A 57,671-nucleotide genomic window follows, 5' to 3' on the forward strand; every position below is an offset into this window, starting at 1 on the left:
TGCCGAACTCAGAAGTGAAACGCCGTAGCGCCGATGGTAGTGTGGGGTCTCCCCATGTGAGAGTAGGGAACTGCCAGGCATCAAATTTAGCGTGCTGATATGGCTCAGTTGGTAGAGCGCACCCTTGGTAAGGGTGAGGTCCCCAGTTCGACTCTGGGTATCAGCACCACTTTATACTTAGGTTAAAGTTCGGCAAGAAGTAAAAGAATTTGTCTGGCGGCTTTAGCGCGGTGGTCCCACCTGACCCCATGCCGAACTCAGAAGTGAAACGCCGTAGCGCCGATGGTAGTGTGGGGTCTCCCCATGTGAGAGTAGGGAACTGCCAGACATCAAATAAGTGAGAAGGCCATCCGAAAGGATGGCCTTTTTGCGTTATGATTCTCGTGAAAACCGTAAGCCCGGTAAGCGCAGCGCTACCGGGCAGAAACTGCTGATTAGTGAATCACCTGCGACAGGAATGCTCGCGTACGCTCTGACTTCGGATGCGCAAAGAACTCATCCGGTGGCGCCTGCTCAACAATCTCCCCGCGGTCCATAAAGATCACCCGATCGGCTACGGTTCGCGCAAATCCCATCTCGTGAGTCACGCACAGCATGGTCATGCCGGATTGTGCCAGCCCAATCATGGTGTCCAGAACCTCTTTCACCATTTCCGGATCGAGGGCAGATGTCGGTTCATCAAACAGCATAATTTTCGGTTTCATACACAGTGAACGGGCGATAGCCACACGCTGCTGCTGGCCACCCGATATCTGGCCAGGGAACTTATTGGCATGCTCTGCGATGCGCACTCGCTCCAGATAGTGCATTGCCAACGCCTCGGCTTCCTTTTTCGGCATCTTCCGTACCCAAATCGGTGCAAGCGTACAGTTCTGCAGAACGGTCAGGTGCGGAAACAGATTAAAGTGCTGAAAGACCATACCCACTTCCTGACGCACGCGTTCGATATTGCGGATATCTTCATTCAGCTCGATACCATCAACCACAATGCGTCCTTGCTGATGTTCTTCAAGATGATTAATACAGCGAATGGTTGTGGATTTCCCGGAGCCAGAAGGGCCGCAAAGGACGATGCGTTCTCCCTGCTTTACCTTAAGATTAATGTCCTTCAGGACATGAAACTGTCCGTACCATTTATTCACACTTTCCAGCGTAATCATCGCGTCGGCGGGTGTCATAGTTATTTGGCTCATAATTTCCTCAGTGCGGTGTACGCCCGGTGTTAAAGCGCTTTTCCAGATGCTGGCTGTAGCGCGACATGCTAAAACAAAAGATCCAGTAGATCAGGGCAGCAAAGACATATCCTTCGGTGGACATACCCAGCCAGACAGGGTCAACGGTTGCCTGCTGCACGCTGCTAAAGAGATCGAACAATCCGATGATGATCACCAGGCTGGTATCTTTGAAGAGGGCAATGATCGTGTTGACCAGACCCGGGATGACCAGCTTAAGTGCCTGGGGAAGAATGACCAGCCCCTGCGTTTTCCAGTAGCCGAGAGCCAGTGATTCCGCCGCTTCGTACTGGCCTTTAGGCAACGCCTGCAGACCACCGCGCACAACTTCTGCAACATAGGCGGACTGGAAGAGAATTACCCCGACCAGGGCACGGATCAGTTTGTCGATCGTTGTGCCTTCAGCCATAAACAGCGGCAGCATGACCGACGACATAAACAGGACGGTGATAAGCGGGACGCCGCGCCAGAACTCAATGAAGATAACGGAGAGCACGCGTACAATCGGCATTTTTGAACGCCGTCCCAGGGCCAGTAAAATCCCCCACGGTAGCGCACCGGCTATCCCCACAGAAGCGATAATCAGCGTCAGCGTCAGCCCGCCCCACTGGCGTGTTTCAACGCGTTCCAGCCCCAGGAAACCGCCATACAACAGCACCCAGACAATAATCGGATAAACCACCGCCCAGACGGCAATATAGCGTCCACGGTGAGGCAGCTTTTTCCAGAACATGACTGCGACAGAGAGCAGGCCGATAACCAGCGCCAGATTAATCCGCCAGCGCTGTTCGTGGGGATACAGCCCATACATGAACTGGCCGAAGCGTTCATGGATAAACACCCAGCAGGCGCCGGCTTTTGTACAGTCTGCCCGAGTTGAACCGACCCAGTTGGCCTGTAAAAACGCCCAGTTCAGCAGGGGAGGAATCAATTCCCACATGAGCCACAGGCAGACAATCGTCAGCAGGCTGTTACTCCAGCTGGAGAAGAGATTCTTGCGCGCCCAGAGAATGAAACGTCCACCTGTCGAGTTGGCAGGGCGCGAGGAGTGCGACAGTATCGCTTTTGTCATCATAAATCCTTAGCGCTCGACCAGTGCTATACGACGGTTATAGAGGTTCATCAGCAATGAAATCACCAGGCTGATGATGAGATAGACAGACATCGTGATGGCGATGGTTTCAATGGCTTGTCCGGTCTGGTTAAGCACGGTTCCGGCGAAGAGTGACACCATATCCGGATAACCAATAGCGGCGGCCAGCGACGAGTTTTTAACGATGTTGAGATACTGGCTGGTCAGAGGCGGAATGATGACCCGTAAAGCCTGCGGGATAATGACCTGGCGAAGCGTCACGGTATGGGGTAATCCCAGCGAGCGTGCCGCCTCGTGCTGTCCGTAAGGTACGGCCTGGATCCCGGCACGAATAATCTCGGCAATAAACGCGGACGTATAAATCGACAGCGCCAATGTTAGAGCTGCCAGCTCGGGAATTAACACCATTCCACCCTGGAAGTTAAAGCCTCGTAGGTGTGGAACATCCCAGTGCAACGCGGCCCCAAACAGCCAGTGTGCCACCAGCGGCAGGCTAACGAGCAGGATAACTGCCGTGGGCCAGGTTCTGCGAAGCTGACCGGTTTTGATCTGATGCTTGCGGTTAAAACGGAATACCCCGGCAGACAGAGCAAACGCTATCACAATCGCGCCGATAAAAGCGTACAGACCTTCACCCGGCAGAGGAGAAGGGATAGACAACCCACGGTTGCTCAGGAAAAAAAGCTCAAACGCGTCGACGGCCTGACGGGGGCCGGGTAGGTTACGCAATACGGCAAAATACCAAAAGAAGATCTGCAGGAGCGGGGGGATATTGCGGAACGTTTCAATATAAACAGTCGACAGCTTCCGCAGGAGCCAGTTTTCAGAAAGACGCGCCAGGCCAATAAAGAAGCCCAGTATCGAGGCGAAGACGATACAAAGCGCCGATACCAGCAGCGTATTCAGTAAACCGACCACGAACACGCGTCCATACGTGTCACCTTCCTGGTAATCAATAAGATGCTGAACAATACCAAACCCCGCGCTGCGGTCTAAAAACGCGAAACCGGAGGTAATGCCGCGATTATTCAGGTTGGTGATGGTGTTATGGATGAGATACACGGCGATGAGAACAACCGCAACAATAGCAATAATCTGGAATAGCCAGGCGCGGACCGCGGGATGAGAAAAGGATAGCGATCCTTTTACGGCTGAGCGGCGATGGGACATAAGAAACCTCAGTAACCATGACTCTGGAGTGGGCACTGCCGGAGCAGTGCCCGTTACAGCTATGACTTAACGTACTGGTGGTGCGTACTGAATACCGCCGTTGTTCCAGAGATTGTTCTGGCCGCGTTTGATCTTCAGCGGGCTTTCCGATCCCACGTTGCGTTCAAAGATCTCAGAGTAGTTGCCCACCTGTTTGATGATGTTGTAAGCCCACTTGTTATCCAGCTTCAGATCCTTGCCGAAATCACCTTCTGTACCCAGCAGGTGTGCCATATCCGGGTTGGATGGTTTAGCAGCTTTCTCGTCCACGTTTTTCGAGTTGATGCCCATCTCTTCTGCGTTCAGCATGGCGAATAGCGTCCAGCGAACAATGGAGAACCAGTCTTCATCGCCACGACGTACCACCGGTCCGAGAGGTTCTTTGGAGATCACTTCAGGCAGAACAATCCATTCTGCCGGGTTGCTCAGCTTAATGCGTAAGGCATACAGCTGTGACTGGTCAGAGGCCAGCGTGTCGCAACGGCCGGATTCCAGCGCTTTAGCCGATTCATCCGAGCGGTCGAATGTCACTGGCGTATATTTCATGTTATTTGCTTTGAAATAATCGGCGACGTTCAGCTCGGTATCGGTGCCCGCCTGGATACAAACGGTGGCCCCATCCAGCTCCTTAGCGCTTTTCAGGCCGGCTTTGTTGTGGGTCAGGAAGCCGATGCCGTCATAATAGGTCACGCCCGTAAATGACATCCCCATGCCTGCATCACGGGATGACGTCCAGGTGGTATTACGGGAGAGCATGTCGACCTCGCCGGACTGCAGTGCCGTAAAGCGTTCTTTCGCCGTCAGCGGGGTGTATTTTACTTTGCTGTCATCACCAAAAACGGCGGCTGCAACGCCACGGCAGACATCCACATCAATACCGGTAAATTTGCCGTTCGCATCGGCATAAGAGAAGCCAGGCAAACCGTCACTGATACCGCATTGAACAAAACCTTTCTTTTTAACGGCATCCAGTGTCGTTCCCGCATGGGCTTGACCAGCTACGGCAAACAACATGCCTGCAGCGGCCAGGCTGGCTATCATCGTCTTTTTCATAATGCATCCTGTGTGGCGAAATTTATCGTTATAGAGGCGTTTTTAAACGCTTTACCTGTCTGTGGCTTTGGCCAACGTTTATAAAGCAAACGTAATGCCAGTTTTGCGTCCGACAAAATTAGAGATGAGTGAACGCTTAATGCTGAGTGTAGACAGGCTTAAATAAAACGAGCGCCCTGAAACGGTGCGAAATTACAACCTGTGCCACAAATTGGAGCAAAAGTTTTGAGTCGAGTCAGGAAAAAGAAGAGATAGTTTTCAGCGTGAATATTGGCAGGGTATTCAATAATATTAATGTGTGAAAATCATCACGATAGGCCAGGTAATTTGAGTGACTATACGAAAAAGTTGTGACTGGCGTCAGGCTTAAATTAATTACGCGAATAAATGCGGGGCTATTTTTTTACTTATTTGAAAATGCTGCACTCATTAAAAGCAAAAGCGCGGACAGAGCCGCGCTTTCTCAACAGATGTTACTTCGTCAGGGCAACAATACCCAGCGTCAAACCCGCCACTGCGGCAGCACCGCCGGCGATAGCACCTGCAGTTTCCCAGTTATCCTGGGTGGTGCCTTTCATACAGGTATTGGTATGAACCAGTCGGCCCTGGTCGTCGTAAACCGGTACACATGGAGAGTCGTGCGCGCAACCAGCAAGCAGCGCAGCGAGGAGTGCAACGGAAATGAATCTTTTCATGATGTTACCTCAGTATTATTTCTCGTCCGCTATAAAGCCAGGAGGGCAATTAACGAACTGGAGGTTATTTTACCACCGGGGTAAGTCCACGTTACACGAGGAATAATCTCAAATTATGTAGTTTGTAAAAATCGTGGAGAAAAGCCGGTTTCAGGACGAATTAATGGAGACATTATGAAGGGGTAATAGAGTGTTTTTACTTAATACAAATCATCGTATTTTTAACATGACTTTTGCTTAATGCCTAATTCATTGTTTATCTTAAAAATAAAAAAGGCACCCGAGGTGCCTTTTTAGGGAAATGTTAATCTTTATGACGGGTAAAGCGTCGACGGACAACCACAAAGAAGACGGGCACGAAGAAAATCGCCAGAAGCGTTGCAGAAAGCATTCCCCCCATCACACCCGTACCGACGGCGTTTTGTGCGCCGCTCCCGGCCCCGGCGCTGATTACCAGCGGCATGACACCAAGGATAAAGGCCAGGGAAGTCATCAGGATCGGTCGAAGGCGCATCCTTGACGCCTCCAGTGTGGCTTCAATGATGCCTGAATCTTCTTTCTCCATCAGGTCCTTAGCAAATTCGACGATCAAAATGGCGTTTTTCGCCGATAAACCAATCGTCGTCAGCAGGCCGACCTGGAAATAGACGTCATTGTTTAATCCACGCAGTGACGCTGCGAGAAGCGCCCCAATGACCCCCAGCGGCACAACCAGCATAACGGAGAACGGAATGGACCAGCTTTCATACAGCGCTGCCAGACACAGGAACACCACGATCAGTGAAATGGCGTACAGGGCAGGTGCCTGGTTACCCGAAAGCCGCTCCTGATAAGACATCCCCGTCCAGTCATATCCGATACCGGAAGGCAGTTTTGCCGCGAGGCTTTCCATCATAGCCATAGCCTCACCGGTACTTTTACCCGGGGCTGACTCACCGAGGATCTCCATAGAGGGCATCCCGTTATAGCGCTCCAGTCGGGGTGAACCATAGACCCAGCGAGCGTTGCTAAAGGCTGAGAAAGGGACCATTTCTCCATTCGCGCTGCGCACGTAAAGGTTGTTAATATCTCCTGGCAACATACGGAATTTTGCGTCGGCCTGTACGTAGACTTTTTTCACGCGCCCATGATCGATAAAGTCGTTCACATAGGTGCCACCTAAGGCCGTTGAAATCGTCTGGTTGACGTCAGAAAGACTGACGCCCAGCGCCTGTGCTTTCTCCTGGTCGACATCAAGCTTGAACTGGGGCGTATCTTCAAGACCGTTAGGTCGCACGCTAACCAGCAGATCAGAGTGCTCTTTCACCATGTTAAGCAGTTGGTTACGCGCCTGAGTCAGCTGGGTATGCCCCAGGTTAGCCTGATCGATCAATTCAAAATCGAAGCCCGTAGCGGTACCCAGTTCGATAATTGCAGGCAGGTTAAACGGGAACACGAGGCCATCTTTAATCTGACTGAAGGCTTTAGTCGCGCGACCGACAATCGCCTCAACGCCGTTTTTCTGTCCCGGGCGTTCCTCCCAGGGCTTCAGGCTGACGAAGGCAATGCCGGCGTTCTGACCCTGGCCGCTAAAGCTAAAGCCATTTACGGTAAAGACGGATTCGACGTTCGCCTTCTCTTTGTTCAGGTAATAGTCCTGTACCTGGTCGAGCACCTGTTGAGTACGCGTCTGAGTTGCACCTGCCGGGAGTTGAACCATCGTCATGAACACCCCCTGATCCTCTTCGGGCAGAAAGGAGGTAGGTAAGCGCAGGAAGAGCACCGCCATCCCACCGACGATGATGACGTACACCACCAGATAGCGCCCTGTCTTGCGCAAAATACCGCTCACGCTGTTGCTGTAGTGCTCCACGCTTTTATCAAAGAGCGCATTAAACCAGCTGAAAAAGCCACCTTTTTTCTGACGATGGTCGTCGGATACGGGCTTAAGCAACGTTGCGCAGAGTGCGGGCGTCAGGATTAGCGCAACCAGTACCGACAGCGCCATAGCGGACACGATAGTCAGTGAGAACTGGCGATATATTGCTCCAGTCGAGCCGCCAAAAAAGGCCATTGGAATAAAGACCGCCGAGAGCACCATGGCGATCCCTACCAGCGCACCCTGGATCTGCTCCATCGACTTCTGCGTGGCCTCTTTGGGCGGCAGGTTATCCTCGACCATGACGCGTTCAACGTTCTCAACGACCACGATAGCGTCATCGACCAGCAGACCTATCGCCAGCACCATGCCGAACATCGTCAGGGTATTGATGGAGAAACCAAATGCCGCCAGAACCGCGAAGGTACCCAGCAGAACGACCGGCACCGCGATAGTCGGGATGAGCGTTGCCCGCAGGTTTTGCAGGAAGAGGTACATGACCAGGAAGACGAGAATGATTGCTTCAAACAGGGTCTTCACCACTTCGTGGATAGAGATTTTTACAAAAGGCGTGGTGTCATAGGGATAGACAACTTTCAGACCCTGTGGGAAGAACTGCTGCAGTTGCGTCAGCTTGCTCTTAATGGCAGCCGCAGTGTCCAGCGCATTTGCTCCGGTTGCCAGCTTGATCCCGAGACCGGTTGCCGCCTGCCCGTTGATTTTAGTGACCATGTTGTAGTTTTCGCCACCGAGCTCAATGCGAGCCACATCCTTCAGATGAACCATCGAGCCGTCCTGATTCACCTTGAGCGTCACGCGGCCAAATTCCCCCGGTGATTTCAGGCGAGTTTGCGCGATGATCGAGGCATTCAGCTGCTGACCGGGAATGGACGGCGTTCCGCCCAGCTGGCCTGCCGCTATCTGGTCGTTCTGCGTTTTCAGCTGGCTGATAATATCCAGCGGCGTCAACTGGTATTTGTTCATCGCGTTGCTGTCGAGCCAGATGCGCATCGCATACTGAGCACCAAACAGCTGCACGTCGCCAACGCCAGACGTTCGGCTGATGGCATCTTTGACGTTTGAGGCGACGTAATCAGAGATGTCGTTCTGCGTGAGATTTTTGTTGTCAGAAACAAAACCGGCGACCAGCAGGAAGCTGCTGCTGGATTTCTCCACGCCGATCCCTTGCTGCTGCACCTCTTGCGGCAGCAGCGGCATGGCGAGCTGCAGCTTGTTTTGCACTTGTACCTGAGCGATATCCGGATCGGTTCCTGACTCGAAGGTCAGAGTGATGGTGACGTTGCCCGCTGAATCGCTGGTGGATGACATATACATCAGGTTATCGATACCGTTCATGTTCTGTTCGATAACCTGAGTCACGGTATCCTGTACCGTTTGAGCGTCCGCTCCAGGGTAGGTCGCGGATATCGCCACGGCGGGAGGTGCAATGGTTGGGTACTGTGCGACGGGGAGTTTGAGAATGGCCAGCCCGCCAGCAATCATCAAAATGATAGCAAGTACCCAGGCGAAAACCGGTCTCTGAATAAAGAAATTAGCCATGTCGTCGTCCCTTAACCGGCTGGAGTCGTTGTGGTATCCGGCGTGGCGACGACGGTTACCCCCGGTCTGACTTTCTGTAGCCCGCTGACGATCACGCGGTCACCGTTTTTCAGCCCTTCGGTTACCAGCCAGCGGTCCCCAATCGCCTGAGGCGCAACGACGGTACGCGACTCAACCTGGTTTTTATCGTTCACCACCATCACGGTGGCTTCGCCTCGCGGTGTGCGGGTCACGCCTTGCTGGGGAACCAGAATCGCATCCGGCTGCGTACCTTCATCAATGCGGGCGCGAACGAACATGCCGGGTAACAGCAGATGTTGAGGATTCGGGAAAATAGCGCGCAGGGTAATCGAGCCGGTACTTTCGTCCACCGTGACGTCAGAGAACTGCAATCTGCCTTTCAGCGGATAGGGCTGTCCGTTCTCCATCAGTAGCTCAACGCTGCTGGCGTTATCGCCTTTTTGCAGGCTCGTTTGTTTAAGGCGCATAAAATCATTGCTGGACTGGGTGACATCGACATAAATAGGATCGAGCTGCTGGACCGTTGCCAGCGCAGCGGTTTGTCCGTTCGTCACCAGCGCCCCTTCCGTCACGCTGGATTTGCCGATGCGACCATCGACGGGAGACGTCACCTTGGTATAAGCAAGATTGATTCGTGCACTTTCAACGCCCGCTTTGGCGGCGACGACGCTGGCATCTGCCTGCTGGGCCGTGGCGACGGCCTGGTCATACTCTTGCTTGCTGACATACTGTGTGCCGACCAGCGGGAGATAACGTTTCACCGTCAGGTGCGCAATATTGGCCGCCGCCTGGGCCTTCGCCAGCTCGCCTTTCGCGTTATCGTATGCCGCCTGATAGGTTGCAGGATCAATCTGATAAAGCGAATCCCCGGCTTTTACATCGCTACCTTCCGTGAAGTTGCGGCGCAGGATGATACCGCTAACCTGCGGACGAACCTCTGCAACGCGGAACGCATCTGTTCTTCCCGGGAGTTCAGTGGTGACAGCCAGAGGCGCGCTTTGCACAATATGCACGCTGACCTGAGGTGCCTGCAGGTGTTGTTGATTTTCCTGACCATCGCATCCAGTGAGCAGTACCGCGCAGACAATGAAACCGGATATGGGCAAGCGTCTGAAATGATTCGTCATTACTGTTCCTTTAAATACCCATAAACCGATATATGCCGCGAATCGGTAGCGGGGCAGAGGGATAAAAAATAAAATGTAGCTGCGTATAATAATGAGGGTATTTAATCTTTTTTAATTTATAAGTGCGAATGACCATACTTGCAGAAAAAATCAGAATCCGACCATGTCCATTCAGGGATATACTTCATGTATATTAATCAGGTCAGTGAGTTTAATGCTTCTTATTATTCATCCCGCTAATTTAATTGATTTAATGTATTTGTAGTAATTATAAATTAATAGAGGTGACCTTTTTTGTGCAAAATTAAATCGGATTTTAGTGAATACTTACATTTGCATGAACGCAATATTACCTTTAAACCTTCTGAGTCACGAGTAGTTGCCTATGGCGCGTAAAAAGAAAGAAGAAGCTCAACAAACCCGGCAGAAACTGATTGAGGCGGCTATCGGACAGTTTGCGATGCGTGGCGTAGCCAGCACGACGCTGACGGATATCGCTGATGCTGCTAAGGTGACGCGCGGCGCTATCTACTGGCACTTCACCAGTAAATCTGAAATATTTAATGCCATCTGGGAACAGCAATTACCCCTTCGCGACATTATCCGCGACAGGCTTTCCCTTTCCGATAGTGACGATCCCTTGTTAAAACTTCGTGAGCAATTTATTACTGCGCTGCAGTATATTGCCCATGAACCCCGGCAATGTGCGCTTTTACAAATTCTGTATCATAAGTGTGAATTTAGCGGTGATATGATTTCAGAGCATGAAATCAGAAAACGTATTGGATTTAATGATGATACGCTCCGTGCCACGCTGGAGACCTGTATTTCGCGGAATATCATTTCGCCAAAGGTGAATGTTGATCTCACCTTGATTGTATTCCACGGGTTTTTTAGCGGAATAATTAAAAACTGGCTAATGAATACCGACAGTTTTAATCTTTATCAGCAGGCCCCCGCCCTGGTTGATAGCATTCTGGCGACACTTCCTGTCATTCGCGTGTCGCCTGATGATGCTTACTACTCAGCGGCAGGTAACATTTCCCCTCGGGCACAAAGTGCTTCGATGGTTTCCGCGCTGACGGGTTTACCTAACAGATAACCCTGAAGGGTGTTACAGCCTAGCTCGGTCAAAAAGGCCTGCTGCGCTTCGGTTTCTACACCTTCAGCCACGACTTTCAGGTTAAGTGTTTTTGCAAGGGCTACAATCGCTGAGACAATAGTCGCATCCTCACTCTTCCCGCTAAGCTCTTGTACAAACGCCCTGTCGATTTTTAGTTCGCAGGCCGGTAAGCGTTTGAGGTACAGCAGGCTTGAATATCCGGTGCCAAAATCATCAATGGAGGCTTTCACCCCCGCATCCGTCAGCTCTGTCAGCACTCGTACGCTCTCATCCGGGTTGCTCATCGCCGTGGTTTCCGTCACTTCGAGGATCAACAATTCCGGTGGCACCTGGTGAAGTGCCAGGCAGTCGAGAACCGTTTTAACCAGCGAAGGTTGTTCAAACTGCAGTGTCGACAGGTTTACCGCCATTGACCAGCTTTGATGCCCCTGCAGATGCCATTCCCGCAGCTGGCGACAGGCTTCATTAATCACCCAGTTGCCTATGGGGATGATCAGCCCCGTTTTTTCCGCCAGCGGCAGGAAAAGGTCAGGGGTCAGTAACCCCTGCTTAGGATGCTGCCAGCGTAATAACGCCTCGAATCCGAGGACAGGACCCGCGGGGGCGTTGAATTTTGGCTGATAAAGCAGGCGCAGCTCATTGCGCTCGATTGCCATCCACAAATCGTTCATTAACTGGAGATGGGTTTGCGCCAGGGTGTTCATGGAGGGCTGGAAAAAATGGTAACCGTTACGGCCCATATGCTTCGTGTGATACATCGCCGCGTCGGCGTTAAACATCAGCTCACGCTCGGTTTTGCCGTCGTGAGGGTACAGCGCAATACCAATGCTGAGGGTAACCACCAGTTCATAGGGACTGAGATTGAATGGACTATCGATCGCGCGTACCAGCGAATTCGCCAGCGACGCCGCGTCGTCCGGACCTTCTCCCTCTGCCAGCAGAACAAACTCATCACCGCCAATACGTGCAAGGGTGAACTGGCCTTTCAGGAGAAGCAGCAGACGCTGTGTAACGGCGACCAGCAGCCTGTCACCGACATCATGGCCGTAGGCATCATTGATGGCTTTAAAACCGTCAAGATCCATGAACATCAGGGCAAAATGGGTTCTTTCACGATCGGCTTTGCTGATGGCCTGATCGAGTCTGTCTTCCAGCAGGATACGGTTGGGCAGACGCGTGAGGGTATCGTGTAGAGCCAGTTGAGCGAGTTCCCGGTTAGCTTCTGCAAGCGACGAGGCCAAAAGGGCGGTACGAGCCTGAAGGCGGGCATCCAGCATCGAGACCAGCAGGGTGATCCCAAGAATAGAGAGCGCGACGACGCTAACCAGCACCGCCAGCCAGCTCCCGTTGATACCCTCATGATGAACCATTGTGGACATCGGAAACTGCGCCGCTTTCATCCCGGCATAGTGCATACCGGCAATGGCAATTCCCATCGTGATGGCGGCACCCATGCGCATCAGCACGACCTGCGCTGCTTCGTGGCGCAGGCGGAAGGTCAGCCATAACGCCGCGAGTGAAGCGGCAAGCGCAATCGCGACCGAAATGGCCACCCAGACCTTGTCCCAGATAATCCCGGGCATCACTTCCAGCGCCGCCATACCGGTGTAATGCATTGCAACTATACCGCTTCCCATCACCAACGCTCCGGGCAGCAGTCGGCGCAGGCGTAATTGCTCGCAGCTAACGAGCCATAGCGCAAATAGCGACGACCCCACGGCGATGACCATGGATAACACCGTCAGGGTGGCGTTGTAGCTCATGCTCATGGAGAGGTCCATCGCCAGCATGCCGATAAAATGCATGGCCCACACGCCAATACCCATAGCAATACCGCCGCCAGCCAGCCAGACGCGGGCAGCGACGCCCTCGCTTCCGGCAACGCGTGCAGCCATATTCAATGCGGTATACGCAGCAAGGATGGCAACAACAAAGGAGAGGATGACAAGGATATGGTTGTATTGGCTGACCAGCATGGACGGTTCTACTCGAGTGTGGGGTTACGCTAGAGCGGTTGAGAAGGGCGAGACATTATCACCGTCAGGTAATGGCTCAAAGGGATTTAAATCCCCGTTTTTAGTGGGTAATAACAGGTGATTTGCGCAATCGGACGCTTAGTCGAGCTCTGAGCAGTTCACGAGTTTAAGGGGATTCACGGAGTTCATATTGCGACACTTATCGGTTTCGGTGCTCATCAGTTCAATCCACTGCATCAGGAGTGCATCGAAAATGAGAACGGAGATTGCAAAGACAACCAGCCACCAGTATTTACGAATCATTGTGTCATTCCGCGAGAAGAGCGCCAGTAAGGTGGGGGAAATATACACCAAAATCTTCGGTTTTAAAGCGGGATAAGTGAAGGTTTACAAAGCGTTGACGGACTGAAGCAGGGGAATAAAAAAGGCGCTTCCCCATGCCGAAGAGCGCCTTTTTACACAAGCATTTAACTGATTAGTATCAGTTCATGCCGTATTTTTTCAGTTTCTTACGCAGAGTACCACGGTTGATACCCATCATCAGCGCAGCGCGGGTTTGGTTACCGCGGGTGTATTGCATCACCATGTCCAACAGTGGCTGTTCAACTTCAGCCAGTACCAGCTCATACAGGTCATTAACATCCTGACCATTCAGTTGAGCAAAATAGTTCTTCAGTGCCTGTTTAACCGAGTCACGCAGGGGTTTTTGAGTTACCTGGTCCTGAGAGTTAACGGTAGAAACGGTCAGTACGTCAGAATTTACGCGTTGTTCGAACATAGTTCTGTCAGCTCTTTATTTCATTACGCAAGATTTTCGAAGTATGCCTCCAACGCCTCCAGCTGTACGCTGGCATCCTCTATGGCGTTGAATGTGCGCCGAAACTGGTCATCTGGAGCGTGCTCCTGGAGATACCAGGAGACGTGTTTACGCGCAATTCGGTACCCTTTTGCCTGACCGTAGTGGTCATGCAGTTCCCGAACATGCGAACAAAGCAAGCGCTTAACCTCTGCCAGAGGCAGCGGGGCAAGCAGCTCCCCAGTGTCCAGATAATGCTGGATTTCCCGGAAGATCCAGGGTCTTCCCTGAGCTGCACGTCCTATCATCAGAGCATCAGCTCCCGTATAGTCGAGTACAGCCCTGGCTTTAAGCGGGTCAGTTATGTCGCCATTCGCGATAATCGGAATGGAAACTTTCTGCTTAACTGCCCGAATGCTGTCGTATTCAGCTTCGCCGTTGAACAAACAGGCGCGAGTGCGTCCATGAATGGTCAGGGCCTGAATGCCACAGTCTTCGGCCAGTTGGGCAATCTCTACACAGTTACGGTGTTCCGGCGACCAACCCGTGCGAATCTTCAACGTAACAGGAACGTCCACCGCGCTGACAACCGCCGTCAGGATAGCTTTCACCTGGTCGGGGTATTGCAGAAGGGCTGAACCTGCAAGCTTGCGATTCACCTTTTTGGCCGGGCACCCCATATTGATATCAATAATCTGGGCACCACTTTCCACGTTAATTCGCGCGGCATCTGCCATCTCTTCAGGCACGCTTCCGGCAATTTGCACGGTGCGAATACCTGGTTCATCAACGTGCACCATCCGAAGGCGGGATTTATCGCTTTCCCAAACCTGCGGGTTAGACGACATCATCTCGGATACGGTTAAACCGGCTCCCATCTCATAGCACAGCGTCCTGAACGGCCGGTCTGTAATACCTGCCATAGGGGCTGCGATCAGGCGATTTCTAAGCTGGTGGTGTCCGATGCGCATGAGTTAAGAAATGACCATACTGTGACTGCAAGGCGGCGTATATTACGCATTTTTTGCACGAGATGAAAGGCCAAACTTTGAACAATCCACTGTTGTAGATCAAGGAATCGCCGCTCAATCTTTCCGTTAAGAATTATTCACTATTTAAATCATTGTGTTATGCGGGAATGACTATTTTATGGGCGCTTACAATTTCCCGTAACTTCTCATCATTTCTGAATAAAGGGCTTACCTGAGCGGGATAATCTGCTGTTTTTAGCAGCAGATTTCCCGTCTTCTTTGCGATCTGCGTCGCATTTTAGAACATGATCTTTAGCCTCTGGATGGGCGTTATTCGACCACAACACGCCCATGCAGAGACTGTACCGGACGGTTATTATCGTGATGCATTGTCCCGGTGAATCTGGCAAGTTGTTCAGCAGAAACCGTCAAGGGTTGCTTAAGCACAATCCAGGTGACGCCTTCTGAACACGGCGGGGTGGTCAGTGAACCGCTAAAGCGCCAGTACGTTTTATCTTTCGGCAGCAGTTTGTTCAGGTTGAGATCCTGTTTGATGGAGACGTTCTGCTCGGCCTGCTGAGGCATAACGCGCCACAGTTTTTCAAGCTCCGGGTTTGCGGCCCCTTTATCAAACATGACCGCCACCACCGTCAGTTCCCCGCTGGCATTTTTATGAACCAGATGCATTTCCATCGCGTACCTTTTTCCATGCACGGTATTTTCGCTCGGCGCGTGAAAATGGAACTGTTGTAACGTCCAGGTTTGCTTATCAAGAGTAAGGGTATCGCGGGTGTCAGCCTGTTCACCAGCCTGAATGGTATGGCCATTGTTTGTCAGTGTAACAGGGCCATCAATGTAGTGGGTTTGCAGCGGGGAAAGATGGGCGTTAGCGGTCGAATCAATATTAATTGGAGACTGGTTCATTCCGCTTTGACAGGTCTTGTAGGCCTCGTCCAACTCGCCCCAGTGTTCCGGTGAACCTTCCCCTTCGTAGTTCCAGTGTGATGCGAATGCTGAAGCCGAGATCATGCTCAACGCCAGCAGCGCTGCCTTGCCTGTAATGTGTTTCATCATATTCTTCCGGTGAATTTTTGTAATACAAACCAACGTGATTTGTGTGGTTATTTTACCGAAGAATGACCGGGGGAGAGAGGATTATCAAAGGGAGAGTGGCGTGGTCAGATGACCACGCCAGATTCTTATTTTTTACGGCCGGTGATGCGGCACCACTCTTCTTTTTCCACGACCGGATCGAGGGCAAAGAGATCGGCGTAGGCTTCACATACGCTGTCGGCCTGGCTTGCCAGGATACCGGAAAGCCCCAGCAGACCACCCTCAACGGGCAGCACGCTGATTAGCGGGGCCAGCTCGCGCAGTGGGCCCGCCAGAATGTTTGCGACCACCACGTCGGCTTTCATCGCTTCTGGCTGCGCATCCGGCAAATACAGTTCCAGTCGATCGGAAACGCCATTACGCTCGGCGTTATCGCGGCTGGCCTGAATGGCCTGCGGATCGATATCGATCCCGATGGCTTTTGCCGCGCCCAGCTTCAGGGCGGCAATCGCGAGGATCCCGGAGCCACAGCCGAAGTCGATCACTGTCTTACCGTCCAGATCCAGACCATCCAGCCACTGCAGGCAAAGGGACGTGGTTGGGTGAGTGCCGGTACCAAACGCCAGACCCGGATCGAGCATGACGTTAACCGCGTTTTCATCAGGAACCTCGCGCCAGCTCGGGCAGATCCACAGGCGTTTGCCGAACTGCATCGGGTGGAAGTTATCCATCCACTCGCGTTCCCAGTCTTTATCTTCCAGCTGTTCGATTTTGTGGGCAAAACCCGCACCCAGCAGAGGATGATTCTCCAGAATCGCGACAACCTCTTTCATGTCGGTTTCGGCATCAAACAGGCCAATAACGTCGGTATCACCCCACAGGCGGGTTTCGCCCGGCAACGGCTCAAAGACCGGCGTGTCATGCGTGTCCTGGAAGGTGATAGAGACCGAACCGGCCTCCATCAGCGCATCGCTCAGTTCCTCGGCGTTAGCGCCGGTTGTGTTCAGTTTTAGTTGGATCCACGGCATGGCAAAACTCTTTATTTATCAGTAGAAATCATAGCGGGCTGTGGGACGGGCTGACCGAAACGGTTCCCCACCACAAACGCCAGTAAACTTAGCAGTAACGAAGGCACAATCGGATGGAAGCCCAGGTACTGAATCTTAAACGTTGCAAGGACGGCGTACAGCACACCGCCGACAATCATGCCGCTCAGCGCGCCCGCAGCGTTTGCACGCTCCCAGTAGAGCCCTAACACCAGCGGCCACAGGAATACCGCTTCAAGCCCACCAAACGCCAGCAGGTTCAGCCAGATGATCATCTCAGGCGGGCGCCATGCGGCTAACAGCAGCAATGCCCCTAACGCCAGAGTAATAATGGCCGACATGCGCTTCAGGCGCCGTTCATTCTCTGCCTGCTCAGGACGCAGGTTCAGATAGAGATCTTTAATGATCGTAGCGGAACTTTGCAGCAGCTGAGCGTTGATTGTCGACATAATGGCGGCCATCGGGGCGGCGAGGAAGATCCCGGCGGCAAATGGCGGCAGCACTTTAACCATCAGGGTTGGGATAACCAGATCGGGTACGGTAAGGTCAGGAATAACTGCCCGACCTAACGCGCCCGCCAGGTGCATACCAAACATCAGGATCGCAACCACGATAGTGCCGATAATGATACCTCTGTGCACGGCTTTGCTGTCTTTGTAAGAGATACAGCGCACGGCGGTATGCGGCAGGCCAATCACTCCAAAGCACACCAACACCCAGAACGAGGTCATAAAGGTTGGCGAAAGGATGTCATCTGCGCCCTGCGGAGAGACCAGTTTCGGGTCGATGGTTTCCAGCGTTTCGACTGCGTGGCTCAGGCCACCAGCAGCATGCACAATGCCCACCAGCAAAACAATGGTGCCAACAAGCATCACCAATCCCTGCATCGTATCGTTAAGCACGCTGGCACGGAATCCGCCGAACGCGGTATACAGCGCAATGCTGACTCCGAAGATGATCAAGCCTGTCTCGTAGGGGATCCCGGCCGCCGTTTCCAGCAGACGTGCCCCGCCGATAAACTGCACCGTCATTGCGCCAATAAAGGCCACCAGCAGGCTTAAGCTGGCCAGCCACACCAGTAAACGGCTCTGATAGCGGGCAAACAGCATATCGTTGAGCGTCACGGCATTATAACGGCGCGCCAGAATGGCAAATTTTTTGCCCAGTATGCCCAGTGATAGCCAGACGGCTGGAAGCTGGATCATCGCCAGAAGCACCCAGCCTAACCCATATTTATAGGCTGCTCCGGGTCCGCCGATAAACGAACTGGCACTGATGTAGGTCGCGGTCAGCGTCATGGCCAGCACGACGCCGCCCATCGAGCGGCTACCAAGAAAATACTCGTTCAGGAAGGTGCCCGTCGTTCTTTTACGCATGGCGTAAACGGATAAACCAAACACCACTAACAAGTAAGCGATAAGCGGCAGAATGACTTCAAGCTGCATCATCGTCCTCCAGCGGGATATCGCGATAGATGAATTTCACCATTGCCCAGCACAGCAGGATGAAGACCAGCGGTACCAGCAGGCACGCCATTTCGAACCAGTGCGGCAGGCCGGTGATGCCAATAGCGGAGTCAGGTAAGTAAGCAGTTACCAACCATGCTGCGAGATAGAGAAGGGTCAGCCACAGCGCCCAGCGCGCTTCTTTATGGGCCTGAACAAAACGTTTGTCCATTTATTGTCCCTTGTGGATGAAGAAAGCGGGGATTGTACATGATGAGCCTTTCCAGGCCCCAGAAATAAAAAAGGCCGGATAATCCGGCCTTTTAGCAACACAGGTCTCTTACTTCTCGTTCAGACCGAGTTTTTTCTCCAGATAGTGGATGTTAGTTCCACCATTCTGGAAGTGCTCGTCGCTCATGATGCGCATCTGCAGATCAACGTTGGTTTTGATACCGTCGATGATCAGCTCCTGCAGGGCATTCTTCATACGGGCAATCGCCACGTCACGATTTTCGCCGTAGCAGATGAGCTTGCCGATCATTGAGTCATAGTACGGCGGTACGGTGTAACCGGCGTAGATATGAGACTCCCAGCGCACGCCAAAGCCACCCGGCGCGTGGAAACGCGTGATTTTGCCCGGGCTTGGCAGGAAGGTGTTCGGGTCTTCGGCGTTGATACGGCATTCTACCGCATGGCCTTTCACCACAACTTCTTCCTGCTTGATGGAAAGCGGCTGGCCTGCAGCGATACGCAGCTGCTCTTTGATCAGGTCAACGCCGGTGATCATTTCGGTAACCGGATGCTCAACCTGAATACGGGTGTTCATTTCGATGAAATAGAACTCGCCGTTCTCGAACAGGAACTCAAAGGTACCCGCTCCACGATAGCCGATATCGACACACGCTTTAGCGCAACGCTCGCCGATGTAGCGACGCAGTTCCGGGGTAATGCCCGGCGCTGGTGCTTCTTCGACCACTTTCTGGTGACGACGCTGCATGGAGCAGTCACGTTCTGCCAGATAGATTGCGTTGCCCTGACCGTCAGCCAGCACCTGAATTTCGATGTGGCGTGGGTTTTCCAGGTATTTTTCCATGTACACCATGTCATTGCTGAAAGCGGCTTTCGCTTCTGCTTTGGTCATGGAGATGGACTGCGCCAGTTCAGCATCGCTACGCACAACGCGCATACCGCGACCACCGCCGCCGCCGGACGCCTTGATGATAACCGGGTAGCCAATGCGTTTAGCATGAGCACGGTTAGCATCCATGTCGTCGGTCAGAGGGCCGTCAGAGCCTGGTACGGTTGGAACACCGGCTTTTTTCATGGCGGTGATTGCAGACACTTTGTCGCCCATCAGGCGGATGGTGTCGGCTTTCGGGCCGATGAAGATGAAGCCAGAGCGTTCAACCTGCTCAGCAAAGTTGGCGTTCTCAGAGAGGAAGCCATAACCCGGATGAATTGCCACCGCGCCGGTGATTTCAGCGGCGCTGATGATAGCCGGGATGTTCAGATAGCTTTTTACGGACGGAGCCGGGCCAATACAGACCGTCTCATCCGCCAGCAATACGTGTTTTAAATCGCGATCCGCGCTTGAGTGCACAGCGACGGTCTTGATGCCCAGTTCTTTACAGGCACGAAGAATACGCAGTGCGATCTCGCCGCGGTTGGCGATAACAATTTTATCCAGCATGTACGCCTCGTTACTCGATGACGACCAGCGGCTCGTCAAATTCAACCGGCTGACCACTTTCGACCAGAATCGCTTTCACAGTACCTGATTTGTCTGCTTCGATCTGGTTCATCATTTTCATCGCTTCAACGATGCACAGGGTATCGCCGACGTTGACTTTCTGACCCACTTCGATGAACGCCTTCGCGTCAGGGCTCGGGGTGCGGTAGAAAGTACCAACCATTGGGGAACGTACGATGTGACCACTGATTTCTGCTGCAGCGGCAGGTGCGGCTTCAGCTGCTGGTGCAACGGCTGCGGAGAGCGCAGGCTGCTGCACTGGCGCAGCATAAGCCTGCTGCATTACCGGGAAGCTAGCGGCTGGGGCTGCACGGCTGATGCGTACAGACTCTTCGCCTTCAGAAATTTCCAGTTCGGAGATGCCTGATTCTTCAACCAGCTCGATCAGTTTTTTAATCTTACGAATATCCATGAGTGGGTTCCGTACTCTTGTTTAGTGTGATTGTGACAAGCGTTTTACCGCTGTCTGTAAAGCGTATGAATAGCCGTCAGCGCCCAGTCCACAGATAACGCCAGCAGCGATATCTGACAGATACGAATGGTGGCGGAACGGCTCTCGGGCGTGCACGTTACTCAGGTGGATCTCGATAAACGGGATACTCACCGCGAGCAGTGCGTCGCGGATAGCAACACTGGTGTGCGTAAACGCGGCCGGATTGATCAGGATATAGTCCACATTGTCTTTAGCCTGATGAATACGGTCGATGATTGCGTACTCCGCATTCGACTGAAAATGATCCAAATCCACATTCAGCGACGCTGCTTCCGTTCCAAGACGGTTAACAATTTCACTCAATGTCAGCGTGCCGTACTTCTCTGGCTCACGGGTGCCGAGCATGTTCAGGTTCGGTCCGTTCAAAACTAAGATATGGAACTTATCAGTCATTATGCCGCTATCTCCTGCGATTTTCGGGTAAAAAACAAAATATACCTTCGAAACGCAAATGTCACCTTTTCAGAGGCTTAAAACCGCTGTCGGGCGAACCAAGGTCGCACATTATAACGATTTCGTAGCATTTAGCAGCTAAATACTGGTCTTATCAGGGAAGATTATCAACCGCTATCCGAAAAAGATTTGCGGTTGACCGGTAATCTGCGGGAAAACGCACAGTTTCGCGAACTATCGCAACCACTGACGGAACTTCTTGTAACGCCATGCTAAAAGCGCCACGGCGGCCAGTGCGTACAGGACCGGCTGCGGGGAGAGGATCTTCACTGACCACAGGTAATGAATGGGAGCGAGGATCGCGACAAGATAGACGAAGTTGTGCAGCAGCTGCCAGCGCCTGCCCAGTTTTCGCTGTGCATATTGCGTGGAGGTTAGCGCTAACGCCAGTAAAACCACCCAGCTCACGATGCCCAGCGTCAGATAAGGGCGTGTCACCAGTTCGCGGCCAAGCAGCGCCAGATTGTTAATTCCCAGTTCCAGCAGGGCATAGCTGGTAAGGTGCAGCGTTGCCCAGGCAAAACACCATAGCCCTAACAGCCGACGGGTGCGTATCAATAAGGGCTGTTTAGCGTAGCGCGCCAGCGGCGAGACGAGCAAGGTGGCCAGCAAAAATTTCAGAGCCATCCGACCGGTAAAATGCTGGATATCCTTGGCCGGGTCTGCGCTAAAGAGCCCCTGACTGGCGGCCCAGAACAGCCAAATAAAAGGAAGTACCCCGGCCAGGTGCAGAAGCACTTTCAGCCAGGTAATCTGTTTTGCCGTTAGACGCACTCAGAAGTTCTCCCGTAAGTTGAGACCACGATAAAGCGAGGCCACTTCATCCGCATAACCGTTAAACAGCAGCGTCGGCTGGCGCTTCACGTCCAGCGCACCGCCGGAACCAATAAACCGCTCGGTCGCTTGCGACCAGCGCGGATGATCCACATGCGGGTTCACGTTGGCGAAGAAACCGTATTCGTCCGGGGCCGCCAGATTCCAGGTGGTTGGCGGCCGCTCACGGGTAAGCTTAATGCTGACGATAGATTTAATCCCTTTGAAGCCATATTTCCACGGTACGGTTAAACGGATGGGGGCACCGTTCTGCGGCGGAAGCGCCTTGCCGTAAACGCCGACGGTCAGCAGGGTGAGGGGGTGCATAGCTTCGTCGAGACGTAACCCTTCTACATACGGATAATCAAGCCCGCCGCCGATAAACCGATCTTTCTGCCCGGGCATTTCGTCCGGCGCATAGCGCGTCTGGAAGGCGACATATTTTGCATTGCTGGTGGGCTCAACCATCGCCAGCAATTTATGCAGCGGGAAGCCGACCCAGGGCACAACCATCGACCAGGCTTCCACGCAGCGCATGCGATATATACGCTCTTCTAGCGGGAAACGGGTGGTGAGATCGTGGTGGTCCAGCGTCAGGGGTTTCGCCACTTCGCCATCAATCTTCAGCGTCCACGGATCGGTTTTGAGGCTTCCCGCGTTGGCGGCAGGATCGGCCTTGTCGAGACCAAATTCGTAGAAGTTGTTGTAGCCGGTGACTTTATCTTCCGGCGTAAGCGTCAGTTTGTTTTGCCATTCAGCCGGTTTCGTAAAGGTGAGCGGGGCGCCGGAAGGAGCCTTTGGCCGATCGTTGCCTTTAAACCAGTCGAGCAGGTCGGCGTGAGCCGAAGGCGAGAGCGAGAGCGCGGTGGCGCTGATGCCAAGCATTTTCAGGATCTGGCGGCGCTGTAGCATAAAGACAGACTCAGACGTTACGTCGGCTTCCGTCAGTTTTCGGTTTTTCATGGCATCCTCCGTCATGCGTTTTCCTAAGCATGACGGAGGAGAGGGATTCGCGCGAATATGTCACGAAAATTTGAAGATTAGGCGATTTTCACCAGCGCGCGGCCGTGGAACTGGTTGTCCATGATCTTAGAGGCGTATTCCGGCGCCTGGCTCAGGTTTATCTCCGTCGCGCTCTGGGTATAGAAAGATTCCGGCAGATCGCGCACCAGCCGTTCCCAGGCTTCATGGCGACGAGCCGCAGGGGTCATCACGGAATCCACGCCCTGCAGGCGGACGTTACGCAGAATAAACGGCATCACGGTGGTTGGCAGGGCAAATCCGCCCGCCAGACCGCAGGCTGCCACGCAGCCGCCGTAGTTCATCTGCGCCAGGACTTTTGCCAGCACCTTATCACCTACGGTATCCACAGCCCCTGCCCAGACCTGTTTTTCCAGCGGACGGGTTTCAGCGAATTCGTCACGGCTGAGAATGCGGTTTGCACCGAGCTGGCGCAGATAGTCATGGGTGCTTTCACGGCCGGAAACCGCAGCGACCTGATAGCCCAGCTTGTGGAGCAGCGTGACAGCCGTGCTGCCCACGCCGCCGCTGGCGCCGGTGACGACAATGTCACCCGACTCAGGGCGGATACCCGCATCTTCCAGCGCCATCACGCACAGCATGGCGGTAAAGCCTGCTGTACCGACGATCATCGCCTTGCGGCCATCCATGCCTTTCGGCATCGGCACCAGCCAGTCGCCCTTCACGCGCGCCTGCGTGGCCAGCCCACCCCAGTGATTTTCACCCACACCCCAGCCGGTGAGCAGCACCTGCTGGCCCGGATGGAAGCGCGGATCCTCGCTGGTATGAACCCGGCCCGCGAAATCAATACCAGGCACCATAGGGAAATTTCGGATGATTTTACCCTTACCTGTAATAGCCAGCGCATCTTTATAATTTAAACTGGACCAGTCGATGTCGACGGTTACTTCGCCTTCCGGCAGGCGGCTCTCTTCTACCGGCTGCACTGAGGCGAGCGTTTTGCCGTCCTGCTGTTCTAAGATCAAAGCCTGCATACGGGGTCCTCTCGACTCATATGATTGGAAAATAATTTCTGAAGACTATACTCGCTCAGGGAAACGCAGTGCCGATTTAACGCAATAAATTGCCAGATACACCCGATTTGGTAGTATGCCGCATTTGAAATGCAAGTTAGCGCTTACTCGCTACCCCCATCAACCCACGGAGTAATCTCAAGGATGCGATTAACGACGAAGTTCTCAGCTTTTATCACGTTGCTGACGGGTCTTACCATTTTTGTCACCCTTCTGGGCTGCTCTCTCAGCTTTTACAACGCCATTCAGGACAAACTGGTCAACCGGGTACAGTCTGTCGCGTCGGTGATTGATACGCGTCTGCTAACGACGCCGCTACCAACGCTTACCAGTGAGCTTGATGAGTTGATGGTACCTGTTGATATTGTTCAGATCGACATTCAGCAGGGAAAGCATCGTGTTTTAAGCCATGAACGGCCTGGGAGCTATCGACCTGCGGGCGTGGTGAGCCAGTATCGGGAAGTAACGGTGCATTCCCTCAAAAATCCAGGGATGACCATACGCATGGTCTATCTCGATCCGATGGCCAGCTATTTCCGATCCATGATGACCACCGCGCCGCTCACCGCCGCGGTGGCGTTTATCGTCCTGCTGATCTTTCTCGCGGTCCGCTGGCTGCGCCGCCAGCTCTCCGGCCAGGAGCTGCTGGAGATGCGCTCCGTACGTATCCTGAACGGTGAACGCGGCCCGCAGGTTCGTGGCTCGGTTCATGAATGGCCTTCACGCGCCAGCAGCGCGCTGGATACCTTGCTCTCCGAAGTCCAGTTTGCCAGCGACCAGCGCAGCCGTATGGATACGCTGATCCGTTCTTATGCAGCGCAGGATAATAAAACTGGCCTTAACAACCGTCTTTTCTTTGATAATCAGCTGGCCACGCTGCTCGACGATTCAGAAAAAGTGGGGACACATGGGGTAGTGATGATGATTCGCCTGCCCGATTTCGATCTCCTGCGCGACACCTGGGGACAGCGGGCCGCGGAAGAAAATCTCTTTACGCTAATCAACCTGCTCTCCACCTTTATTATGCGCTACCCGGGGGCATTACTGGCCCGCTATCACCGCAGTGACTTTGCCGTGTTACTGCCGCACCGTACGCTGAAGGAGTCGGAAAGCATAGCCAGCCAACTGCTGAAGGCGGTCGATGCGCTGCCGCAGAGCAAAATGCTCGACAGGGACGATATGGTCCATATGGGGATCTGCGCCTGGCGTGGCGGACAATCGACAGAACAGGTAATGGAACATGCGGAAGCCGCTACCCGCAACGCCGTCTTACAGGGGGCGAACGGATGGGCAGTGTATGATGACTCGCTGCCGGAAAAAGGACGCGGCAACGTGCGCTGGCGAACGCTGATTGAGCAAATGCTTAGCCGCGGCGGACCGCGTATTTATCAAAAACCCGCGGTGATGAAAAACGGCAATGTTCATCACCGTGAACTGATGTGTCGTATTTTTGACGGTACCGAAGAGGTCATCTCTGCGGAATATCTGCCGATGGTGCTGCAATTTGGGCTGTCCGAAGAGTATGACCGCCAGCAAATTACCCGGCTGATTCCGTTTTTATCCTTCTGGCCTGAAGAAAACCTGGCGTTACAGGTCACCGTTGAGTCGTTAATACGCCCACGTTTTCAGCGCTGGCTACGTGATACATTAATGCAATGCGAAAAATCACAGCGCAAACACATTATTTTTGAACTTGCTGAGGCCGATGTAGGTCAACACATCAGCCGGTTACGTCCGGTGGTACGTTTGATCAATGCGCTCGGTGCGCGTGTAGCGGTGACGCAGGCTGGTTTAACGCTGGTCAGTACCAACTGGATCAAGGAACTGGATGTGGAGTTATTAAAGCTACATCCGGGGCTGGTAAGGAATATCGAGAAGCGTACGGAAAACCAGCTTCTGGTACAGAGTCTGGTAGAAGCATGCAAGGGAACGCGAACACAAGTGTTTGCCACGGGCGTGCGCTCCAGAAGCGAATGGCAGATGTTAACAGCGCGCGGCGTGATGGGTGGTCAGGGGGATTTTTTTGCTGCCTCTCAACCGCTTGACACCAACGTGAAAAAATATTTGCAAAGATACTCTGTTTGACCTGCCGTTTACGCTGTTTTCACGTAGAATATCGCGCCTGTAGCTTTGAGTATGTCGAGCAAAAAGCCAGTGAACGACCTTTAATGGGTTACAAACGTCAGTGGGGAACGCAACTGTTTACTCAGCCCTGAAGGAGTCAGGGGATGATTTTGTAACATCAGGAAACGTACTGCATAAATTTTCACCGTTGCAGATGATTTTTGCGCCTTGTCGCTGCTGCGTGTGGTTGGTAAAGTAAGCGGATTTTGTTTTCCGCCCCAGCTTTCAGGATTATCCCTTAGTATGTTGAAAAAATTTCGTGGCATGTTTTCCAATGACCTGTCCATTGACCTGGGTACCGCGAATACCCTTATTTATGTAAAAGGACAAGGCATCGTATTGAATGAGCCTTCCGTTGTGGCCATTCGTCAGGATCGTGCAGGCTCGCCAAAAAGCGTGGCCGCAGTGGGTCATGACGCGAAGCAGATGCTGGGTCGTACCCCAGGCAACATTGCCGCTATCCGCCCAATGAAAGACGGTGTTATCGCCGACTTCTTCGTGACTGAAAAAATGCTTCAGCACTTCATCAAGCAGGTTCACAGCAACAGCTTCATGCGTCCAAGCCCGCGTGTTCTGGTGTGTGTACCGGTTGGCGCAACCCAGGTAGAACGTCGCGCAATCCGTGAATCTGCCCAGGGTGCAGGTGCGCGTGAAGTGTTCCTGATTGAAGAGCCAATGGCGGCGGCAATCGGTGCAGGTCTGCCTGTGTCTGAAGCGACCGGTTCCATGGTGGTGGATATCGGTGGTGGTACCACTGAAGTGGCCGTTATCTCTCTGAACGGCGTGGTGTACTCCTCTTCCGTACGTATCGGTGGTGACCGCTTCGACGAAGCCATCATTAATTATGTGCGCCGTAACTACGGCTCTCTGATCGGTGAAGCCACCGCAGAGCGTATCAAACATGAAATCGGCTCTGCGTATCCGGGCGATGAAGTGCGTGAGATCGAAGTACGTGGGCGTAACCTGGCTGAGGGTGTTCCACGCGGTTTCACCCTGAACTCCAACGAAATTCTGGAAGCACTGCAGGAACCACTGACGGGCATCGTGAGCGCGGTAATGGTCGCGCTGGAACAGTGTCCACCAGAGCTGGCGTCCGATATCTCCGAGCGCGGTATGGTTCTGACCGGTGGTGGTGCGCTGCTGCGTAACCTCGACCGCCTGTTAATGGAAGAGACAGGTATTCCTGTCGTAGTTGCAGAAGATCCACTGACTTGCGTCGCCCGTGGTGGTGGCAAGGCGCTGGAAATGATCGACATGCACGGCGGCGATTTGTTCAGCGAAGAGTAGTCGAGTTTGAGAGGGTAGCAATTTGCTACCCTTTCTCTCTGACGCGAGAATACGCATAGCCTATGAAGCCAATTTTTAGCCGTGGCCCATCGCTACAGTTTCGCCTTATTCTGGCGGTTCTGGTTGCGCTTGGGGTCATTATTGCCGATAGCCGCCTCGGTACGTTCAGCCAGATCAGAACGTACATGGATACCGCCGTCAGTCCTTTCTACTTTGTTTCAAATGGTCCCCGTGAACTGCTCGACTCCGTTTCTCAAACGCTGTCTTCACGCGACCAACTCGAACTCGAAAACCGGGCATTACGTCAGGAACTGTTGCTGAAAAACAGCGAACTGCTGATGCTGGGGCAATACAAGCAGGAAAACGCGCGACTGCGTGAACTGCTCGGCTCGCCGCTGCGTCAGGATGAGCAGAAGATGGTCACGCAGGTGATCTCCACCGTGAACGACCCTTACAGCGATCAGGTTGTGATCGACAAAGGGAGCGTCAACGGGGTGTATGAAGGCCAGCCAGTTATCAGTGATAAAGGCGTAGTTGGCCAGGTTGTTGCCGTCGCCAAACTGACCAGCCGCGTGCTGCTGATTTGCGACGCCACGCATGCGCTGCCGATCCAGGTCCTGCGCAACGACATCCGCGTGATCGCGGCCGGTAACGGTTGTACGGACGACCTGCAGCTGGAACACCTGCCGGCTAACACGGATATCCGCGTAGGCGACGTGCTGGTGACGTCTGGTCTGGGTGGACGCTTCCCTGAAGGTTATCCGGTTGCGGTGGTCTCTTCGGTCAAGCTGGATACCCAGCGTGCCTATACCGTGATTCAGGCGCGTCCAACTGCTGGTTTGCAGCGTCTGCGCTATCTGTTGCTGCTGTGGGGTGCCGATCGTAACGGGGCTAACCCGATGACGCCTGAAGAGGTCCATCGCGTAGCAAACGAGCGCCTGATGCAGATGATGCCGCAGGTTCTTCCGCCTGCGGATTCCATGGGGCCGCCTGCGCCAGTCCCGGCGCCGGCAACCGGGTTAACGCAGCCGCTGCCGGATGCGCCGCCACCGCCTAAACTCTCTTCGGGAGGGCAGTAGTGGCAAGCTATCGTAGCCAGGGACGCTGGGTCATCTGGCTCTCGTTTCTTATTGCACTGTTACTGCAGGTTATGCCCTGGCCGGATGACATTCTCGTTTTCCGGCCAAACTGGGTATTGCTCATTTTACTCTACTGGATCCTTGCCCTGCCGCATCGCGTAAATGTCGGCACGGGTTTCGTGATGGGTGCCATACTGGATCTCATTAGCGGCTCTACGCTTGGCGTGCGCGCCTTGTCCATGAGCATTATTGCGTACCTCGTCGCACTCAAATTCCAGCTCTTCCGTAACCTTGCGCTCTGGCAACAGGCCCTGGTTGTGATGCTATTGTCGCTCGCTGCGGATATCGTTGTTTTCTGGGCAGAGTTTTTAGTGATCAACGTCTCTTTCCGACCGGAAGTATTCTGGAGTAGTGTAGTAAACGGTGTGCTCTGGCCATGGTTATTCCTGCTGATGCGTAAGGTTCGCCAGCAGTTTGCTGTGCAATAAAAGGTTTCTATGACGTCTTTGTATCTCGCTTCCGGCTCCCCGCGCCGTCAGGAACTCCTGACGCAGCTAGGGGTCTCTTTTGAACGCATCGTTACCGGCATTGAAGAAAAACGTGCTGAGGGCGAAAGCGCTCAACAGTACGTGTCTCGCCTGGCGCGCGAGAAAGCGCAGGCGGGCGTGGCCAGTGTGCCACGCGATCTTCCCGTGCTGGGAGCAGATACCATCGTTATCCTGAACGGTGAAGTGCTGGAGAAACCGCACGACGCCGATCATGCAGCGCGCATGCTGCGCAAATTGTCCGGACAAACGCATCAGGTGATGACGGCCGTCGCGCTGGCTGACAGCCAGCACGTGCTGGATTGCCTGGTGGTGACAGAAGTGACGTTCAGAGTACTTACCGACGACGACATTGCCGCTTATATTGCCAGCGGTGAACCAATGGATAAAGCAGGTGCATACGGTATTCAGGGGCTGGGTGGCTGTTTTGTCAGGAAGATTCATGGCAGCTATCACGCCGTAGTCGGCTTACCGCTGGTGGAAACGTATGAGTTGCTGAGCAATTTTAACTCACTGCGTGAGGGAAGGGATAATTATGACGGCTGAATTGTTGGTAAACGTAACGCCATCGGAAACCCGTGTGGCCTATATTGATGGTGGCATTCTTCAGGAAATTCATATTGAGCGTGAAGCGCGGCGCGGAATAGTAGGCAATATCTACAAAGGTCGTGTCAGTCGTGTACTACCGGGTATGCAGGCGGCTTTTGTAGATATTGGACTCGATAAGGCGGCATTTTTACATGCCTCCGATATCATGCCGCACACCGAGTGCGTCGCAGGCGAAGAGCAAAAGCAGTTTGCCGTGCGCGACATTTCTGAACTGGTGCGTCAGGGACAGGATCTGATGGTGCAGGTGGTGAAAGATCCCCTCGGTACCAAAGGCGCCCGTCTGACCACCGACATCACCTTACCTTCCCGCTATCTGGTCTTTATGCCCGGCGCGTCGCACGTGGGCGTTTCGCAGCGTATTGAGAGCGAAACCGAGCGCGAGCGTCTGAAGAAAGTGGTCAGCGCCTACTGCGATGAACAGGGCGGATTTATCATCCGTACCGCCGCGGAAGGGATCAGCGAGGAAGACCTGGCGTCGGATGCGGCTTACCTGAAGCGCGTCTGGACAAAAGTGATGGAGCGTAAAAAACGCAACCAGACCCGCTATCAGCTTTATGGTGAGCTGGCGCTGGCGCAGCGCGTTCTGCGTGACTTTGCCGACGCGCAGCTCGACCGTATTCGCGTGGACTCTCGTCTGACGTACGAGGCCCTGCTCGAGTTTACCGCCGAATATATCCCTGAGATGCCTGGACTGCTGGAGCACTACACCGGGCGTCAGCCGATCTTCGATCTCTATGATGTCGAAAACGAGATCCAGCGTGCCCTGGAGCGTAAGGTCGAGCTGAAGTCAGGCGGCTATCTAATCATCGATCAGACCGAAGCGATGACTACCGTCGATATCAACACCGGCGCTTTTGTCGGTCATCGCAACCTGGATGACACCATCTTCAACACCAACATCGAAGCCACTCAGGCCATTGCGCGCCAGCTTCGTCTGCGCAATCTGGGCGGCATTATCATTATCGACTTCATCGATATGAGTAATGAAGACCACCGTCGCCGCGTGCTGCACTCGCTTGAGCAGGCGCTGAGCAAAGACCGCGTGAAAACCAGCATTAACGGCTTCTCACAGCTGGGGCTGGTGGAAATGACGCGTAAGCGTACCCGCGAGAGCGTGGAGCATGTGCTGTGCAATGAATGCCCAACCTGCCATGGACGCGGAACGGTAAAGACGGTTGAGACCGTCTGCTACGAAATTATGCGTGAAATCGTCCGTGTTCATCATGCCTACGACTCCGATCGTTTTCTGGTCTATGCTTCCCCTGCGGTGGCTGAAGCGCTGAAAGGCGAAGAGTCACACGCGCTGGCGGAAGTGGAAATCTTTGTCGGCAAACAGGTAAAAGTACAAATTGAACCGCTCTATAACCAGGAGCAGTTTGACGTCGTGATGATGTAAGCGCAGTACGCTGCGTGACGAAGCTGACAAGGAGAGATGCGTGAGGCGATTGCCGGGGATTTTATTGCTTACAGGGGCAACGCTGGTCGTGATTGTCGCGTTGCTCGTGAGCGGGCTACGCCTCGTTTTACCGCATCTGGACAGCTGGCGTCCGCAGCTGCTGGCGAAAATCGAATCCACCACCGGCGTGCCGGTGAACGTAAGTCAGGTTAGCGCTAACTGGCAGAATTTTGGCCCGACGCTCGATGTCCGGGATATCAACGCCAGCCTGAAAGATGGCGGCTACCTGAAAATCAAACGCGTGACCCTGGCGCTGGACGTCTGGCAAAGCCTGCTGCATCTGCGCTGGCAGTTTCGCGATCTCACCTTTTATCAGCTCCAGTTTCTGACCAATACGCCGCTGTCTGGCGGCGATAGCGGTCAGGGCCTTGAAGCTAACCGCTTCAGCGATCTTTTCCTCCGCCAGTTCGATCATTTCGATCTGCGCGACAGCGAAGTGAGCTTTATTACCCTTTCCGGGCAGCGCGCCGAGCTGGCGATCCCGCAGCTTACCTGGCTTAACGGTAAGGATCGGCACCGCGCCGAGGGGCAGGTCAATCTCTCAAGCCTGAACGGCCAGCACGGCGTGATGCAGGTGCGCATGGATCTGCGCGACGATGACGGCCTGTTAAATAACGGCAAAGTCTGGCTGCAGGCCGACGATGTGGACGTCAAGCCGTGGCTTGGCGACTGGCTCCAGCAAAACATGCAGCTGGAAACGGCCCGCTTCAGCCTTGAGGGCTGGTTGACCCTGACGAAAGGCGAATTTGCCAGCGGTGATATCTGGCTCAAGCAGGGGGGCGCGAGCTGGGAAGGCGAAAAACAACAGCATCAGCTTTCCGTCGATAACCTCACCGCCCACGTGACGCAGGAGAAAGAGGGCTGGCAGTTTGCCATTCCCGATACGCGCATCACGATGGATGGCAAGCCGTGGCCGCGCGGTGCGCTGACGCTGGCCTGGATGCCGGAGCAGGACGTTGGCGGCACGGCCAGTAAACGCAGCGACGAGCTGCGCATCCGTGCCAGTAACCTGGATTTGGCCGCCATTGAAGGGCTACGCTCGATGGCGGCAAAGCTCTCTCCTGACCTGGGCGAGATCTGGCTGGCTACGCAGCCGAGCGGAAAGATTGATTCTCTGGCGCTGGATATCCCACTTCAGGCGACGGAAAAAACCCGTTTCCAGGCGACATGGAAAGATCTTGCCTGGAAGCAGTGGAAGCTGCTGCCGGGGGCGGAGCACTTTAGCGGCAAGCTGGAAGGCAGCGTGGAGAACGGCAGGCTGACGGTTGATATGCACGACGCCAAAATGCCTTACGAGACGGTCTTCCGTGCGCCGCTGGAAATCGAACAGGGCAACGCAGTGCTTAACTGGCTCCGTAACGATAAGGGTTTCCAGCTCGATGGCCGGCATATCGACGTCAAAGCGAAAGCGGTGCACGCGCGCGGCGATTTTCGCTATCTGCAGCCTGAAGGCGATGAGCCATGGCTGGGGATTCTGGCCGGGATCAGTACCGATGACGGCTCCCAGGCCTGGCGCTATTTCCCGGAAAACCTGATGGGGAAAGCGCTGGTAGACTATCTGAGCGGTGCCATTCAGGGCGGTCAGGCGGATAATGCCACGCTGGTTTACGGCGGTAATCCCCATCTGTTCCCGTACAAACATAATGAAGGTCAGTTCCAGGTTCTGGTGCCGCTGCATGACGCCACTTTCGCGTTCCAGCCGGGCTGGCCCGCGCTGAAAAACCTGGATATCGAACTTAATTTCCTCAATGACGGCCTGTGGATGAAGTCCGACAGCGTGGCGCTGGGCGGCGTGACGGCCAGCAACCTGACGGCCAACATTCCGGACTACTCAAAAGAGAAGCTGCTGATTGATGCCGACATCAACGGTCCCGGCAAGGCGGTGGGACCGTACTTTGAGGAGACCCCTCTCAAAGAGTCGCTGGCCGCGACGCTTCAGCAGCTCCAGCTTGATGGTGATGTGAATGCTCGCTTACATCTTGATATCCCGCTGGACGGTGAGATGACCACCGCGAAAGGCGACGTCCGTCTGAAGAACAACAGTCTGTTCATCAAACCCCTTGAGAGCACCCTGAAAAATCTCAGCGGGCAGTTCAGCTTTGAGAACGGTAACCTGAAGAGCGAGCCGCTTACCGCCAGCTGGTTTAATCAGCCCGTGAATATCGACTTCACGACCACAGAGGGTGAAAAGGCGTATCAGGTGGCCGTCAATCTGGACGGTAACTGGCAGCCAGCGCGTATGGACGTCCTGCCGAAGCCCATTGAGGCGTCGGTGGATGGCGCGGTCGCCTGGCAGGGTAAAGTGGCAATCGACCTGCCTTATCACGCTGGAGCCCAGTATAAGGTCGACATCACGGGTGACCTGAAGAATATTCGAAGCCAGCTGCCAGCGCCGCTGGATAAACAGGCCGGACAGCCGCTGCCGGTAAAGCTGAACGTCGATGGCAACCTGAACAGCTTCGCACTGACCGGCAGCGCGGGCGGGACAAACCACTTCAACAGCCGCTGGTTGCTTAACCGCAAGCTCACCCTCGACAAAGCCATCTGGACAACGGATAGCCGCTCCACGCCGCCGCTGCCGGAGCAGACGGGCGTTGAGCTGAATCTCCCACCGATGGACGGTGCAGAGTGGCTAGCGCTGTTCCAGAAAGGCGTTGGACAAAACGTTGATGAAACCGCCCAGTTCCCGCAAACCATTACCGTACGTACGCCTTCGCTGATGCTGGGCGGGCAGCAGTGGAACAACCTGAGCATCGTCTCGCAGCCTGGCGCTAACGGCACGAAGGTAGAGGCCCAGGGCAGAGAGATCAACGGTACTTTGACCATGCGCAATCACGCGCCATGGCAGGCGGCGATTCGCTATCTCTACTACAACCCGGCAAGCGCCACGAGCGGGAAAGATAAACCGGCAGAAGCGTCTCCGCTGAGTAATGCCTCCCGCGTCGATTTTAGCGGCTGGCCCGATCTCCAGCTGCGCTGCGCTGAGTGCTGGCTGTGGGGGCAGAAATATGGCCGTATTGACGGTGATTTCACTATTCAGGCCAACACGCTTACGCTCTCCGGTGGCCTGGTTGATACCGGCTTTGGCCGCATGACGGCCGCAGGGGAGTGGGTGAATAACCCGGGCGAGCAGCGAACGTCCCTCAAGGGCGACATTAAAGGCAACAAGCTGGATGCGGCAGCCAATTTCTTTGGTATCAGCACGCCGCTGCGCGGTTCGTCATTTGATGTTAATTACGATCTTCACTGGCGCGACGCTCCGTGGAAGCCGGATGAGGCCTCGCTGAACGGCATTCTGAAAACCCACTTTGGTAAAGGTGAGATCGCCGACGTGAGCACGGGGCGCGCCGGGCAGATCCTGCGCCTGCTGAGTTTTGATGCGCTGCTGCGCAAGCTGCGCTTCGATTTCAGCGATACGTTCAGCGAAGGTTTCTACTACGATTCCATCCGCAGTACGGCATGGATTAAGGACGGCGTTCTGCATACGGACGATACGCTGGTGGATGGCCTGGAAGCAGATATCGCCATGAAAGGCTCAGTCAACCTCGTGCGCCGCGAATTGGATATGGAAGCCGTAGTGGCACCGGAAATTTCCGCGAGCGTGGGCGTTGCGGCGGCCTTTGTGGTGAACCCGATTGTCGGTGCGGCGGTGTTTGCCGCCAGCAAAGTGCTGGGGCCGCTGTGGAGCAAGGTCTCCATTCTGCGCTACCGCATTACCGGTCCGGTCGATAAACCGCAGATTAACGAGGTGCTGCGCCAGCCGCGCAAAGATGCACAGCAATGATTTGACGTGGGCAGGTAATTGCCTCACTCTCAATAAATACGATCTTTATACCGCCACGGGCGGCAACGAACGAGTAGCATTACGATGAGTCTGAACCTGGTAAGTGAACATTTGCTCGCAGCGAACGGCCTGAATCATCAGGACCTGTTCTCCATTCTTGGTCAACTGACCGAACGCCGTCTCGACTACGGCGACCTTTATTTCCAGTCGAGCTATCACGAATCCTGGGTTTTAGAAGACAGCATCATTAAAGATGGCTCTTACAACATCGACCAGGGCGTCGGCGTCCGCGCCGTCAGCGGCGAGAAAACCGGTTTTGCCTATGCCGATCAGATTAGCCTGGCTGCACTTGAGCAGAGCGCGCAGGCCGCGCGCACCATTGTGCGTGATACCGGCGATGGTCGCGTGAAAACCCTTGGAGAAGTGCAGCACTCTGCGCTCTATACCAGCATCGATCCTCTGCAAAGCATGAGCCGTGAAGAGAAGCTGGATATCCTGCGTCGCGTGGACAAAGTCGCCCGTGCGGCGGATAAACGCGTGCAGGAAGTTTCAGCCAGCCTGAGCGGTGTGTATGAACTGATTCTGGTGGCGGCAACGGACGGCACTCTGGCGGCAGACGTTCGCCCGCTGGTACGTCTCTCCATCAGCGTGCAGGTCGACGATGATGGTAAACGCGAGCGCGGCTCAAGCGGTGGCGGCGGTCGTTTCGGCTATGACTGGTTCCTGGGCGATGTTGACGGTGAAGCGCGCGCTGACGCGTGGGCAAAAGAAGCCGTGCGCATGGCGCTGGTGAATCTGAATGCCGTCGCGGCGCCGGCGGGCTCATTCCCGGTGGTGCTGGGTGCTGGCTGGCCGGGCGTGCTGCTGCACGAGGCGGTAGGCCACGGCCTGGAAGGCGACTTTAACCGTCGCGGGACGTCGGTCTTCAGCGGTCAGATCGGGCAGCTTGTCTCCTCTGAACTGTGCACCGTGGTGGATGACGGCACCATGCTTGACCGTCGCGGCTCGGTGGCTATCGACGATGAAGGTACGCCCGGCCAGTACAACGTGCTGATCGAAAATGGCGTGCTGAAAGGCTACATGCAGGACAAACTCAACGCGCGCCTGATGGGCGTCGCGCCGACGGGCAACGGACGCCGTGAATCTTACGCGCATCTGCCGATGCCGCGTATGACCAATACCTACATGCTGCCGGGTAAATCCACGCCGCAGGAGATTATCGAATCCGTTGATTACGGTATCTTTGCGCCTAACTTTGGCGGCGGCCAGGTGGACATCACCTCCGGTAAGTTTGTCTTCTCTACTTCAGAAGCGTACCTGATCGAGAAGGGCAAAGTGACCAAAGCGGTGAAAGGTGCGACGCTGATTGGCTCCGGTATTGAAGCCATGCAGCAGATCTCGATGGTCGGTAACGATCTGAAGCTGGATAACGGCGTGGGCGTCTGCGGTAAAGAGGGCCAGAGCCTGCCGGTTGGCGTGGGCCAGCCAACGCTGAAAGTGGACAACCTGACGGTGGGCGGCACGGCGTAAGTTTTCCCGTCACTCTAACCCTCTCCCAAACCGGGAGAGGTGTCTCGAATTACAAAACCTATTCTTTCCTTCTTCCCCGCATCCCCTGAAACAGCTCTGCTACGTCCACAAAATACTCGGTCAGATAGTTAATACACACCTGCACCTTTAGCGGGAGTTTGTCTTTTTCGGTATACAGGGCGTACACCGGACGCGGATCGGACTGGTAGCGCGGGAAGAGGATCTCAAGCACGCCGCTGTTGATCTCGTTGATCACCCACATTAACGGCACGTAGGCAATCCCGGCGCCGGCCACCAGCCAGCGCGAAATGGTCATCGGATCGTTAGTGACAAATCGCCCTTCCGGCAGCAGTTTGGTGGAGATCCCTTCCGGGGCAATCAGCTCAAATTCATTGTCGGGTCGCACGCTGTATTCCAGCCACGAGTGGTTGGTGAGATCGGCGGGTTTCTCCGGAACACCGTACTGGGCCAGATAGCTCTTCGAAGCGCAGACGACCATCGGCATGCTGCCCAGCCGACGCGAGAACAGGCTGGAATCCTGCAGCGCGCCGACGCGGATCACCACGTCCAGACCGTCGGCAATCAGGTCCGGCGCCGGGATACCCGTCACCAGATTAACGGTAAGCCCGGGATACTCTTTCAGCATATCCGCCGTCATGGCAGCGAGAACATTTTGTGCCATAGTTGAAGAACACCCGATGCGCAGCGTGCCGATGGGGGTGTTGTTGAAGGCGTAGAGCTGTTCGTGAACATCCTGCACTTCCAGCAGCATACGGCGACAGCCCTGATAGTAAATTTTGCCCGCTTCCGTCAGCCCAATGCTGCGGGTACTGCGGTTGAGCAGCTTGACCTGAAGCTCATCTTCCAGTTTAGAGACCGTCTGGCTGATGGATGAGACGCTCATCTGAAGCTGGCGTGCAGCGGCGGTAAAGGAGCCCAGTTCAACCACTTTGGCGAAGACCGACATGCGTTTTAAACGTTCCATTGTTCACTCTGGCTTAAAAGTGATTTAGATCACATATTATAGATAACAGCATAACAGTTACGTTAATATATTATTTATTACATAACGGCTGCGCCGTTCTCGCCCGGCGTTTCTTGCTCTTCTGCGATGGCGTGCGCTAAAAAAATTCTGAAGCCTGCACTCTCTCTAATCAAGGTCAACATGAGTCTGTTTCCCGTTATCGTGGTGTTCGGTCTGTCCTTCCCACCGATATTTTTCGAGCTTCTTTTATCACTGGCGATCTTCTGGCTGGTGCGCAAGGTGCTGGTCCCTACCGGGATCTACGATTTCGTCTGGCACCCTGCATTGTTCAATACCGCGCTGTATTGCTGCCTGTTTTACCTGATATCGCGCATGTTTGTCTGAGGTTGATGTGAAAACGCTAACAAGAAAAATCTCCCGCACTGCCATCACCATGGCGCTGGTTATCCTCGCCTTCATCGCTATTTTCCGCGCCTGGGTTTATTACACCGAATCACCGTGGACGCGTGATGCACGCTTCAGCGCCGATGTGGTGGCAATAGCCCCTGACGTGGCCGGTCTTATCACGGCGGTCAACGTTCACGATAACCAGCTGGTGAAAAAAGATCAGGTTCTGTTCACCATCGACCAGCCTCGTTACCAGAAAGCGCTGGAAGAGGCGGAAGCGGACGTGGCCTATTACGAGGCGCTGGCTGCGGAGAAACGCCGCGAGGCTGGCCGCCGTAACCAGCTTGGCGTTCAGGCAATGTCCCGTGAAGAGATTGACCAGTCCAACAACGTGCTGCAAACCGTGCTGCACCAGCTGGCGAAAGCGCAGGCAACGCGCGATCTGGCGAAGCTCGATCTCGAGCGTACCGTGATCCGCGCGCCGTCCGATGGCTGGGTGACCAACCTTAACGTCTATGCCGGGGAATTCATTACCCGTGGCTCAACCGCCGTGGCGCTGGTGAAACAGAACTCCTTCTACGTACTCGCCTATATGGAAGAGACCAAGCTGGAAGGCGTACGCCCGGGCTACCGGGCAGAAATTACGCCGCTGGGCAGCAATCGCGTCTTTAAAGGTACCGTCGACAGCGTCGCCGCAGGGGTGACTAACTCCAGCAGTTCGAATGATGCCAAAGGGATGGCAACGGTGGATTCCAACCTCGAGTGGGTGCGTCTGGCCCAGCGCGTGCCGGTCCGTATCCATCTGGACGAACAGCAGGGCAACCTGTGGCCTGCGGGTACCACGGCGACGGTGGTGATTACCGGTGAAAAAGATCGGGATGCCAGCCAGGACTCGTTCTTCCGTAAAATCGCCCACCGCCTGCGCGAGTTTGGTTAATCGCTATGGGCATCTTTTCCATCGCCAGCCAGCACATTCGCTTCGCCGTGAAGCTGGCGTGTGCCATTGTGCTGGCGCTGTTTGTTGGCTTCCACTTCCAGCTTGAAACCCCTCGCTGGGCAGTGCTGACGGCTGCTATTGTCGCGGCGGGTCCAGCCTTTGCCGCGGGTGGGGAACCCTATTCAGGCGCGATCCGCTATCGCGGGATGCTGCGTATCATCGGGACGTTTATCGGCTGTTTCGCGGCGCTCACCATTATTATTCTGATGATCCGCACGCCGCTGCTGATGCTGATGGTGTGCTGCATCTGGGCGGGTTTTTGCACCTGGATCTCGTCTCTGGTGAAAGTGGAGAACTCCTACGCCTGGGGGCTGGCGGGCTATACCGCGCTGATTATTGTCATCACCATTCAGTCCGAGCCACTGCTCGCCCCGCAGTTTGCGGTTGAGCGCTGCAGCGAGATTGTCATTGGTATCGTGAGTGCGATTGTCGCGGATCTGCTGTTCTCTCCGCGCTCCATCAAGCAGGAAGTCGACCGTGAGCTTGACACGCTGATTGTCGCCCAGTACCAGCTGATGCAGCTCTGCATTAAGCACGGTGACAGTGAAGAGGTGGATAAAGCCTGGAGCGGGCTGGTTCGCCGCACGCAGGCGCTGGAAGGGATGCGTAGCAACCTTAACATGGAGTCCTCGCGCTGGGCCCGCGCAAATCGTCGCCTTAAAGCCCTCAATACCGTCTCTCTGACGCTGATTACCCAGGCATGTGAAACCTATCTGATTCAGAACACCCGGCCGGAAGCGGTCACCGATACGTTCCGCGAACTGTTCGCCGAGCCGGTGGAAACCGTGCAGGACGTGCATAAGCAGCTTAAGCGTATGCGCCGGGTGATTGCCTGGACCGGGGAGCGCGACACGCCGGTAACCATCTACACCTGGGTCGGCGCTGCGACGCGCTACCTGCTGCTGAAACGCGGCGTGATTGGTAACACCAAAATCAGCGCGGCAGAAGAAGAGGTACTGCAGGGCGAAGTGGTGATCAAGGCGGAATCCGCTGAGCGCCATCACGCGATGGTCAACTTCTGGCGTACGACGCTTGCCTGTATGCTCGGCACGCTGTTCTGGCTGTGGACGGGCTGGACGTCCGGCAACGGCGCGATGGTGATGATTGCCGTCGTTACCGCACTGGCGATGCGTCTGCCTAATCCGCGTATGGTCGCCATCGATTTCCTGTACGGCGCCATTGCCGCCCTGCCGATAGGCGCGCTCTACTTTCTGGTCATCATCCCGTCGACGCAACAGAGCATGCTGCTGCTCTGTATTAGCCTGGCGGTAATGGCGTTCTTTATCGGCATTGAAGTGCAAAAGCGGCGCCTGGGATCGCTGGGTGCGCTGGCGAGTACGATTAACATCATCGTGCTCGATAACCCGATGACCTTCCATTTCAGCCAGTTCCTGGACAGTGCGTTAGGTCAGCTGGTGGGCTGTTTCCTGGCCATGATGGTGATACTGCTGGTGCGGGATAACTCGCAGGCAAGAACGGGCCGCGTGCTGTTGAACCAGTTCGTGTCGGCTGCCGTGTCGTCTTTGACAACCAATACCGCGCGCCGTAAAGAGAACCACCTTCCCGCGCTCTACCAGCAGCTGTTTTTACTGCTGAACAAGTTCCCGGGCGACATCGCGAAATTCCGCCTGGCGTTAACCCTGATCATCGCGCACCAGCGTTTGCGTAACGCGCCCGTGCCGATCAACGACGATCTGTCGGCCTTCCACCGCCAGTTACGTCGTACCGCCGATCATGTGCTTTCCGCCGGCAGCGATGACAAACGGCGTCGTTACTTTACGCAGCTGCTTGAAGAGCTCGATGTCTATCAGGAAAAGCTCAAGCACTGGGAAGCGCCGCCTCAGGTGACCGAGCCGGTAGGAAGGCTAGTGTTTATGCTGCATCGCTACCAGAATGCCCTCACGGATAACTGACTGAAGTAAAAAAACCGACGCCAAAAGCGTCGGTTTTTTTGTGGCTATACTTATTCCAGCACGTTCTTACATTTCAGAAAGGGAGGACACATGACGACCCAGGCGCTTCAGGACCACATCCTTTTTCAGACCGGCTATCTGGTCAACGGCATTTGGAAAACGCTGGACACGACGTTTGATGTGCTGAATCCCGCGACCGGTGAGGTCATTGCTAAAGTCGCAAAAGCGGGTAAAGCGCAAACCGAAGACGCCATCGCAGCGGCCACCAAAGCCTTCCCGGCATGGCGTGCCAAAACCGCGAAAGAACGCTCGGCGATTCTCTACCGCTGGTATGAATTGATTATTGAGAATAAAAGCTGGCTCGGGCGGTTAATGACCACCGAACAGGGCAAACCCCTGAAAGAAGCGGAGGGCGAAGTGGAGTACGCCGCCAGCTTTATCCAGTGGTTTGCCGAAGAGGCTAAACGCGCGAATGGTGAAATTATTCCACCGATCAAACCTGGCTCACGCATTCTGGCGACCCGTGAACCCATTGGTGTGGTCGCTGCGATTACGCCGTGGAACTTCCCAATGGCCATGCTCACCCGCAAGTTAGGCCCGGCGCTGGCGGCCGGGTGTACCGGGGTTATTAAACCGGCCAACAACACGCCGCTCAGCGCCTTTGCGCTGCTTACTCTGGCGAAACAGGCCGGTGTGCCCGACGGCGTTCTCAACGCCGTTGCCGGGAATACGCATGAAATCAGCGATGCGATTATGGCAAGCCGCGACGTGCGTAAAATCTCCTTTACCGGCTCAACCTCCGTCGGCAAAACGCTGGTGCGTAACGCCGCCGAAACCATGAAGAAAGTCTCGATGGAGCTGGGGGGAAATGCCCCGTATATCGTTTTTGAGGATGCGGACATCGACGCAGCGGTTAAGGGCGCGATCGCCAACAAGTTCCGCAATGCCGGGCAGGTCTGCGTCAGCGTGAACCGTTTTTATATTCAGGAAACCGTCTACGACAAATTTGTGAATAAACTCGCCGATGCGGTGAATGCGCTGAAGGTGGGTAATGGTCTTGAGGAGGGGGTGGTCGTCGGGCCGCTGATTGAACCTACTGCGGTGAACAAAGTGCGTGAGCATGTCGACGACGCCGTTGCCCGGGGCGCAACCGTACTGGCAGGAGGTAAGCCTCATCCGCTTGGCGGGAATTTCTGGATGCCTACCGTATTGGGCGACTGCCATGAAGGCATGAAGCTGGCAGAAGAAGAGACGTTTGGCCCGGTGGCGGCGTGCTTCCGTTTCACCTCGGAAGATGAAGTCATCCAGCGCGCCAACAACACGCCCTATGGGCTGGCGGCTTACTTCTATACCCAGAATCTCTCACGGGTCTTCCGCGTTTCACAGGCTATCGAGAGCGGGATGATTGGCATTAACGAGTGCGCCGTCTCCACTGAGCTCGGGCCTTTTGGCGGCGTAAAAGAGTCAGGTCTTGGACGAGAAGGCTCCGTGCTGGGACTGGAAGAGTATCTGGAAGTTAAAACCCTGCATATTGGGGGATTATAATAGACAGGGCGGCAGCTGCCGCTCGCCTGGACTGGGTGGCTGGCAATGAAAACCTATACGTTTGATTTTGACGAGATCGACAGTCAGGAAGACTTCTACCGGGAATTTATCCGGGTGTTTGATCTTGAAAGGGAAAGCGTGACGAATCTGGATACGCTTTGGGACGTGGTCACCGGCAGTCTGTTGCCGCTACCGCTGGAGATTGAGTTTATCCATCTGCCCGATAAGCTGCGAAGACGTTTTGGCGCGCTGATATTGCTGTTCGATGAAGCGGAAGAAGAGCTTGAAGGGCAGTTGCGCTTTAACGCGCGGCATTGAATGAAAAAAGCCCCTGACCATGAGGCCAGGGGCAAGTCGTATGATGAGATACGACGAGGGTTTATTTATACAGTTCTGCAGTTGCGTGCCAGTGGTCACCCTGATTCAGTTCGGTGACGCGATAGCTGCTGGCACCTGCTTTTTCAGCTTTGGCGGCCAGTTCGTGACGGATATCCATCGGTGAGCCAGTGACAGACGTCACGGAGACGCTGCCCATACTCTGTAGATTTTGTGCCTGGTCGGCATTCACCTGCTGTACGGCTGCACTTGCGCCGAAAGAGATAACGGATGCCAGACCGAGGGTTGCGATGATCAATTTGGTTTTCATAGTCTTTACTCCTGAATAGGGTTTTTACTCAACGGCGAGAAGGGTTGAACTGCTATTTTTATGCCTGGTGCCGTTGAGTGGAGATTTACGTTTTCAGCTATTACTAAAACTTATTTGTACAGCTCAGCGGTGGCGTGCCAGTGGTCACCAGAACGCGCTTCGATGATGCGATAGGATGATGCACCCTGTTCTTCCGCTTTTTTGTTCAGCATCTCATGCATGTCCATTGGCGATGTGCCGACCGCGCCGACAGAAACCGTACCGATGGCCTGGCGGGATTGCGCCTGGTCAGCATTAATAGAGTCAGCCGCGAAAGCACCAAATGACAGGACAGACAGGACGCTCAGAGCCGCTACAGTTGATTTGATTTTCATGATTCTTACCTCGTCGAATTTTTTAGTGGGGTCTTGTTTCGTGACCCTCATCACAAAATCAAGTATACACTAATAACGGTAAAAATTAATACCAGACTAATGGTTTCTATTGTTATTACGTGTTAACCAGTCCTTTTTTTATAACCAAATTGCATAATATTGGGTGTTTTTTGCACGTTTTTGTTGGTGATAGCTAATGAAATCATATGGATATCAACTTTTGATTTTTTGTGCGATTCTTTGATTTAGCATTCACCATGTGAATGTTAATGAGTGGTAAAAAGCACTATTTGTCAAAGTGAAGGGCAGTAGAAAAGAGGGGAGAACGCAGCGGAAGCAGAACGATCCCCGTAGCGGCGCTACGGGGAGAGGGGATTAGAGTTCCTGTTCGAACAGAACCAGAATCGCTTCGTGGAGATCTTTCACGGAAAAACCGCTAGCCGGTGTGGTAAAGATGGTGTCATCGCCGGCGATAGTCCCGAGGATACCCTCCGTTTTACCCAGCGAGTCCAGCATGCGGGCAATCAGCTGTGCGGCGCCGGGGCTTGTGTGGATCACCACTACGGCGTCGTTATGATCGATATCCAGAACCAGATTTTTGAGCGGGCTGGAGGTGGTCGGCACGCCAAGTTCTGCTGGCAGGCAATAGACCATCTCCATCTTGGCGTTACGGGTACGCACTGCGCCAAATTTCGTTAACATGCGGGAGACTTTCGACTGATTGATGTTATCGAAGCCTTGTTCCTGCAGCGCCTGAACAATTTCTCCCTGAGAACTGAATTTCTCTTCTTTAAGTAGCGCTTTAAACGCCTTTACTAATTCTTCTTGCTTAGACGAGCTTCGCATAAGTCACCCGGAATATGACGATAGAAACAACATTATTATGCATGTGGATGAATTTTTATGCAAATTATCTACTCAGCGCCAGGCTGAAATAATGTTATGAAAGGGAGTGATTTTATCAGATTTCGTTATCAGAAAACATGCCTGGGTCACGCCGCGCAAATAAGCTTAAAAGTAAATTAAATGTTATCAAAATGATGTTGTTTTGGTGGCGGGGCAGGGTGTATTGTAACCACCTCTTAATGCGTTGCCCTCTGTCGTCAGATAGTTTTCTGGTGAGAGATAAAGTCGCGTGACCTCAAATTCTTTAGCTACGAAAATTGTAATTATTTACTTGCTGAATTATGGTCGCCGCAACGGATTTACAGATACTTAAGTTAACCATAATAAGGAGTTTAGGATGAAAGTCGCAGTCCTCGGCGCTGCTGGTGGTATCGGCCAGGCGCTTGCCCTACTACTGAAAACCCAACTGCCTTCAGGCTCAGAACTCTCCCTGTACGATATTGCTCCGGTAACCCCAGGCGTGGCGGTTGACCTGAGCCACATCCCAACTGCTGTAAAAATCAAAGGCTTCTCCGGTGAAGATGCACGTCCTGCACTGCAGGGTGCCGACGTGGTGCTGATTTCTGCAGGCGTGGCGCGTAAGCCGGGCATGGATCGTTCAGACCTGTTCAACGTCAACGCGGGCATCGTGAAAAACCTGGTGCAGCAGATTGCTGAAGTGTGCCCGAAAGCGTGCATCGGTATCATCACTAACCCGGTGAACACCACCGTTGCTATCGCGGCAGAAGTGCTGAAGAAAGCAGGTGTTTACGACAAAAACAAACTGTTCGGCGTAACCACGCTGGATATCATCCGTTCTAACACCTTTGTTGCTGAGCTGAAGGGCAAACAGCCAACAGAAGTCGAAGTTCCGGTCATCGGCGGTCACTCTGGCGTCACCATCCTGCCTCTGCTGTCGCAGATCCCAGGCGTGAGCTTCACCGAGCAGGAAGTGGCTGACCTGACTAAACGCATCCAGAATGCGGGCACCGAAGTGGTGGAAGCGAAGGCGGGTGGCGGTTCTGCAACCCTGTCTATGGGCCAGGCGGCTGCACGTTTCGGTCTGTCACTGGTTCGCGCTCTGCAGGGCGAGAAAGGCGTTGTTGAATGCGCTTACGTTGAAGGCGATGGCGAACACGCTCGCTTCTTCTCTCAGCCGCTGCTGCTGGGTAAAAACGGTATCGAAGAGCGTAAATCCATTGGTACCCTGAGCGCGTTTGAACAACACGCGATGGAAGGCATGCTGGATACGCTGAAGAAAGATATCACCCTGGGCGAAGAGTTCGTTAACAAGTAATACGAACCGTCTCCCGGCAAAAAACGGAGCTTATCGCTCCGTTTTTTTATGCCTGTCAGTTTGTTGCCGGGTATTCCTGAATCGTTACGTGCAGCGTCAGTTTCTTATCGTTGCGCATGACCTCAACAGGGATGATAGAGCCCGGGCGAATTTCCGCCACCTGATCCATCGTCTCCAGCGCAGAGACCGCCGGCGTGCCGTTGACCGACACAATCACATCGTTTACCTGAATCCCCGCGTTGGCAGCCGGACCACCTGGCGCCACCTCGTTAACCACGATGCCCTGGATCTGATCGATACCGCCGCCCTGGGTATGCATCGGCGCAATTTCGCGTCCGCCGATACCGATATAGCCGCGGATCACGCGTCCGTCGCGGATCAATTTATCCATAATTTTGGTCGCCAGCTGGAACGGAATGGCAAAGCCGATCCCTTCAGGCGTCTCACCGTCGTTGCTCTTGTCGAACGAGAGGGTGTTGATGCCCATCAGTTCGCCCAGCGAGTTGACCAGCGCACCGCCGGAGTTACCGTGGTTGATGGAGGCATCGGTTTGCAGGAAATTCTGCCGTCCGGATGGGTTGAGGCCGATACGACCGGTCGCGCTGATAATCCCCTGGGTGATGGTCTGGCCCAGGTTGTAAGGGTTACCAATCGCCAGGACGACATCACCAATATGCGGGGTACGTTTACGGTTGATCGGGATGACCGGCAAACCGCCCGTGGCGTTAATCTTCAGGACGGCCAGATCGGTCAGGCTGTCAGACCCAACGAGTAATGCCTCAAACACGCGGCCATCCTGCAGGGCGACGATGATCTGGTCGGCGTCATTTATCACGTGCTTGTTAGTAATAATGTAGCCGCGCTCGTCCATGATCACGCCGGAGCCGAGGGTGCGGATCTCCAGCTGGTTGTGGGCTGAGCTATTCAGGCCACGGTTATAGACGTTAACTACGGCGGGTGCGGCTCGGCGGACGGCCTGGTTATAGGTGGCCGGCGTTTCATCCGTGCTATCAAACTGGGGAGCAGACAGTTTATTGAACTGACGTAAAGACGGCAGCGCCAGCAGCAGCAGGCCAGCGACAATCAAACCGATGACAATAGAACGTAAGAGCTTTGAAAGCATGATGCGCGTTTCGTTAAAAAAGGAACGATTTGCAGCATAACATGAGTTATCCGGACATCACATGCAGCGGTGATGTCCGGATCGCAAATGCTTAGCGCAACAGAATATAGATGGACTCATTGCCACGCATGACCTGAAGGGCAATAACCGCCGGTTTGCTTTCCAGCACTTTGCGCAGTTCGGCAATAGACTGCACGCGATTGCGGTTTACACCGATGATCACGTCATCCTGATGCAATCCGGCCTGCGCGGCAGGGCTGCTCTTCTCGACGGTGTCGATGCTAATGCCTTTCGTACCGTCTTTCAGCTGACCGTCGCTCAACGTAGCCCCTTGCAGCGCTGGGGCAATAAGCTCCGCGCTGGCCGAGGAAGAGGTGCTCTTATCCAGCGTCACTTCAACGTCAAGCGGCTTACCGTCACGTATCAGGCCCAGCTTCACTTTGGCGCCAGGTTCGGTTGTGGCGATCCGCGAACGCAGTTCTGCAAAGCTGTTCAGCGGTTTGTCGTTCAGGCTGACGATCACATCCCCCGATTTCACGCCCGCTTTTGCGGAACCGGAGTTTGGCAGCACTTCACTGACAAACGCCCCGCGCTGTACATTGATGTTGAACGCTTTTGCGATATCAGCGCTCATCTCCATACCTTTAATGCCCAGCAGCCCGCGTTTGATTTCACCGAACTGGATCAGCTGCTGCGCCAGGGTTTTGGCCATATTGCTGGGGATAGCAAAACCGATCCCGATGCTGCCGCCGCCCGGTGCCAGAATCGCCGTGTTAATCCCAATCAGCTCGCCGTTAAGGTTGAGCAATGCCCCGCCGGAGTTTCCACGGTTGATTGAGGCATCGGTCTGGATAAAGTTTTCCAACCCCTCCAGATTCAGGCCGCTACGCCCCAGCGCGGAGACGATCCCGGAGGTGGCGGTTTGCCCTAAGCCAAAGGGGTTGCCCACGGCGACGGCAAAGTCGCCGACGCGCAGTTTGTCAGAATCCGCGATGGCAATCTGGGTCAGATTGCTCGGGTTTTGCACCTGCAGCAGCGCGATGTCGCTCTGGTCATCGCCGCCAATCAGTTTGGCATCAAATTCGCGGCCATCGTTTAGCTGGACGCTTATTTTATCGGCCTGGCTGATGACATGGTTGTTAGTCAGAATATAGCCTTTAGCTGCATCAATAATGACGCCAGAGCCCAGGCCTTCAAAAGGCTGCGCCTGCTGGTCGGGAGACTCATCGCCAAAATATTTTTTCAGTTCTTCAGGGACGCGTTGGCTTTGTACCGCCGTGCCTTCAACCTGAACGCTGACGACCGCAGGCAACACTTTTTCCAGCATGGGCGCGAGGCTTGGAATGGCCGCCTGGCCAGGCACCTGGGAGGGGAGAGCAGCGAATACAGGGACGGACGCCGAGAGAGATAACCCGACACTTAACGCGATAGCGCTCAACAGCTGGTTTTTTTTCTTCATCGATGTTGACTCTCGTAACCTGGAATAAAGGAAAAACGGCCCCAAAAACACGTTGATGTTATTGAATTTTAAACCGCTGAACAATGAGGTGTTTAACTAAATGATAGCTGGGGTCATGAAGAAAGGACGGGCGCAATCGCTGCGCCCGTAAAATAAATTCAGGTTGTGCGATTAATCGCGTTTTACACCGCCGCGCAGCAGGCCGGACGCGCCATCGGAGTAGTCGCGAGGCATCTGAACGGGCGCCTGATCGTTACCGGCCTCAGAGTCAGCCAGACGGTTGCGGAATGGGTTAGTTTCAGCGGTCATTTCCGGCAGCAGGCTGCTGGAGCTTTTTGCCATATGTTGATACAGCTGACGATAGTCGGTCGCCATGTTGTCCAGCAGCTCGGCGCTGCGGGCAAAATGGCTGACCAGCTCTTCACGATACTCTTCCAGCTCGGCTTTGTTCTTTTCCAGTTCGTACTGCAGTGACTGCTGCTGACGCAATTTGCGATTACCGAAACGCATGGCCACAGCACCGATGACGATGCCGACGACTAAACCGATTAGCGCATATTCCCAGGTCATGAACTTCTCCCGTTGTCTTGTTGTTCCGTAGGGTGTTGGCTCGGCTCCTGCCTGTGCCTGATAATGCCACTATAACCGCTATTTCTGCAGAAGTGGAATCCTGACGTATCATCGCGTAGTGTAGAACGGCCTTTTTTTCATCAGTCACGTCTGCTGGTGAGCGTTAATTGAGGGAATAACAATAAGATTATGCAAAACCTGTCCCCTGCATCGCGATATCAACTGGCCCTTAACGAGGGCACTCATCAGCCTGACGACGTTCAACGTGAGGCGGTAAGTCGTCTGGAGATGATTTATCAGGAGCTCACGGCAAAACCCGCTGAAACCGAACAGAATGGCGGGCTAAAGGCGGCGTTTGGGCGGTTGCTCGGTAAAAAAGCGCCACAGGCTCACGCGCCGGCGCGCGGTTTATACATGTGGGGCGGGGTCGGTCGCGGAAAAACCTGGCTGATGGACATGTTCTACCAGAGCTTGCCGGGTACACGTAAACAGCGTCTGCACTTCCATCGTTTTATGCTGCGGGTGCATGAAGAGCTGACTGCGCTGCAGGGTAAAAGCGATCCGCTGGAGATTGTGGCCGACCGGTTCAAGGCGGAAACGGACGTACTCTGCTTCGATGAGTTTTTTGTGTCTGACATCACCGATGCCATGCTGTTAGGCGGCCTGATGAAGGCGTTATTTGCCCGCGGGATTACGCTGGTGGCCACGTCGAATATCCCGCCGGACGATCTGTACCGCAACGGCCTGCAGCGGGCACGCTTCCTGCCCGCCATTGACGCTATCAAACAGCATTGTGACATTATGAACGTCGATGCCGGTGTCGATTATCGTCTGCGCACGCTGACCCTGGCGCACCTGTGGCTTTCGCCGCTAAATGCCGATACCACCCGCGAGATGGATACACTTTGGCTGGCGCTGGCGGGGGCAAAACGCGAGCACGCCCCGGAACTCGAGATTAACCATCGCCCGCTCCCCACCCTTGGCGTCGAAAACCAAACGCTGGCGGTCTCCTTTACGACGCTTTGCGTGGATGCCCGTAGCCAACACGACTACATTGCGCTTTCACGTCTGTTCCACACCGTGATGGTGCTGGATGTGCCGGTGATGACGCGGCTGATGGAGAGCGAAGCACGACGCTTCATTGCGCTGGTGGACGAGTTTTATGAGCGCCACGTCAAGCTGGTGGTCAGCGCCGAGGTACCTTTATATGAGATTTACCAGGGAGAGCGGCTGAAGTTTGAGTTCCAGCGCTGCCTGTCTCGCCTGCAGGAGATGCAGAGCGAGGAGTACCTGAAGCTGGAGCATATGCCGTAATAAATACCACCCTCTCCCTGAGAAGGGAGCCTTGTAGGCCGGGTAAGGCGCAGCCGCCACCCGGCATTTTCCGTGGCCCCGAAAAACCCATTCCAAATCACATTTAAGGGTCGATCTTTGACCTCAACTTCTCTATAATCTTGCGACCCCACGTTACGAGAAGGTTTTTTTCCCGAAACTTTCTATGTGTCGGCATGTGCTATTCGAAGGGGTAGGTTTGCCGGACTTTGTCGTGTGAACCTCAACTGACTAAACGTTTGGGTGTTCACCAACGTGTAACTTATTATTTGGGTAAGCTTTTAATGAAAACTTTTACAGCTAAACCAGAAACCGTACAGCGCGACTGGTATGTTGTTGACGCGACCGGTAAAACTCTGGGCCGTCTGGCTACTGAACTGGCTCGTCGCCTGCGCGGTAAGCATAAAGCGGAATACACTCCGCACGTTGATACCGGTGATTACATCATCGTTCTGAACGCTGATAAAGTTGCTGTAACCGGCAACAAGCGTACTGACAAAATGTACTACCACCACACCGGCCACATCGGTGGTATCAAAGAAGCGACCTTTGAAGAGATGATTGCCCGCCGTCCTGAGCGTGTGATTGAAATCGCGGTTAAAGGCATGCTGCCAAAAGGCCCGCTGGGTCGTGCTATGTTCCGTAAACTGAAAGTTTACGCAGGCAACGAGCACAACCACGCGGCACAGCAACCGCAAGTTCTTGACATCTAATCGGGATTATAGGCAATGGCTGAAAATCAATACTACGGCACTGGTCGCCGCAAAAGTTCCGCAGCTCGCGTTTTCATCAAACCGGGCAGTGGTAAAATCGTAATCAACCAGCGTTCTCTGGAACAATACTTCGGTCGCGAAACTGCCCGCATGGTAGTTCGCCAGCCGCTGGAACTGGTTGACATGGTAGAAAAACTGGATCTGTACATCACCGTTAAAGGTGGTGGTATCTCCGGTCAGGCAGGTGCGATCCGTCACGGTATCACTCGCGCTCTGATGGAGTACGACGAATCCCTGCGTTCTGAACTGCGTAAAGCTGGCTTCGTTACTCGTGACGCGCGTCAGGTTGAACGTAAGAAAGTGGGTCTGCGTAAAGCACGTCGTCGTCCACAGTTCTCCAAACGTTAATCCATTCTGCTTACGCAGAACGATTGGCGAAAAACCCGCTTCGGCGGGTTTTTTTATGGATAATGCGCAGGTTATCCACAATATCCATGCATATATCTTCTCTTTTTCCACATTTCCAGAATCCCCTCACCACAAAGCCATCAAAATCTGGTAAACTATCATCCAATTTTCTGCCCAAATATCGGTGAATACTCGATTTTTGTTCGATTCTTGAACAATGTGTTTTCTCTGGGATGGGCGATACAACATCTGGCTGGCCCCTGTTGGGCTGGTAGCAGTAAAAATTCTGAATATACCTGGAGGTTTTCATGGCTGTCGCTGCCAACAAACGTTCGGTAATGACGCTGTTTTCTGGTCCTACTGACATTTATAGCCATCAGGTTCGTATCGTGCTGGCCGAGAAGGGTGTCAGTTTTGAGATCGAGCATGTGGAAAAGGATAACCCGCCTCAGGATCTGATCGATCTCAACCCGAGCCAAAGCGTACCGACGCTGGTGGATCGCGAGCTGACCCTGTGGGAATCCCGTATCATTATGGAATATCTGGATGAGCGTTTCCCGCATCCGCCGCTGATGCCTGTTTACCCTGTCGCGCGTGGTGAAAGCCGCCTGTACATGCAGCGTATCGAAAAAGACTGGTACTCGCTGATGAACGTGATTACCAGCGGTTCCGCTTCTGAAGCTGACGCTGCGCGTAAGCAACTGCGTGAAGAGCTGCTGGCAATCGCCCCGGTGTTTGGTCAGAAACCGTTCTTCCTGAGCGATGAGTTCAGCCTGGTGGATTGCTACCTGGCACCGCTGTTGTGGCGTCTGCCGACCCTGGGCGTAGAGTTCAGCGGTCCTGGCGCGAAAGAGCTGAAGGGCTACATGACTCGCGTCTTTGAGCGCGACTCTTTCCTGGCATCCTTAACTGAACCGGAACGTGAAATGCGTCTCGGCCGAGGCTAATGACTGTGGAAATGTCACAACTTACCCCACGCCGTCCTTATCTGCTGCGCGCCTTCTATGAATGGCTGCTGGATAACCAGCTCACGCCGCACCTGGTTGTGGATGTGACGTTGCCGGGCGTGCTGGTTCCAATGGAATACGCACGTGACGGGCAGATCGTACTGAACATCGCCCCGCGCGCGGTGGGTAACCTGGAGCTGGCGAACGATGAAGTGCGCTTCAACGCGCGTTTTGGCGGCGTGCCGCGTCAGGTTTCCGTTCCGCTGGCCGCTGTGCTGGCCATCTACGCCCGTGAAAACGGTGCGGGAACTATGTTCGAGCCGGAAGCGGCGTATGATGAAGAGGTTGCCAGCCTGAATGATGAGAATGCATCTGATGAGCGCGAAAGCGACACGGTGATGTCACTTATCGATGGCGATAAACCCGATCATCACGATGACAATGACCCTGATGACGATCCGCCTCCGCGCGGTGGTCGTCCGGCTCTTCGCGTCGTGAAATAAAAAACAGGCCCAATCGGGCCTGTTTTTTTTACACTTCCAGGTAATTCAGGATCCCGTCAGCCGCCTTGCGGCCTTCGGCAATCGCCGTCACCACCAGGTCTGAACCGCGAACGATATCGCCACCGGCGAAGATTTTCGGGTTGCTGGTCTGGAACGCATTATCGCTGCCTTCTGGCGCGATTACGCGGCCCTGCGAATCCAGCTCAACGCTGTGCTTCGCCAGCCACTCCATGCTGTGAGGGCGGAAACCGAACGCCATCACCACGGCATCGGCCGGGATCACGTGTTCAGAACCGGCAACGATCTCGGCGCGACGACGGCCTTTCGCATCCGGTGCGCCCATCTCGGTACGCGCCATCTTCACGCCGCTCACTTTACCGTTGGCGTTCACTTCAATACCCAGAGGCTGGATGTTGAACTGGAACTCCACGCCCTCTTCACGCGCGTTTTTCACTTCGCGCTTAGAGCCCGGCATGTTCTCTTCGTCACGACGATAGGCGCAGATCACGTGTGCCGCATTCTGACGAATGGAGGTACGCACGCAGTCCATCGCGGTATCACCGCCGCCCAGCACCACCACGCGTTTGCCTTCCATGCTGACGAACGGCTCATCGGCGGTTTCGCCGTAGCCCATGATCTGCTTGGTGTTGGCAATCAGGAACGGCAGCGCGTCATACACGCCTGGCGCGTCTTCGTTTTCCAGACCGCCGCGCATGGACTGATAGGTGCCCACGCCGAGGAATACGGCGTCGTAATCCTTCAGCAGGTCGTCGAGCTGCACATCGCGGCCCACTTCCACGTTCAGTTTGAACTCAATGCCCATGCCGGTGAAGATTTCCCGGCGACGAGTCATGACCTCTTTTTCCAGCTTGAAGGCCGGGATACCAAAGGTCAGCAGACCGCCGATTTCCGGATGACGGTCAAAGACCACCGCCTTCACGCCGTTGCGGGTCAGCACGTCCGCACAGGCCAGGCCCGCCGGGCCCGCGCCGATGATCGCCACGCGCTTGTCGGTTTGCTTCACGCCGGTCATGTCCGGACGCCAGCCCATCTCGAACGCTTTATCGTTGATATAGCGCTCGATGTTGCCGATGGTCACCGCACCGAACTCGTCGTTCAGCGTACAGGAGCCTTCGCACAGACGGTCCTGAGGACATACGCGGCCGCACACTTCCGGCAGGGTGTTGGTCTGGTGAGACAGCTCGGCGGCTTCAAAAATACGCCCTTCATTGGCCAGCTTCAGCCAGTTCGGGATGTAGTTGTGTACCGGACATTTCCATTCGCAGTAAGGGTTACCGCAGGACAGGCAGCGGTCCGCCTGTGCTTTGGCCTGGCCTTCTGAAAACGGCTCGTAGATTTCAACAAATTCAATTTTGCGGATCTTCAGCGGTTTCTTTGGGGGATCAACACGCTGCAGGTCGATAAACTGGTATACGTTCTGGCTCATCTGAATTCCTTACTGCGCCTGCACGCGCAGCTCTGCTGCGCTACGACTACGGTGACCCAACAGGGCTTTAACATCGCTGGACTTCGGCTTAACCAGCGCGAATTTCGCAGAGAACGCCGGCCAGTTCGCCAGGATCTCTTCGCCGCGCGAAGAACCGGTATGCTGCACGTGTTCGGTAATTAAACCGCGCAGGTGTTCTTCGTGAATGGCCAGCGTGTCAACGTCCAGCACTTCCACCAGCTCCGGGTTCACGCGTTTGCGGAACTCACCGTCTTCATCCAGGACGTAGGCAAAACCGCCCGTCATGCCTGCGCCGAAGTTCACGCCGGTTTTACCCAGAACGCAAACAATCCCGCCCGTCATGTATTCACAACCGTTATCGCCAATGCCTTCCACCACGGTGATGGCACCGGAGTTACGCACCGCAAAACGCTCGCCCGCACGGCCTGCTGCAAACAGACGACCGCCGGTCGCGCCGTACAGGCAGGTGTTACCGATGATGCTGGCTTCATGGCTGCGGAAGGCTGAGCCGACCGGAGGACGCACCGCCAGCAGACCGCCCGCCATGCCTTTACCGACGTAGTCGTTGGCATCGCCGGTCAGGTACAGCTCAACACCACCTGCGTTCCACACGCCGAAGCTCTGACCCGCGGTACCGCTGAAATGCGCGGTAATCGGATCCGACGCCAGCCCCTGGTCACCGTGCGTCTGCGCGATGTAGCCGGAGAGCGATGCACCCACGGAACGGTCGGTGTTACGGATATCAAACCAGAACGTTTTGCTCTGCTTGTCGTCCACGTACGGCTTCGCCTGCTGCAGCAGCTGTGCGTTCAGCACGCCGTTATCAAACGGCGGGTTGTTCTCGGTGCAGTAGACCGCTTTGCCAGGATGCGGCTGCGCGGTTTCCAGCAGCTTGCTCAACTCCAGCTTCTGCTGCTTGGCGGTGAAGCCTTCCAGCTCTTTCAGCAGGTCGGTACGGCCAATCAGGTCCACCAGACGTTTAACGCCCAGCTGCGCCATCAGCTCGCGAGTTTCGCGGGCGATGAACTCAAAGTAATTAGTCACTTTGAACGGCAGGCCGTGATAGTGGTTCTTACGCAGCTTCTCGTCCTGGGTTGCAACGCCGGTTGCGCAGTTGTTCAGGTGGCAAATACGCAGGTATTTACAGCCCAACGCGACCATTGGACCCGTACCGAAGCCGAAGCTTTCCGCACCGAGGATCGCCGCCTTGATGATGTCGAGGCCAGTTTTCAGACCGCCATCCACCTGCAGACGGATCTTATGACGCAGACCGTTAGCCACCAGCGCCTGCTGGGTTTCCACCAGGCCAAGCTCCCACGGACAACCCGCATATTTCACGGAGGAGAGCGGGCTTGCGCCGGTACCGCCGTCATAACCGGCAATGGTGATGAGATCCGCATAGGCCTTCGCCACGCCGGTCGCGATGGTGCCAACGCCCGGTTCGGAAACCAGCTTCACGGAGATCATCGCCTTCGGGTTGACCTGTTTCAGGTCGAAAATGAGCTGCGCCAGATCCTCGATAGAGTAGATATCGTGGTGCGGCGGCGGGGAGATCAGCGTCACGCCCGGCACGGAATAGCGCAGTTTGGCGATGTACGGGGTGACTTTATCACCCGGCAGCTGACCGCCTTCGCCCGGTTTAGCACCCTGAGCAACTTTAATCTGAATCACGTCGGCGTTGACCAGGTACGCAGGCGTCACGCCAAAGCGACCGGATGCTACCTGCTTGATACGGGACACTTTATTCGTGCCGTAACGGGCCGGATCTTCACCGCCTTCGCCGGAGTTAGAGTTACCGCCGATGCTGTTCATGGCTTCCGCCAGCGCTTCGTGAGCTTCCGGGCTCAGCGCGCCGATGGACATCGCCGCGGTATCGAAGCGTTTGAACAGTTCCGATGCCGGCTCAACTTCGTCAATGCTGACCGCTTCATCGCCCGGATTGAGGGCAATAAGGTCGCGCAGCGTCGCCGCCGGACGGTTATTCACCAGCTCAGCGTACTGCTGATAATCGCTGTATTCACCGCTCTGAACCGCCTGCTGCAGCGTGCGCACCACGTCCGGGTTATAGGCGTGGTATTCGCCACCGTGAACGTATTTCAGCAGACCGCCCTGATCCAGCGGCTTACGTGCCAGCCAGGCGCGCTTGGACAGGTTCACCAGATCCTGCTGGAAGTCCGCAAAACCGGCGCCGCCGATGCGGCTGACCACGCCCTGGAAGCAGAGGTTGGCAACCTCGTCATGCAGGCCGACCGCTTCAAACAGCTTAGAACAGCGGTAGGAGGCAATGGTTGAGATGCCCATTTTGGACATGATCTTGTACAGACCTTTGTTGATGCCGTTACGGTAGTTCAGCATCACCGCGCGGTAATCTTTGTCGATCGCGCGGGTATCCACCAGACGGGCCAGCGTTTCGTAGGCCAGGTACGGGTAGATCGCCGTCGCGCCGAAGCCCAACAGCACGGCAAAGTGATGCGGGTCGCGGGCGCTTGCGGTTTCAACAATGATGTTCGCGTCGCAGCGCAGGCTCTTATCGACCAAACGCGTCTGGATAGCGCCGACCGCCATCGGGGCAGGTACAGGCAGACGGTTTTTCGCGATATTACGGTCGGACAACACCAGCAGCACGGTGCCGTTACGCACCATCTGTTCGGCTTTGTCACACAGCGCATTCACCGTCTCTTCAAGGCTCGCTTCGTTCACGTCGAAGGTAATGTCGAGCGTGTCGGCGCGGTAGTGCTCCTCTTTCATGGTGGTGAGCTGTTTGAAATCTGAATACAGCAGGATCGGCGATTTAAAGGTCAGACGATGCGCCTGGCCTTCGGCCTCGCAGAAGACGTTCATCTCACGACCGATGCTGGTGGCCAACGACATCACGTGCGCTTCACGCAGCGGATCGATTGGCGGGTTGGTCACCTGCGCGAACTGCTGGCGGAAGTAGTCGTAAATGATGCGCGGCTGGCTGGATAGCACGGCAAACGGGGTATCGTCACCCATCGAGCCGACCGCTTCCTGGCCGTTTTCACCGAGCACGCGGATGACAGAGTCCAGCTCTTCCGCGCTGTAGTTAAACTGCTTCTGGTAGCTCGCGAGAGTATCGTCGTCCAGCTCCCGGCTGCCCACTTCTTCGTCCGTAAGATCTTCGAACGGCACCAGGCGACGCACGTTCTTTTCCATCCACTCTTTGTACGGGTGGCGGCTCTTCAGATCGTTGTCGGTTTCGGCGGAGTGCAGGATGCGCCCGCCGCGGGTGTCGATAACCATCAGCTCGCCCGGACCGACGCGGCCTTTCTCGACCACTTCGTCAGGCTGGTAATCCCAGATGCCGACTTCAGAGGCGCAGGTGATGAGCTTGTCTTTGGTGATAACGTAGCGCGCCGGACGCAGACCGTTACGGTCCAGGTTACAGGCGGCAAAACGTCCGTCGGACATAACGATGCCCGCCGGGCCGTCCCACGGCTCCATGTGCATGGAGTTAAAGTCGAAGAACGCGTGCAGCTCAGGATCCATATCCGGGTTGTTCTGCCAGGCCGGCGGCACGAGCAGACGCATGGCGCGCACGATATCCATCCCGCCCGCCAGCAGCAGTTCCAGCATGTTATCCATCGAGCTGGAGTCCGAGCCGGTTTCGTTCACGAACGGCGCGGCATCGTGCAGGTCAGGGATCAGTGGCGTCTGGAACTTATAGGTACGGGCGCGGGCCCACTGGCGGTTACCGGTGATGGTGTTGATCTCGCCGTTGTGCGCCAGGTAGCGGAACGGCTGAGCCAGCGGCCAGCGTGGTACGGTGTTGGTGGAGAAGCGCTGGTGGAACAGGCAAATGGCCGATTCCAGACGCAGGTCCGCCAGGTCCAGGTAGAAGCGCGGCAGGTCAGCCGGCATACACA

Annotated in this window: 50 protein-coding genes, 1 tRNA gene and 2 rRNA genes (1 of these 53 running past the window's edge); 23 read left to right on the forward strand and 30 right to left on the reverse strand. The window is 54.8% G+C overall.

Annotation, left to right across the window (positions count from 1 at the left end):
* The 3 genes from rrf (F0319_RS22640) to rrf (F0319_RS18860) all read left to right on the forward strand — a co-directional run.
* Positions 1 to 79, forward strand: a 5S ribosomal RNA gene (gene rrf / locus F0319_RS22640); the annotation flags it as partial.
* 14 nt (positions 80 to 93) lie between these two features.
* A tRNA-Thr gene (locus F0319_RS18855) sits at positions 94 to 169 on the forward strand.
* A 43-nt stretch (positions 170 to 212) separates the two neighbouring features.
* Positions 213 to 328, forward strand: a 5S ribosomal RNA gene (gene rrf / locus F0319_RS18860).
* Between the two features lie 106 nt (positions 329 to 434).
* On the opposite strand, the gene F0319_RS18865 is transcribed toward rrf (F0319_RS18860), so the two are convergent.
* The 7 genes from F0319_RS18865 to F0319_RS18895 all read right to left on the reverse strand — a co-directional run bounded on the left by F0319_RS18865 (position 435) and on the right by F0319_RS18895 (position 9,848).
* Positions 435 to 1,193 (reverse strand): amino acid ABC transporter ATP-binding protein, encoded by a 759-nt coding sequence (locus F0319_RS18865; RefSeq protein WP_111965009.1) that lies wholly within the window; start codon positions 1,191 to 1,193, stop codon positions 435 to 437.
* Positions 1,194 to 1,200: 7 nt separating this feature from the next.
* Entirely contained in the window at positions 1,201 to 2,304 is a 1,104-nt protein-coding gene (locus F0319_RS18870; RefSeq protein WP_023309439.1) for an amino acid ABC transporter permease, read from the reverse strand.
* Between the two features lie 9 nt (positions 2,305 to 2,313).
* Positions 2,314 to 3,495, reverse strand: coding sequence for an amino acid ABC transporter permease (locus tag F0319_RS18875; protein WP_111965007.1), 1,182 nt, complete (start codon positions 3,493 to 3,495; stop codon positions 2,314 to 2,316).
* Positions 3,496 to 3,561: 66 nt separating this feature from the next.
* Positions 3,562 to 4,587 (reverse strand): amino acid ABC transporter substrate-binding protein, encoded by a 1,026-nt coding sequence (locus tag F0319_RS18880; RefSeq protein ID WP_024906309.1) that lies wholly within the window; start codon positions 4,585 to 4,587, stop codon positions 3,562 to 3,564.
* A 473-nt stretch (positions 4,588 to 5,060) separates the two neighbouring features.
* On the reverse strand, positions 5,061 to 5,282 hold the full coding sequence (locus tag F0319_RS18885) for a lipoprotein (RefSeq protein ID WP_008502867.1): 222 nt from the start codon (positions 5,280 to 5,282) through the stop codon (positions 5,061 to 5,063).
* 304 nt (positions 5,283 to 5,586) lie between these two features.
* Positions 5,587 to 8,700 carry an efflux RND transporter permease subunit gene (locus tag F0319_RS18890; RefSeq protein ID WP_149367552.1) on the reverse strand — a complete coding sequence of 1,038 codons (3,114 nt, stop codon included), beginning with the start codon at positions 8,698 to 8,700 and terminating at the stop codon, positions 5,587 to 5,589.
* 11 nt (positions 8,701 to 8,711) lie between these two features.
* Positions 8,712 to 9,848, reverse strand: coding sequence for an efflux RND transporter periplasmic adaptor subunit (locus tag F0319_RS18895; protein ID WP_149367553.1), 1,137 nt, complete (start codon positions 9,846 to 9,848; stop codon positions 8,712 to 8,714).
* Positions 9,849 to 10,233: 385 nt separating this feature from the next.
* Between F0319_RS18895 and envR the strand changes: the two genes are divergently transcribed.
* Positions 10,234 to 10,950: an acrEF/envCD operon transcriptional regulator gene (gene envR, locus F0319_RS18900; protein WP_149367554.1), complete on the forward strand. Its 717-nt coding sequence runs from the start codon at positions 10,234 to 10,236 to the stop codon at positions 10,948 to 10,950.
* On the opposite strand, the gene F0319_RS18905 is transcribed toward envR, so the two are convergent.
* The 14 genes from F0319_RS18905 to acuI form a co-directional block, all read right to left on the reverse strand.
* Positions 10,869 to 12,947: a putative bifunctional diguanylate cyclase/phosphodiesterase gene (locus F0319_RS18905; protein WP_149367555.1), complete on the reverse strand. Its 2,079-nt coding sequence runs from the start codon at positions 12,945 to 12,947 to the stop codon at positions 10,869 to 10,871. The two genes, envR and F0319_RS18905, sit on opposite strands and share 82 nt — an antisense overlap.
* Before the next feature lie 138 nt (positions 12,948 to 13,085).
* Entirely contained in the window at positions 13,086 to 13,250 is a 165-nt protein-coding gene (locus F0319_RS18910) for a DUF2556 family protein (protein ID WP_008502862.1), read from the reverse strand.
* A gap of 178 nt (positions 13,251 to 13,428) precedes the next feature.
* Positions 13,429 to 13,725 (reverse strand): DNA-binding transcriptional regulator Fis, encoded by a 297-nt coding sequence (fis, locus tag F0319_RS18915; protein ID WP_000462905.1) that lies wholly within the window; start codon positions 13,723 to 13,725, stop codon positions 13,429 to 13,431.
* A gap of 23 nt (positions 13,726 to 13,748) precedes the next feature.
* Complete coding sequence (dusB, locus tag F0319_RS18920; RefSeq protein ID WP_023309409.1) at positions 13,749 to 14,714, reverse strand: tRNA dihydrouridine synthase DusB; 966 nt, start codon at positions 14,712 to 14,714, stop codon at positions 13,749 to 13,751.
* 330 nt (positions 14,715 to 15,044) lie between these two features.
* On the reverse strand, positions 15,045 to 15,785 hold the full coding sequence (locus F0319_RS18925; RefSeq protein ID WP_149367678.1) for a carbonic anhydrase: 741 nt from the start codon (positions 15,783 to 15,785) through the stop codon (positions 15,045 to 15,047).
* Positions 15,786 to 15,913: 128 nt separating this feature from the next.
* The gene (gene prmA, locus F0319_RS18930) at positions 15,914 to 16,795 is read right to left on the reverse strand and encodes a 50S ribosomal protein L11 methyltransferase (protein ID WP_008502859.1); all 882 of its coding nucleotides are present in this window, start codon (positions 16,793 to 16,795) and stop codon (positions 15,914 to 15,916) included.
* Between the two features lie 11 nt (positions 16,796 to 16,806).
* Complete coding sequence (gene panF, locus F0319_RS18935; protein ID WP_149367679.1) at positions 16,807 to 18,258, reverse strand: sodium/pantothenate symporter; 1,452 nt, start codon at positions 18,256 to 18,258, stop codon at positions 16,807 to 16,809.
* Positions 18,248 to 18,490, reverse strand: a complete 243-nt coding sequence (locus F0319_RS18940; RefSeq protein ID WP_006178860.1) for a YhdT family protein — start codon at positions 18,488 to 18,490, stop codon at positions 18,248 to 18,250. Before F0319_RS18940 ends, panF begins: the two co-directional genes overlap by 11 nt.
* Positions 18,491 to 18,598: 108 nt before the next feature.
* Positions 18,599 to 19,948 carry an acetyl-CoA carboxylase biotin carboxylase subunit gene (gene accC, locus F0319_RS18945; RefSeq protein ID WP_003860388.1) on the reverse strand — a complete coding sequence of 450 codons (1,350 nt, stop codon included), beginning with the start codon at positions 19,946 to 19,948 and terminating at the stop codon, positions 18,599 to 18,601.
* A gap of 10 nt (positions 19,949 to 19,958) precedes the next feature.
* On the reverse strand, positions 19,959 to 20,420 hold the full coding sequence (accB, locus tag F0319_RS18950) for an acetyl-CoA carboxylase biotin carboxyl carrier protein (protein WP_010436174.1): 462 nt from the start codon (positions 20,418 to 20,420) through the stop codon (positions 19,959 to 19,961).
* A 21-nt stretch (positions 20,421 to 20,441) separates the two neighbouring features.
* Positions 20,442 to 20,894, reverse strand: coding sequence for a type II 3-dehydroquinate dehydratase (aroQ, locus tag F0319_RS18955; RefSeq protein ID WP_024906320.1), 453 nt, complete (start codon positions 20,892 to 20,894; stop codon positions 20,442 to 20,444).
* Between the two features lie 234 nt (positions 20,895 to 21,128).
* Positions 21,129 to 21,728, reverse strand: a complete 600-nt coding sequence (gene msrQ, locus F0319_RS18965) for a protein-methionine-sulfoxide reductase heme-binding subunit MsrQ (protein ID WP_111964998.1) — start codon at positions 21,726 to 21,728, stop codon at positions 21,129 to 21,131.
* Positions 21,729 to 22,730: a protein-methionine-sulfoxide reductase catalytic subunit MsrP gene (gene msrP / locus F0319_RS18970; protein ID WP_111964997.1), complete on the reverse strand. Its 1,002-nt coding sequence runs from the start codon at positions 22,728 to 22,730 to the stop codon at positions 21,729 to 21,731.
* Positions 22,731 to 22,807: 77 nt separating this feature from the next.
* Positions 22,808 to 23,782 (reverse strand): acrylyl-CoA reductase (NADPH), encoded by a 975-nt coding sequence (gene acuI / locus F0319_RS18975; protein WP_149367556.1) that lies wholly within the window; start codon positions 23,780 to 23,782, stop codon positions 22,808 to 22,810.
* A gap of 183 nt (positions 23,783 to 23,965) precedes the next feature.
* On the opposite strand from acuI, the gene csrD reads away from it, so the two are divergent.
* From csrD to tldD, 8 genes are all read left to right on the forward strand, one after another.
* Positions 23,966 to 25,906 carry an RNase E specificity factor CsrD gene (csrD, locus tag F0319_RS18980; protein ID WP_149367557.1) on the forward strand — a complete coding sequence of 647 codons (1,941 nt, stop codon included), beginning with the start codon at positions 23,966 to 23,968 and terminating at the stop codon, positions 25,904 to 25,906.
* 282 nt (positions 25,907 to 26,188) lie between these two features.
* Positions 26,189 to 27,232: a rod shape-determining protein MreB gene (gene mreB / locus F0319_RS18985; RefSeq protein ID WP_000913396.1), complete on the forward strand. Its 1,044-nt coding sequence runs from the start codon at positions 26,189 to 26,191 to the stop codon at positions 27,230 to 27,232.
* Positions 27,233 to 27,294: 62 nt separating this feature from the next.
* Entirely contained in the window at positions 27,295 to 28,311 is a 1,017-nt protein-coding gene (gene mreC, locus F0319_RS18990; RefSeq protein ID WP_023309400.1) for a rod shape-determining protein MreC, read from the forward strand.
* Positions 28,311 to 28,799, forward strand: coding sequence for a rod shape-determining protein MreD (mreD, locus tag F0319_RS18995; protein WP_023309399.1), 489 nt, complete (start codon positions 28,311 to 28,313; stop codon positions 28,797 to 28,799). Before mreC ends, mreD begins: the two co-directional genes overlap by 1 nt.
* Before the next feature lie 9 nt (positions 28,800 to 28,808).
* Complete coding sequence (locus F0319_RS19000) at positions 28,809 to 29,402, forward strand: Maf family protein (protein WP_111964994.1); 594 nt, start codon at positions 28,809 to 28,811, stop codon at positions 29,400 to 29,402.
* A complete protein-coding gene (rng, locus tag F0319_RS19005) occupies positions 29,392 to 30,861 on the forward strand; it encodes a ribonuclease G (protein ID WP_111964993.1) in 1,470 nt (489 codons plus the stop codon). The genes F0319_RS19000 and rng overlap by 11 nt, the downstream gene beginning before the upstream one ends.
* A 40-nt stretch (positions 30,862 to 30,901) precedes the next feature.
* Positions 30,902 to 34,705 carry an AsmA2 domain-containing protein YhdP gene (gene yhdP, locus F0319_RS19010; protein ID WP_149367558.1) on the forward strand — a complete coding sequence of 1,268 codons (3,804 nt, stop codon included), beginning with the start codon at positions 30,902 to 30,904 and terminating at the stop codon, positions 34,703 to 34,705.
* 84 nt (positions 34,706 to 34,789) lie between these two features.
* Positions 34,790 to 36,235 carry a metalloprotease TldD gene (tldD, locus tag F0319_RS19015; protein ID WP_149367559.1) on the forward strand — a complete coding sequence of 482 codons (1,446 nt, stop codon included), beginning with the start codon at positions 34,790 to 34,792 and terminating at the stop codon, positions 36,233 to 36,235.
* Between the two features lie 58 nt (positions 36,236 to 36,293).
* On the opposite strand, the gene aaeR is transcribed toward tldD, so the two are convergent.
* On the reverse strand, positions 36,294 to 37,220 hold the full coding sequence (gene aaeR, locus F0319_RS19020) for an HTH-type transcriptional activator AaeR (protein WP_023616809.1): 927 nt from the start codon (positions 37,218 to 37,220) through the stop codon (positions 36,294 to 36,296).
* 180 nt (positions 37,221 to 37,400) lie between these two features.
* Between aaeR and aaeX the strand changes: the two genes are divergently transcribed.
* From aaeX to F0319_RS19045, 5 genes are all read left to right on the forward strand, one after another.
* Positions 37,401 to 37,604, forward strand: coding sequence for a p-hydroxybenzoic acid efflux pump operon protein AaeX (gene aaeX / locus F0319_RS19025; RefSeq protein ID WP_003860416.1), 204 nt, complete (start codon positions 37,401 to 37,403; stop codon positions 37,602 to 37,604).
* Positions 37,605 to 37,611: 7 nt separating this feature from the next.
* A complete protein-coding gene (gene aaeA / locus F0319_RS19030) occupies positions 37,612 to 38,544 on the forward strand; it encodes a p-hydroxybenzoic acid efflux pump subunit AaeA (RefSeq protein ID WP_111964991.1) in 933 nt (310 codons plus the stop codon).
* A gap of 5 nt (positions 38,545 to 38,549) precedes the next feature.
* Positions 38,550 to 40,517, forward strand: a complete 1,968-nt coding sequence (gene aaeB, locus F0319_RS19035) for a p-hydroxybenzoic acid efflux pump subunit AaeB (RefSeq protein WP_149367560.1) — start codon at positions 38,550 to 38,552, stop codon at positions 40,515 to 40,517.
* 90 nt (positions 40,518 to 40,607) lie between these two features.
* Positions 40,608 to 42,062 carry an NAD-dependent succinate-semialdehyde dehydrogenase gene (locus tag F0319_RS19040; RefSeq protein ID WP_149367561.1) on the forward strand — a complete coding sequence of 485 codons (1,455 nt, stop codon included), beginning with the start codon at positions 40,608 to 40,610 and terminating at the stop codon, positions 42,060 to 42,062.
* Positions 42,063 to 42,107: 45 nt separating this feature from the next.
* Positions 42,108 to 42,380, forward strand: coding sequence for a barstar family protein (locus F0319_RS19045; RefSeq protein ID WP_008502839.1), 273 nt, complete (start codon positions 42,108 to 42,110; stop codon positions 42,378 to 42,380).
* A gap of 61 nt (positions 42,381 to 42,441) precedes the next feature.
* Here the strand turns inward: F0319_RS19045 and yhcN (F0319_RS19050) are convergent, their stop codons facing one another.
* The 3 genes from yhcN (F0319_RS19050) to argR all read right to left on the reverse strand — a co-directional run bounded on the left by yhcN (F0319_RS19050) (position 42,442) and on the right by argR (position 43,928).
* Positions 42,442 to 42,708, reverse strand: coding sequence for a peroxide/acid stress response protein YhcN (gene yhcN / locus F0319_RS19050; protein WP_149367562.1), 267 nt, complete (start codon positions 42,706 to 42,708; stop codon positions 42,442 to 42,444).
* Positions 42,709 to 42,818: 110 nt separating this feature from the next.
* Positions 42,819 to 43,082: a peroxide/acid stress response protein YhcN gene (gene yhcN / locus F0319_RS19055; protein WP_023309389.1), complete on the reverse strand. Its 264-nt coding sequence runs from the start codon at positions 43,080 to 43,082 to the stop codon at positions 42,819 to 42,821.
* 375 nt (positions 43,083 to 43,457) lie between these two features.
* On the reverse strand, positions 43,458 to 43,928 hold the full coding sequence (gene argR / locus F0319_RS19060; protein WP_023309388.1) for a transcriptional regulator ArgR: 471 nt from the start codon (positions 43,926 to 43,928) through the stop codon (positions 43,458 to 43,460).
* 397 nt (positions 43,929 to 44,325) lie between these two features.
* Here argR and mdh point away from each other — a divergent pair, with 397 nt between their 5' ends.
* Entirely contained in the window at positions 44,326 to 45,264 is a 939-nt protein-coding gene (gene mdh / locus F0319_RS19065; protein WP_008502835.1) for a malate dehydrogenase, read from the forward strand.
* Between the two features lie 55 nt (positions 45,265 to 45,319).
* Here mdh and degS read toward each other — a convergent pair whose 3' ends face one another.
* The 3 genes from degS to zapG all read right to left on the reverse strand — a co-directional run bounded on the left by degS (position 45,320) and on the right by zapG (position 48,416).
* Complete coding sequence (degS, locus tag F0319_RS19070; RefSeq protein ID WP_111964987.1) at positions 45,320 to 46,387, reverse strand: outer membrane-stress sensor serine endopeptidase DegS; 1,068 nt, start codon at positions 46,385 to 46,387, stop codon at positions 45,320 to 45,322.
* A gap of 91 nt (positions 46,388 to 46,478) precedes the next feature.
* Positions 46,479 to 47,846, reverse strand: coding sequence for a serine endoprotease DegQ (gene degQ / locus F0319_RS19075; protein WP_149367563.1), 1,368 nt, complete (start codon positions 47,844 to 47,846; stop codon positions 46,479 to 46,481).
* A 171-nt stretch (positions 47,847 to 48,017) separates the two neighbouring features.
* Complete coding sequence (gene zapG, locus F0319_RS19080) at positions 48,018 to 48,416, reverse strand: Z-ring associated protein ZapG (RefSeq protein ID WP_008502832.1); 399 nt, start codon at positions 48,414 to 48,416, stop codon at positions 48,018 to 48,020.
* A gap of 189 nt (positions 48,417 to 48,605) precedes the next feature.
* On the opposite strand from zapG, the gene zapE reads away from it, so the two are divergent.
* From zapE to sspB, 5 genes are all read left to right on the forward strand, one after another.
* The gene (gene zapE / locus F0319_RS19085) at positions 48,606 to 49,730 is read left to right on the forward strand and encodes a cell division protein ZapE (protein ID WP_149367564.1); all 1,125 of its coding nucleotides are present in this window, start codon (positions 48,606 to 48,608) and stop codon (positions 49,728 to 49,730) included.
* 302 nt (positions 49,731 to 50,032) lie between these two features.
* Positions 50,033 to 50,461 carry a 50S ribosomal protein L13 gene (gene rplM, locus F0319_RS19090; protein ID WP_003860434.1) on the forward strand — a complete coding sequence of 143 codons (429 nt, stop codon included), beginning with the start codon at positions 50,033 to 50,035 and terminating at the stop codon, positions 50,459 to 50,461.
* Between the two features lie 15 nt (positions 50,462 to 50,476).
* Positions 50,477 to 50,869, forward strand: coding sequence for a 30S ribosomal protein S9 (gene rpsI, locus F0319_RS19095; protein WP_003860436.1), 393 nt, complete (start codon positions 50,477 to 50,479; stop codon positions 50,867 to 50,869).
* Positions 50,870 to 51,177: 308 nt separating this feature from the next.
* Positions 51,178 to 51,816, forward strand: a complete 639-nt coding sequence (sspA, locus tag F0319_RS19105; protein WP_014885418.1) for a stringent starvation protein SspA — start codon at positions 51,178 to 51,180, stop codon at positions 51,814 to 51,816.
* A 5-nt stretch (positions 51,817 to 51,821) separates the two neighbouring features.
* Positions 51,822 to 52,319 (forward strand): ClpXP protease specificity-enhancing factor, encoded by a 498-nt coding sequence (sspB, locus tag F0319_RS19110; protein WP_115876392.1) that lies wholly within the window; start codon positions 51,822 to 51,824, stop codon positions 52,317 to 52,319.
* Between the two features lie 28 nt (positions 52,320 to 52,347).
* Here the strand turns inward: sspB and gltD are convergent, their stop codons facing one another.
* A complete protein-coding gene (gltD, locus tag F0319_RS19115; protein WP_023309377.1) occupies positions 52,348 to 53,766 on the reverse strand; it encodes a glutamate synthase subunit GltD in 1,419 nt (472 codons plus the stop codon).
* Between the two features lie 9 nt (positions 53,767 to 53,775).
* Positions 53,776 to 57,671: the 3' portion of a glutamate synthase large subunit gene (gene gltB, locus F0319_RS19120; protein WP_149367565.1), read on the reverse strand. 565 nt of this gene lie beyond the right edge of the window; the window shows 3,896 of its 4,461 coding nt (coding positions 566–4,461); the start codon falls outside the window, past its right edge — the gene reads right to left on this strand; it ends in the stop codon at positions 53,776 to 53,778.

It is taken from the genome of Enterobacter vonholyi (genome assembly GCF_008364555.1).
GTDB classification, from domain to species: domain Bacteria; phylum Pseudomonadota; class Gammaproteobacteria; order Enterobacterales; family Enterobacteriaceae; genus Enterobacter; species Enterobacter vonholyi.

Bases quoted from the DNA above. Each gene is read 5' to 3' on its own strand.
- aaeB (WP_149367560.1), top strand. From the start codon at position 38,550: ATGGGCATCTTTTCCATCGCCAGCCAGCACATTCGCTTCGCCGTGAAG.
- F0319_RS18910 (WP_008502862.1), bottom strand. From the start codon at position 13,250: ATGATTCGTAAATACTGGTGGCTGGTTGTCTTTGCAATCTCCGTTCTC.
- zapG (WP_008502832.1), bottom strand. From the start codon at position 48,416: ATGACCTGGGAATATGCGCTAATCGGTTTAGTCGTCGGCATCGTCATC.
- F0319_RS18865 (WP_111965009.1), bottom strand. From the start codon at position 1,193: ATGAGCCAAATAACTATGACACCCGCCGACGCGATGATTACGCTGGAA.
- accC (WP_003860388.1), bottom strand. From the start codon at position 19,948: ATGCTGGATAAAATTGTTATCGCCAACCGCGGCGAGATCGCACTGCGT.
- aaeX (WP_003860416.1), top strand. From the start codon at position 37,401: ATGAGTCTGTTTCCCGTTATCGTGGTGTTCGGTCTGTCCTTCCCACCG.
- F0319_RS18905 (WP_149367555.1), bottom strand. From the start codon at position 12,947: ATGCTGGTCAGCCAATACAACCATATCCTTGTCATCCTCTCCTTTGTT.
- F0319_RS18940 (WP_006178860.1), bottom strand. From the start codon at position 18,490: ATGGACAAACGTTTTGTTCAGGCCCATAAAGAAGCGCGCTGGGCGCTG.
- argR (WP_023309388.1), bottom strand. From the start codon at position 43,928: ATGCGAAGCTCGTCTAAGCAAGAAGAATTAGTAAAGGCGTTTAAAGCG.
- F0319_RS18890 (WP_149367552.1), bottom strand. From the start codon at position 8,700: ATGGCTAATTTCTTTATTCAGAGACCGGTTTTCGCCTGGGTACTTGCT.
- panF (WP_149367679.1), bottom strand. From the start codon at position 18,258: ATGCAGCTTGAAGTCATTCTGCCGCTTATCGCTTACTTGTTAGTGGTG.
- accB (WP_010436174.1), bottom strand. From the start codon at position 20,420: ATGGATATTCGTAAGATTAAAAAACTGATCGAGCTGGTTGAAGAATCA.
- F0319_RS18880 (WP_024906309.1), bottom strand. From the start codon at position 4,587: ATGAAAAAGACGATGATAGCCAGCCTGGCCGCTGCAGGCATGTTGTTT.
- mreC (WP_023309400.1), top strand. From the start codon at position 27,295: ATGAAGCCAATTTTTAGCCGTGGCCCATCGCTACAGTTTCGCCTTATT.
- aaeR (WP_023616809.1), bottom strand. From the start codon at position 37,220: ATGGAACGTTTAAAACGCATGTCGGTCTTCGCCAAAGTGGTTGAACTG.
- F0319_RS18870 (WP_023309439.1), bottom strand. From the start codon at position 2,304: ATGACAAAAGCGATACTGTCGCACTCCTCGCGCCCTGCCAACTCGACA.
- F0319_RS18875 (WP_111965007.1), bottom strand. From the start codon at position 3,495: ATGTCCCATCGCCGCTCAGCCGTAAAAGGATCGCTATCCTTTTCTCAT.
- tldD (WP_149367559.1), top strand. From the start codon at position 34,790: ATGAGTCTGAACCTGGTAAGTGAACATTTGCTCGCAGCGAACGGCCTG.
- F0319_RS19045 (WP_008502839.1), top strand. From the start codon at position 42,108: ATGAAAACCTATACGTTTGATTTTGACGAGATCGACAGTCAGGAAGAC.
- yhcN (WP_149367562.1), bottom strand. From the start codon at position 42,708: ATGAAAACCAAATTGATCATCGCAACCCTCGGTCTGGCATCCGTTATC.
- yhcN (WP_023309389.1), bottom strand. From the start codon at position 43,082: ATGAAAATCAAATCAACTGTAGCGGCTCTGAGCGTCCTGTCTGTCCTG.
- F0319_RS19000 (WP_111964994.1), top strand. From the start codon at position 28,809: ATGACGTCTTTGTATCTCGCTTCCGGCTCCCCGCGCCGTCAGGAACTC.
- rpsI (WP_003860436.1), top strand. From the start codon at position 50,477: ATGGCTGAAAATCAATACTACGGCACTGGTCGCCGCAAAAGTTCCGCA.
- gltD (WP_023309377.1), bottom strand. From the start codon at position 53,766: ATGAGCCAGAACGTATACCAGTTTATCGACCTGCAGCGTGTTGATCCC.
- msrP (WP_111964997.1), bottom strand. From the start codon at position 22,730: ATGAAAAACCGAAAACTGACGGAAGCCGACGTAACGTCTGAGTCTGTC.
- envR (WP_149367554.1), top strand. From the start codon at position 10,234: ATGGCGCGTAAAAAGAAAGAAGAAGCTCAACAAACCCGGCAGAAACTG.
- F0319_RS18925 (WP_149367678.1), bottom strand. From the start codon at position 15,785: ATGAAACACATTACAGGCAAGGCAGCGCTGCTGGCGTTGAGCATGATC.
- mdh (WP_008502835.1), top strand. From the start codon at position 44,326: ATGAAAGTCGCAGTCCTCGGCGCTGCTGGTGGTATCGGCCAGGCGCTT.
- rplM (WP_003860434.1), top strand. From the start codon at position 50,033: ATGAAAACTTTTACAGCTAAACCAGAAACCGTACAGCGCGACTGGTAT.
- dusB (WP_023309409.1), bottom strand. From the start codon at position 14,714: ATGCGCATCGGACACCACCAGCTTAGAAATCGCCTGATCGCAGCCCCT.
- F0319_RS18885 (WP_008502867.1), bottom strand. From the start codon at position 5,282: ATGAAAAGATTCATTTCCGTTGCACTCCTCGCTGCGCTGCTTGCTGGT.
- degQ (WP_149367563.1), bottom strand. From the start codon at position 47,846: ATGAAGAAAAAAAACCAGCTGTTGAGCGCTATCGCGTTAAGTGTCGGG.
- zapE (WP_149367564.1), top strand. From the start codon at position 48,606: ATGCAAAACCTGTCCCCTGCATCGCGATATCAACTGGCCCTTAACGAG.
- prmA (WP_008502859.1), bottom strand. From the start codon at position 16,795: ATGCCGTGGATCCAACTAAAACTGAACACAACCGGCGCTAACGCCGAG.
- degS (WP_111964987.1), bottom strand. From the start codon at position 46,387: ATGCTTTCAAAGCTCTTACGTTCTATTGTCATCGGTTTGATTGTCGCT.
- csrD (WP_149367557.1), top strand. From the start codon at position 23,966: ATGCGATTAACGACGAAGTTCTCAGCTTTTATCACGTTGCTGACGGGT.
- F0319_RS18895 (WP_149367553.1), bottom strand. From the start codon at position 9,848: ATGACGAATCATTTCAGACGCTTGCCCATATCCGGTTTCATTGTCTGC.
- F0319_RS19040 (WP_149367561.1), top strand. From the start codon at position 40,608: ATGACGACCCAGGCGCTTCAGGACCACATCCTTTTTCAGACCGGCTAT.
- mreB (WP_000913396.1), top strand. From the start codon at position 26,189: ATGTTGAAAAAATTTCGTGGCATGTTTTCCAATGACCTGTCCATTGAC.
- fis (WP_000462905.1), bottom strand. From the start codon at position 13,725: ATGTTCGAACAACGCGTAAATTCTGACGTACTGACCGTTTCTACCGTT.
- rng (WP_111964993.1), top strand. From the start codon at position 29,392: ATGACGGCTGAATTGTTGGTAAACGTAACGCCATCGGAAACCCGTGTG.
- acuI (WP_149367556.1), bottom strand. From the start codon at position 23,782: ATGCAGGCTTTGATCTTAGAACAGCAGGACGGCAAAACGCTCGCCTCA.
- aroQ (WP_024906320.1), bottom strand. From the start codon at position 20,894: ATGACTGATAAGTTCCATATCTTAGTTTTGAACGGACCGAACCTGAAC.
- sspA (WP_014885418.1), top strand. From the start codon at position 51,178: ATGGCTGTCGCTGCCAACAAACGTTCGGTAATGACGCTGTTTTCTGGT.